Annotated in this window: 47 protein-coding genes and 2 pseudogenes (1 of these 49 running past the window's edge); 21 read left to right on the forward strand and 28 right to left on the reverse strand. The window is 67.5% G+C overall.

What is annotated here, in order from left to right:
* Positions 1 to 744: the 3' portion of an ATP adenylyltransferase family protein gene (locus PO78_RS04225; RefSeq protein ID WP_004301262.1), read on the forward strand. It extends 243 nt beyond the left edge of the window; only the last 744 of its 987 coding nucleotides appear in the window; the start codon falls outside the window, past its left edge; it ends in the stop codon at positions 742 to 744.
* Positions 745 to 766: 22 nt separating this feature from the next.
* Here PO78_RS04225 and PO78_RS04230 read toward each other — a convergent pair whose 3' ends face one another.
* The 4 genes from PO78_RS04230 to PO78_RS04245 form a co-directional block, all read right to left on the reverse strand.
* On the reverse strand, positions 767 to 1,126 hold the full coding sequence (locus tag PO78_RS04230) for a YkgJ family cysteine cluster protein (RefSeq protein WP_004301263.1): 360 nt from the start codon (positions 1,124 to 1,126) through the stop codon (positions 767 to 769).
* Positions 1,127 to 1,463: 337 nt separating this feature from the next.
* The gene (locus PO78_RS04235) at positions 1,464 to 2,234 is read right to left on the reverse strand and encodes a YecA/YgfB family protein (protein ID WP_041589837.1); all 771 of its coding nucleotides are present in this window, start codon (positions 2,232 to 2,234) and stop codon (positions 1,464 to 1,466) included.
* Positions 2,235 to 2,312: 78 nt separating this feature from the next.
* Positions 2,313 to 2,990 carry a tRNA (guanine(46)-N(7))-methyltransferase TrmB gene (gene trmB / locus PO78_RS04240; protein WP_004301267.1) on the reverse strand — a complete coding sequence of 226 codons (678 nt, stop codon included), beginning with the start codon at positions 2,988 to 2,990 and terminating at the stop codon, positions 2,313 to 2,315.
* Positions 2,991 to 3,000: 10 nt separating this feature from the next.
* Complete coding sequence (locus PO78_RS04245) at positions 3,001 to 4,011, reverse strand: tRNA dihydrouridine synthase (RefSeq protein ID WP_043742246.1); 1,011 nt, start codon at positions 4,009 to 4,011, stop codon at positions 3,001 to 3,003.
* A 181-nt stretch (positions 4,012 to 4,192) separates the two neighbouring features.
* Here PO78_RS04245 and rpmE point away from each other — a divergent pair, with 181 nt between their 5' ends.
* The 3 genes from rpmE to PO78_RS04260 all read left to right on the forward strand — a co-directional run bounded on the left by rpmE (position 4,193) and on the right by PO78_RS04260 (position 7,879).
* Positions 4,193 to 4,411 carry a 50S ribosomal protein L31 gene (gene rpmE, locus PO78_RS04250; protein ID WP_004301272.1) on the forward strand — a complete coding sequence of 73 codons (219 nt, stop codon included), beginning with the start codon at positions 4,193 to 4,195 and terminating at the stop codon, positions 4,409 to 4,411.
* A gap of 182 nt (positions 4,412 to 4,593) precedes the next feature.
* The gene (locus PO78_RS04255; protein ID WP_004301274.1) at positions 4,594 to 6,252 is read left to right on the forward strand and encodes an ArnT family glycosyltransferase; all 1,659 of its coding nucleotides are present in this window, start codon (positions 4,594 to 4,596) and stop codon (positions 6,250 to 6,252) included.
* 304 nt (positions 6,253 to 6,556) lie between these two features.
* Entirely contained in the window at positions 6,557 to 7,879 is a 1,323-nt protein-coding gene (locus PO78_RS04260) for an IS1182 family transposase (RefSeq protein ID WP_043742249.1), read from the forward strand.
* A 175-nt stretch (positions 7,880 to 8,054) separates the two neighbouring features.
* Here PO78_RS04260 and PO78_RS23130 read toward each other — a convergent pair whose 3' ends face one another.
* Positions 8,055 to 8,216: a hypothetical protein gene (locus tag PO78_RS23130; protein WP_197068729.1), complete on the reverse strand. Its 162-nt coding sequence runs from the start codon at positions 8,214 to 8,216 to the stop codon at positions 8,055 to 8,057.
* Positions 8,217 to 8,232: 16 nt separating this feature from the next.
* Entirely contained in the window at positions 8,233 to 8,781 is a 549-nt protein-coding gene (orn, locus tag PO78_RS04265; protein WP_004301277.1) for an oligoribonuclease, read from the reverse strand.
* Positions 8,782 to 8,966: 185 nt separating this feature from the next.
* Here orn and PO78_RS04270 point away from each other — a divergent pair, with 185 nt between their 5' ends.
* Together PO78_RS04270 and rsgA are read left to right on the forward strand one after the other, a co-directional pair.
* Positions 8,967 to 10,253, forward strand: coding sequence for a M48 family metallopeptidase (locus PO78_RS04270; RefSeq protein ID WP_043742252.1), 1,287 nt, complete (start codon positions 8,967 to 8,969; stop codon positions 10,251 to 10,253).
* Positions 10,254 to 10,258: 5 nt separating this feature from the next.
* On the forward strand, positions 10,259 to 11,203 hold the full coding sequence (gene rsgA / locus PO78_RS04275; protein WP_012585307.1) for a ribosome small subunit-dependent GTPase A: 945 nt from the start codon (positions 10,259 to 10,261) through the stop codon (positions 11,201 to 11,203).
* 33 nt (positions 11,204 to 11,236) lie between these two features.
* Here rsgA and PO78_RS04280 read toward each other — a convergent pair whose 3' ends face one another.
* Positions 11,237 to 12,208 carry an alpha/beta fold hydrolase gene (locus PO78_RS04280; RefSeq protein ID WP_012585306.1) on the reverse strand — a complete coding sequence of 324 codons (972 nt, stop codon included), beginning with the start codon at positions 12,206 to 12,208 and terminating at the stop codon, positions 11,237 to 11,239.
* Between the two features lie 82 nt (positions 12,209 to 12,290).
* Positions 12,291 to 14,738: a DNA internalization-related competence protein ComEC/Rec2 gene (locus tag PO78_RS04285; protein ID WP_043742255.1), complete on the reverse strand. Its 2,448-nt coding sequence runs from the start codon at positions 14,736 to 14,738 to the stop codon at positions 12,291 to 12,293.
* Positions 14,739 to 14,908: 170 nt separating this feature from the next.
* Here PO78_RS04285 and PO78_RS04290 point away from each other — a divergent pair, with 170 nt between their 5' ends.
* Positions 14,909 to 15,445 carry a DUF2062 domain-containing protein gene (locus tag PO78_RS04290; RefSeq protein WP_004301288.1) on the forward strand — a complete coding sequence of 179 codons (537 nt, stop codon included), beginning with the start codon at positions 14,909 to 14,911 and terminating at the stop codon, positions 15,443 to 15,445.
* A gap of 123 nt (positions 15,446 to 15,568) precedes the next feature.
* Here the strand turns inward: PO78_RS04290 and PO78_RS04295 are convergent, their stop codons facing one another.
* The 3 genes from PO78_RS04295 to PO78_RS04305 all read right to left on the reverse strand — a co-directional run bounded on the left by PO78_RS04295 (position 15,569) and on the right by PO78_RS04305 (position 19,650).
* A complete protein-coding gene (locus PO78_RS04295) occupies positions 15,569 to 17,593 on the reverse strand; it encodes a methyl-accepting chemotaxis protein (RefSeq protein WP_012585304.1) in 2,025 nt (674 codons plus the stop codon).
* 106 nt (positions 17,594 to 17,699) lie between these two features.
* The gene (gene lolD / locus PO78_RS04300; RefSeq protein WP_004325086.1) at positions 17,700 to 18,401 is read right to left on the reverse strand and encodes a lipoprotein-releasing ABC transporter ATP-binding protein LolD; all 702 of its coding nucleotides are present in this window, start codon (positions 18,399 to 18,401) and stop codon (positions 17,700 to 17,702) included.
* A complete protein-coding gene (locus tag PO78_RS04305; protein WP_043742259.1) occupies positions 18,394 to 19,650 on the reverse strand; it encodes a lipoprotein-releasing ABC transporter permease subunit in 1,257 nt (418 codons plus the stop codon). The genes lolD and PO78_RS04305 overlap by 8 nt, the downstream gene beginning before the upstream one ends.
* A 227-nt stretch (positions 19,651 to 19,877) precedes the next feature.
* Here PO78_RS04305 and PO78_RS04310 point away from each other — a divergent pair, with 227 nt between their 5' ends.
* Positions 19,878 to 21,797 carry a CHASE domain-containing protein gene (locus PO78_RS04310; protein WP_082047688.1) on the forward strand — a complete coding sequence of 640 codons (1,920 nt, stop codon included), beginning with the start codon at positions 19,878 to 19,880 and terminating at the stop codon, positions 21,795 to 21,797.
* Here PO78_RS04310 and PO78_RS04315 read toward each other — a convergent pair.
* Complete coding sequence (locus PO78_RS04315) at positions 21,794 to 23,866, reverse strand: YgiQ family radical SAM protein (RefSeq protein WP_043742463.1); 2,073 nt, start codon at positions 23,864 to 23,866, stop codon at positions 21,794 to 21,796. The genes PO78_RS04310 and PO78_RS04315 overlap by 4 nt on opposite strands.
* 388 nt (positions 23,867 to 24,254) lie before the next feature.
* Between PO78_RS04315 and nosZ the strand changes: the two genes are divergently transcribed.
* The 10 genes from nosZ (at position 24,255) to PO78_RS04360 (ending at position 34,963) form a co-directional block, all read left to right on the forward strand.
* Positions 24,255 to 26,198 (forward strand): TAT-dependent nitrous-oxide reductase, encoded by a 1,944-nt coding sequence (nosZ, locus tag PO78_RS04320; RefSeq protein ID WP_043742265.1) that lies wholly within the window; start codon positions 24,255 to 24,257, stop codon positions 26,196 to 26,198.
* 207 nt (positions 26,199 to 26,405) lie between these two features.
* Positions 26,406 to 28,532 carry a 4Fe-4S binding protein gene (locus tag PO78_RS04325; protein ID WP_443080467.1) on the forward strand — a complete coding sequence of 709 codons (2,127 nt, stop codon included), beginning with the start codon at positions 26,406 to 26,408 and terminating at the stop codon, positions 28,530 to 28,532.
* A gap of 18 nt (positions 28,533 to 28,550) precedes the next feature.
* Positions 28,551 to 28,979: a hypothetical protein gene (locus tag PO78_RS04330; protein WP_043742271.1), complete on the forward strand. Its 429-nt coding sequence runs from the start codon at positions 28,551 to 28,553 to the stop codon at positions 28,977 to 28,979.
* Positions 28,980 to 28,987: 8 nt separating this feature from the next.
* Entirely contained in the window at positions 28,988 to 30,289 is a 1,302-nt protein-coding gene (locus PO78_RS04335; protein WP_043742274.1) for a nitrous oxide reductase family maturation protein NosD, read from the forward strand.
* Positions 30,261 to 31,211, forward strand: coding sequence for an ABC transporter ATP-binding protein (locus tag PO78_RS04340; RefSeq protein WP_043742277.1), 951 nt, complete (start codon positions 30,261 to 30,263; stop codon positions 31,209 to 31,211). The genes PO78_RS04335 and PO78_RS04340 overlap by 29 nt, the downstream gene beginning before the upstream one ends.
* A gap of 11 nt (positions 31,212 to 31,222) precedes the next feature.
* Positions 31,223 to 32,038 carry an ABC transporter permease gene (locus tag PO78_RS04345; RefSeq protein WP_043742279.1) on the forward strand — a complete coding sequence of 272 codons (816 nt, stop codon included), beginning with the start codon at positions 31,223 to 31,225 and terminating at the stop codon, positions 32,036 to 32,038.
* A gap of 33 nt (positions 32,039 to 32,071) precedes the next feature.
* Complete coding sequence (locus PO78_RS04350) at positions 32,072 to 32,611, forward strand: nitrous oxide reductase accessory protein NosL (protein ID WP_043742282.1); 540 nt, start codon at positions 32,072 to 32,074, stop codon at positions 32,609 to 32,611.
* A gap of 28 nt (positions 32,612 to 32,639) precedes the next feature.
* Positions 32,640 to 32,912: a hypothetical protein gene (locus tag PO78_RS22755; protein ID WP_156147767.1), complete on the forward strand. Its 273-nt coding sequence runs from the start codon at positions 32,640 to 32,642 to the stop codon at positions 32,910 to 32,912.
* Between the two features lie 58 nt (positions 32,913 to 32,970).
* The gene (gene ubiU / locus PO78_RS04355) at positions 32,971 to 33,984 is read left to right on the forward strand and encodes a ubiquinone anaerobic biosynthesis protein UbiU (RefSeq protein ID WP_043742285.1); all 1,014 of its coding nucleotides are present in this window, start codon (positions 32,971 to 32,973) and stop codon (positions 33,982 to 33,984) included.
* 82 nt (positions 33,985 to 34,066) lie between these two features.
* Complete coding sequence (locus PO78_RS04360) at positions 34,067 to 34,963, forward strand: U32 family peptidase (protein ID WP_043742288.1); 897 nt, start codon at positions 34,067 to 34,069, stop codon at positions 34,961 to 34,963.
* A gap of 149 nt (positions 34,964 to 35,112) precedes the next feature.
* On the opposite strand, the pseudogene PO78_RS04365 reads toward PO78_RS04360, so the two are convergent.
* A pseudogene (locus PO78_RS04365) lies at positions 35,113 to 35,691 on the reverse strand (aminotransferase-like domain-containing protein); the annotation flags it as partial.
* Positions 35,692 to 36,075: 384 nt separating this feature from the next.
* Here PO78_RS04365 and PO78_RS22145 point away from each other — a divergent pair.
* Positions 36,076 to 36,469, forward strand: a pseudogene (locus tag PO78_RS22145) (IS1595 family transposase); the annotation flags it as partial.
* On the opposite strand, the gene PO78_RS23135 reads toward PO78_RS22145, so the two are convergent.
* The 8 genes from PO78_RS23135 to PO78_RS04400 form a co-directional block, all read right to left on the reverse strand.
* Positions 36,466 to 36,675 carry a hypothetical protein gene (locus PO78_RS23135; protein ID WP_170109999.1) on the reverse strand — a complete coding sequence of 70 codons (210 nt, stop codon included), beginning with the start codon at positions 36,673 to 36,675 and terminating at the stop codon, positions 36,466 to 36,468. The pseudogene PO78_RS22145 and the gene PO78_RS23135 sit on opposite strands and share 4 nt — an antisense overlap.
* Positions 36,676 to 36,801: 126 nt before the next feature.
* The gene (locus PO78_RS04370) at positions 36,802 to 37,593 is read right to left on the reverse strand and encodes a peptidylprolyl isomerase (RefSeq protein WP_197068730.1); all 792 of its coding nucleotides are present in this window, start codon (positions 37,591 to 37,593) and stop codon (positions 36,802 to 36,804) included.
* 10 nt (positions 37,594 to 37,603) lie between these two features.
* Positions 37,604 to 38,326 (reverse strand): respiratory nitrate reductase subunit gamma, encoded by a 723-nt coding sequence (gene narI, locus PO78_RS04375; RefSeq protein WP_043742292.1) that lies wholly within the window; start codon positions 38,324 to 38,326, stop codon positions 37,604 to 37,606.
* Positions 38,323 to 38,994 (reverse strand): nitrate reductase molybdenum cofactor assembly chaperone, encoded by a 672-nt coding sequence (narJ, locus tag PO78_RS04380; RefSeq protein WP_052484363.1) that lies wholly within the window; start codon positions 38,992 to 38,994, stop codon positions 38,323 to 38,325. Before narJ ends, narI begins: the two co-directional genes overlap by 4 nt.
* Before the next feature lie 16 nt (positions 38,995 to 39,010).
* Complete coding sequence (gene narH / locus PO78_RS04385) at positions 39,011 to 40,534, reverse strand: nitrate reductase subunit beta (protein WP_043742298.1); 1,524 nt, start codon at positions 40,532 to 40,534, stop codon at positions 39,011 to 39,013.
* Positions 40,535 to 40,548: 14 nt separating this feature from the next.
* Entirely contained in the window at positions 40,549 to 44,316 is a 3,768-nt protein-coding gene (locus tag PO78_RS04390; RefSeq protein ID WP_043742301.1) for a nitrate reductase subunit alpha, read from the reverse strand.
* A gap of 63 nt (positions 44,317 to 44,379) precedes the next feature.
* Entirely contained in the window at positions 44,380 to 46,035 is a 1,656-nt protein-coding gene (locus PO78_RS04395; RefSeq protein ID WP_043742303.1) for an MFS transporter, read from the reverse strand.
* A gap of 27 nt (positions 46,036 to 46,062) precedes the next feature.
* Positions 46,063 to 47,325: an MFS transporter gene (locus PO78_RS04400; protein ID WP_043742306.1), complete on the reverse strand. Its 1,263-nt coding sequence runs from the start codon at positions 47,323 to 47,325 to the stop codon at positions 46,063 to 46,065.
* Positions 47,326 to 47,612: 287 nt separating this feature from the next.
* Here PO78_RS04400 and PO78_RS04405 point away from each other — a divergent pair, with 287 nt between their 5' ends.
* Positions 47,613 to 47,993, forward strand: coding sequence for a transposase (locus tag PO78_RS04405; RefSeq protein WP_043742309.1), 381 nt, complete (start codon positions 47,613 to 47,615; stop codon positions 47,991 to 47,993).
* 53 nt (positions 47,994 to 48,046) lie between these two features.
* Positions 48,047 to 48,283, forward strand: a complete 237-nt coding sequence (tnpB, locus tag PO78_RS04410) for an IS66 family insertion sequence element accessory protein TnpB (protein WP_443080468.1) — start codon at positions 48,047 to 48,049, stop codon at positions 48,281 to 48,283.
* Positions 48,284 to 48,425: 142 nt separating this feature from the next.
* Here tnpB and PO78_RS04415 read toward each other — a convergent pair whose 3' ends face one another.
* From PO78_RS04415 to ccoG, 7 genes are read right to left on the reverse strand one after another with little or no spacing between them, the layout of a single operon-like run.
* Positions 48,426 to 49,691: an acetylornithine/succinyldiaminopimelate transaminase gene (locus PO78_RS04415; RefSeq protein WP_052484359.1), complete on the reverse strand. Its 1,266-nt coding sequence runs from the start codon at positions 49,689 to 49,691 to the stop codon at positions 48,426 to 48,428.
* Positions 49,678 to 50,805 carry a histidinol-phosphate transaminase gene (gene hisC, locus PO78_RS04420; protein WP_043742312.1) on the reverse strand — a complete coding sequence of 376 codons (1,128 nt, stop codon included), beginning with the start codon at positions 50,803 to 50,805 and terminating at the stop codon, positions 49,678 to 49,680. The genes PO78_RS04415 and hisC overlap by 14 nt, the downstream gene beginning before the upstream one ends.
* Before the next feature lie 34 nt (positions 50,806 to 50,839).
* Positions 50,840 to 51,967, reverse strand: coding sequence for a 3-phosphoserine/phosphohydroxythreonine transaminase (gene serC / locus PO78_RS04425; RefSeq protein WP_231570615.1), 1,128 nt, complete (start codon positions 51,965 to 51,967; stop codon positions 50,840 to 50,842).
* On the reverse strand, positions 51,964 to 52,977 hold the full coding sequence (locus tag PO78_RS04430; RefSeq protein WP_082047691.1) for a DMT family transporter: 1,014 nt from the start codon (positions 52,975 to 52,977) through the stop codon (positions 51,964 to 51,966). Before PO78_RS04430 ends, serC begins: the two co-directional genes overlap by 4 nt.
* Positions 52,978 to 52,998: 21 nt before the next feature.
* The gene (locus tag PO78_RS04435; RefSeq protein ID WP_043742319.1) at positions 52,999 to 53,550 is read right to left on the reverse strand and encodes a DUF934 domain-containing protein; all 552 of its coding nucleotides are present in this window, start codon (positions 53,548 to 53,550) and stop codon (positions 52,999 to 53,001) included.
* The gene (locus tag PO78_RS04440) at positions 53,534 to 55,204 is read right to left on the reverse strand and encodes a nitrite/sulfite reductase (protein WP_043742324.1); all 1,671 of its coding nucleotides are present in this window, start codon (positions 55,202 to 55,204) and stop codon (positions 53,534 to 53,536) included. Before PO78_RS04440 ends, PO78_RS04435 begins: the two co-directional genes overlap by 17 nt.
* A 17-nt stretch (positions 55,205 to 55,221) precedes the next feature.
* A complete protein-coding gene (ccoG, locus tag PO78_RS04445) occupies positions 55,222 to 56,619 on the reverse strand; it encodes a cytochrome c oxidase accessory protein CcoG (RefSeq protein ID WP_043742327.1) in 1,398 nt (465 codons plus the stop codon).
* Positions 56,620 to 56,756: the final 137 nt, after the last annotated feature.

Genomic DNA, 56,756 nt, shown 5'->3' on the forward strand with positions numbered 1-56,756 from the left:
TTCTCGGTGCGTTGGGTATCGTCCCTCGCGCTCAAGGATCGGGCGCGGGTCGACACGGTCACCGCCCGACGGCCCGACTTCAACCCCTTCCTGCCGCCCGAGCCTGCGCTCACGGTGGCGGCCCTCGGCGCGGATCACCTCGTGGTGCTGAACAAGTTCCCGGTGATCGATCGTCACCTGCTCATCGTGACCCGCCGTTTCGAAGACCAGAGCACGCCGCTCGGCGGCGCGGACTTCGCCGCGCTCGCCGCGGTAGTGGGCGCGCACGGCGGGCTGGGCTTCTACAACGGCGGCCGCATCGCGGGGGCGAGCCAGGCGCACAAGCACCTGCAGTGGGTGCCCGCGCAGGCCTCGGCGCTGGAAGACTTCCTGCCTCCGCTGCATCCCGGGGCGGCAGCGGAGAACCTCGCCCTGCCCTGGGCGCACGCGGCGGTGGGGATGGACGAATCCGCCTGGTCGCACCCGGACGACGCCGGATCGGTCCTTCTGGCCGCCTACCGCCTGGCCTGCGAGCGGCTGGAGCTTCCCTGCGACGCCGATCCGATGCCGCCCTACAACCTGCTGGTCAGCCGTGGCGCGCTGCTGCTGGTGCCCCGCACACGCGAGAAATGGGACGACGTGTCGCTGAATTCGCTCGCCTGGGCCGGCTCGCTGTTCGTGCGCGACCGCGCCCAGATCGACGGCTTGCGCCGACATGGCCCGCTCGAGGTGCTCGCCGCGGTGGGCCGGCCGCGCGGCGGATAGGCTGGCGAGACGTATCCGGCGATCAGGCCGCGCGCGGCAGCGGACTCTGCGGCAGCGGCGGCAGGCCGATGGTGGCGCGGAGCTCGTCGCACTTCGGGTTGGGCGTACCGTCCTCGAAATAGACGGGAAATTCACGACAGGGGGTGGGCCGGTTCTCGTAGATCGAACGCGCGACCTGCCGGCCCACCTCGCCGGAGAGCGCGCTGCAGCGTCGCGGCACCTGGTTGCTGCCCTTCATGCAGCGCAAGGTGTGGTTGAGTTTCTCGGTCATCTCCGCCGGCACGAAACCGCCCGGCGCGTCGTCCGCCTCGGCCCAGTAGAAGGAGATCCGAAAGTGCGTGCAGCAGATGCCGCAGTCGAGGCAGGGGTTGAACTCGTCCATGAACGGAGCGCCGAAAGGACCGGCCGAGGGCCGTGGGGCGCGCATTCTAGCGCCGCCGGGAGGCGCCGGAAAGTGGTGCAAAGCGCTTTGTTTTCAGTAACCTGAAATCATTTTGAGAAATATTTTCCGGAGCGGGAAACCCGCTCGCATCGGATCGCGCCCGCAGCGCGTCCCCGGGCGCGGCGGTTCCTTGTGGGAGCGACGCAAGTCGCGACTACGGCTTATCCACGCTCGCCAACGCTCGTCCGCTGTTCCGGCGCCCGCTCGCGACTCGCGCCGCTCCGGCGGCGCATCCCCGGGCGCGACGGTCCTGTGCGCGCCGGCACGCCCGGGATGCTCAGTTTTCGGCTTCGCCGGATTCGGGCTCGGGCTCGGGCTCGGCGCCGTTGGCGCCGCAGCATTTCTTGTATTTCTTGCCGCTGCCGCACGGGCACGGATCGTTGCGGCCGGGGCCGGCGCTGGCGGGCTTGCGCGGAGCCTCGGTGGACAGCGGCTCGGCGGCCGGCAGACCCAGATCGCGCCAGTGGGCGAAGATGTCGTTGACCGCCTCGCCCACGTCGGCGAGCCAGCCCAGGCGGGTCTCGTCGTCGGCCTTCGCGGCGTCCTCCTCGCCCCAGGGCGCGAGCACCTCGTCGAGGGTCTCGCGCACGGCCTCGACCGCCTCGGCGTCCAGCCCCTCCTCCCAGCCCTCGGGCCACAGGTCCAGGCCCTGAGCGAAACCGTCGATCCAGGCTTCGCCGAGCTTGAGCCCATCGCCCTCGGCGACCGCGAAGCAGAACGGCTCCCAGCACGCCTCGTCCTCGTCGTCCAGGCCGAGCGTGGCGAGCAGCTCGTTGTGATACGCCTTCACCAGCCGGATCGCGCGCTGCAGGCCGCTGCCCGAGCCGAAGCCGACCTCGTCGCCGTGCGCCGACCACACGCCGGGCATCCAGCGCTCGGCCGGGATTGGCCGCGGCGAGATCATCACGCCGGCGAGGTAGCCGTCGAGCATCTCGAGGTCCATGCAGTCCTCGGGCACGATGTCCGAGGTGAGGATCTCTTCCAGCGCCTCGAAATCCTCGTCGCTCATCGTGCGCAGCGCGGACGCGTCCGCGCCCCTTTGTTCCATACCGTTCATGGCAATCTCCTTTGACCGGCGCCAAGGGTGGCCCAAGGCGGCGCGGCGGGCAAGCACGATCTTGCGGAATCAGCCCGCGGCCGCGAGATCCAGCCCGATGCGGTACAACGGCTGCCCCGAGTCGCGGTACTTGCGCTCGAAGGGGGTCAGCGGCGTGACGGCCTCGAAGCCTTCCCAGGCGACCTCGCGCCCGAGCACGAGGCCGAGCGCGAAGGCGAACTCCTCGATGTAGACCTTCCAGTTGCTGCGGCATTCCAGCACGCCACCGAGGCGGGGAATCCACGGGAACACCGGGTGCGCGTGCCAGCGCCGGCCGAGGTGGCCGATCTTGGGCCAGGGGTTGGGATAGAGGAGGTAGTGGCGCGCGAGGCGCAGCCCGGCCTCGTCGAGCAGGCGCCAGAAGTCCACCAGGTCGGCGCGCACGAAGACCATGTTCTTCGGCAACAGCGCCTCGGGATAGGGCTTGCGACGCGCGAGGCGGTCGGCGGACTGGTCGACGCCGATCACCCAGTGGTCGGGAAACTGGCGCGCGATCTGGATGGTGCTGTGGCCGACGCCGCAGCCGGCATCGAGGATCAGCGGCGCACTGCGGCCCCAGCCGGCGAGCGCCTCGGCGAGCGCGGCACGGTTGTAGTCGGTGCAGGGCTTCCGGAAGGGATGCTCGAGGTGCTTGCGCACGCGCTCGGCGAGCGCCTCGTGGACGCCCTGCTGGGCGCTCTGCGGGATGCGGGAGTTGGCGTAGCTCATCGGGCCGCTCTCATCGGTCGGGACTCGTCGGCCGGGGCCCGTCGGCCCGGGCAGATGGCGGGTGGTCGCACGCGGGAATGCCGTGGCGGCGGAGTTCCTCGTTCATGCGCGAGGGGTGGACGACGCGGCGCACCGCCTCGTGCAGCCGGCCCGCCGCGGGGTAGTTGCGCCGCAGCATGCCCAGCCACAGCTTGAGCCGGCCACAGGCATGCACCGGGGCGGCGCGCCCCTGCACGCCCTCCCAGTAGCGCAGGAGGTGCGGGTGCAGTTCGACCCAGTCGCGCTCGTCCGGCTCGGTGCCGCGTTCGCCGCGGATGCGGCGCGCGAGCCAGGGGTCGGAGACCGCGCCGCGGCCGATCATCACATCCTCGGCTGCGGAGACCGCGCGGCAGCGTGCCCAGTCGCGCACGCTCCACACCTCGCCGTTGGCGGTCACCGGCACGCGCACCGCGTCGCCGATGCGCGCCACCCACTCCCAGTGCGCGGGCGCGCGGTAGCCCTGCTCGCGGGTGCGCGCATGGACGACGATGGCCTGCGCGCCACCGTCCGCGAGCGCCTGCGCACAGTCGAGCGCGCGCGAGGGGTCGGCGATGCCCAGGCGCATCTTGGCGCTCACCGGGATGGCTGCGGGCACGGCGGCACGCACTGCGGCGGCGATGTCGTGCAGCAGGCGCGGGCGGTCGAGCAGCATCGCACCGCCACCATGGCGATTGACCACCTTGGCCGGGCAGCCGAAGTTGAGGTCGATGCCGTGCGGGCTCAGCGCGGCCAGGCGCGCAGCGTTCTCCGCGAGCAGGACGGGATCGCTGCCGAGCAGTTGCACCGCCACCGGCGTGCCCGCGGCGGTGCGGCTGCCGGCGAGGATCTCCGGGCAGATGCGCTCGAACATGCGCCGCGGCAGCAGGGTGCCGGAGACGCGGACGAATTCCGACACCGCGAGGTCGTAGCCGCCGATCGCGGTCAGCACGTCGCGAAGCACGAAATCGGCCACGCCCTCCATGGGCGCGAGCAGCAGGCGCACGCTGGAACCTCGTCGGTGATTGATCAGGCGCGCGATTGTACCGGTCGCCGCCCGAAAAACCGTCCCGGCGCACGACAGCAGACGTGTTTTTCCTTGTCAGGACGGGGCGGCTGGCGGATAATCTCGCGCTTTACGACACAGGGCGGTCACAACCTCCGCCCGCAAGATTCAGGAAATCACCATGAAAGCGGACATCCATCCCAAGTACGCCGACGTCAACGTCACCTGCTCGTGCGGCAACACCTTCGTGACCCGTTCGACCCTGGGCAAGCCCCAGTACCACGTCGAGGTGTGCTCGGCCTGCCATCCGTTCTACACCGGCAAGCAAAAGATCGTCGACACCGCCGGCCGCGTCGAGCGCTTCCGCCAGAAGTACGGCAACGTCCAGCGCGCGAGCTGAGCCGTCGCAAAGCCGGGATCCGCACCGCCCCGGGCGGTCGTGGCAGGATTCCGCAGGCACCGAGGAAGGCAGCGCAAGCTGCCTTTTTTATTGCCCCGCCGCCGGCAGGCACCCGCGCCCTCTCCGTCCTGCCCACTCCGCCGCGCTTGGTCCGCGCAGCCACTCCGAAGCACAATGCCCGCATGATCCGCGATCCCGCCACGCCCACCCTGTTCCAGCGCCGCGTCTACGGCACGGTCGGCCTGACCCTGCTGGTCGGCCTGTACCTGCTCGTCGGCCTGACCGCGCACGACCCCTGGCGCGGCGACGACGCGCGCCATTTCGGGCCCGTGCTGGCGATGCTGCGCGGCGAGTCCTGGCTGTTTCCCCTGCTCGCCGGCGAACCCCTGGTGGAGCATCCCCCGCTGTATTACTGGGTCGCCTCGGCCTTCTCCGCGCTCACCGCGGCCTTTCTTCCGGCGCACGCCGGGGCCCGCCTGGCGAGCGCCGTCTTCGTGGCGCTGGCGATCTGGTGGCTGGCGCGCGCGGCCGAATCCCTGCATGGTCGCGCCGCCCGCACGCCCGCCGCGCTGCTCGCGCTCGGCACGCTAGGCCTGGTCCTGCATGCGCACGAGACGCAGCCCCTGCTCGCCCTCTTCGCCATGCTCGCACTGACCCTGTCCGGCCTCGCGGAGTTGCCGACACGCCCGCTCGCCGGGGGCCTGAAGGCGGGCATGGGTAGCGGCCTGGCCTTCCTCTCCGCAGGCTTCGGCGGCCTGTGGATGAGCGCTCCCCTGTTGCCGCTGGCGATGCTGCTGAGCGCCGACTGCCGCAGCCCGCGCGCGAGCGGCGCCGTGCTGCTGGGACTGTGCCTCGCGCTGACCACCGCCGCGCTGTGGCCGCTCGTGCTCCACCTGCAACACCCCGAACTCCTGAGCCTGTGGCTGCGCAACGAGTGGCAGTGGATCGTCGGCCCGATGCTGCGCCCGGCCGAGCTGCCGCGACTGCTCGAGCTCGGCGCCTGGTTCATGTGGCCGCTGTGGCCGCTGGCCTTGTGGGCGCTCTGGCGCGCGCGCCGCCAGCCCGGCGTGCTCGCGATCCTGCTGCCGCTGGCGAGCGCCGGACTGGTGCTGGCCTGGCTGGTGGCGATCGACGATCTCTCGCAGGCCCGGCTGATCCCGCTGGTGCCCGCGCTCGCCCTGCTCGCCGCCGGCGGCGTGGCCAGCCTGCGCCGCGGCGCCGCGAGCGCGCTCGACTGGTTCTCGCTGATGAGCCTGGCCGTCTTCGGCATCCTCGTCTGGCTGGCATGGAGCGCCCAGGTCGCCGGCTGGCCGAGCGGTCTCGCACGCCACGTCGCGCGCAACGCCCCCGGCTTCGTGCCGCCGGACGCCAACCTGCGCCTGCTTGCCGGCGGCGCCATCAGCGTGGTGTGGATCCTCCTCGTCGCCCGCCTGCCCCGGTCGCCCGCACGTGCGCCGGCGAACTGGGCGATCGGCCTGGTGATGCTGTGGAGCCTGGCGGTGGTGTTGCTGATGCCCTGGTTCGACCAGGGACGCAGCTACCGCACGGTGGTGGAATCGCTCGATATCGCGGTGCGCGGCGAGCGCGGCGCACAGGCGAGGGAATGCATCGCCACCACCGGGCTGCCCGACGCGATGAAGCTGTCGATGGACTATTTCGCCGGCCTGCGCGCACGCCCGATCGACGCCGACGCCACACCGTGTGCTCTGCTGCTGGTCCATGTCGAGCGCCGCGGCCGCTCCGCCGCGCTCGCACCCGAATGGGAAACCGTGTGGGAATACCGCCGTGGTGCCGGCAAGCGCGCCGAAACCTTCCGGCTGCTGCGCCGCGCCGGACGCTGAATCGACGCATCCGTGCCGTTGCGGCGAGGTCCTTGCATTCTCGCCGGCCCGAATCGAGACTTGCGTCGCTCCTACCCGCCGTCGAAGCCGCTTCACGCGCCGGTACCCGTCACCTTCCGGAACCCGTAACGCCTTGGCACCGCGTCGCCCCGGGGGCACCCTGTCGGTTTTCGTGGGAGCGACGCAAGTCGCGATCGGACGGTTCAGCTGAGACGGACGTCGAGGGCTAGGAGTCTGCGCGGCAGAAGCCAAGCGTCGGTGAGTTAAGTCCTCGCGGGCGTTTCGGGGCCGGTAGACTGTCGAGATGACGAGCTATCTGTCCTATTGCCCGCAGCAGCAGATGCTGCTGCCCCAGGCGCTGCAGGAGTGGCTACCCGAAGGCCACTTGGCGTACTTCATCAGCGACGCGGTCGACGGGTTGGACCTGAGCGCGTTCCACGCCCGGTATGCCGGTGGCGGACCGCGCAACCAGCCGTTTCATCCGGCCATGATGGTCAAGGTGCTGCTGTATGCGTACGCCACGGGCGTGTTCAGTTCGCGCAAGATCGCGCGCAAGCTGCACGAGGATGTGGCGTTCCGGGTCCTGGCGGCAGACAACTTCCCGGCCCACCGCACGCTGAGCGACTTTCGCGCGGTCCATTTGAAGGAGCTGAGCGAGTTGTTCGTGCAGGTGGTGCGACTGGCCCGCGAGATGGGGCTGGTCAAGCTCGGGACGGTGGCCATCGACGGCACCAAGGTCAAGGCAAACGCCAGCCGCCACAAGGCGATGAGTTACGGCCATATGGTGAAGGCGGAGGCCGAGTTGAAACGGCAGATCGAGGCGCTGCTCAATCGGGCCAAGGCCGCCGACGACGCCGAGCGGAACGAGCCCGAGCTGGATGTGCCGGCCGAGATCGCGCGGCGCGAGGCGCGGCTGACGGCGATTGCTGAAGCCCGGGCGCGGCTCGAGCAGCGCCAGCGCGAGGCCGATCAGGCGCGCGGGCGCAGCGACGATGACGACCGTCGCCCGCGCGGCGGTGACGGCAAACCGAAGGGCGGGCGCTACAAGCGCGACTTTGGAGTGCCCGAGGACAAGGCGCAGGAGAACTTCACGGATCCGGACAGCCGCATCATGAAGCGCGCCGGCGGCGGTTTCGATCCGAGCTACAACGCCCAGACGGCGGTCGACGAGACCGCCCACATCATCGTGGCGGCCGAGCTGACCAACAACGCCAGCGACGCCGGGCAACTGGCGGGGGTACTGCAGGCCGTGCGCGACAACGTCGAACACCGACCGCGCCAGGCGCTGGCCGACACCGGCTACCGCTCGGAGCAAACGTTCCGGGAACTCGACGGGTGCGGGACCGAACTGGTGGTGGCGCTGGGCCGGGAAGGTAAGCGCCGACTCGGCTTCGATCGCGAACGCAATCCGCACACCGCGCAGATGGCCGACAAGCTCGAGAGCGAGGCGGGCAAGAGCGCCTACCGAAAACGGAAATGGATCGCCGAACCGCCCAACGGCTGGATCAAGAACGTGTTGGGATTCCGGCAGTTCAGCCTGCGGGGCCTGGAGCGCGTCAAAGCGGAGTGGAAGCTCGTCTGTATGGCGCTGAACCTGCGCAGGATGAGCACATTGAGGACGGCATGACGGGAAAAGGGGGCAAACCTGTCCCCGTTGCCGTCCGGCATGCGCGCCGCGCCGTCGCAAAGCAACTTGACCACGGCCTCAGTCTCGTGCCGCACCTCGCGGTTCGCCAATCATTCTGCTAGAAAACACGCTCTGGAGTTCTGCCGCGCAGACTCCTAGCGCCTGCGCACGGCCCTCAGCCGTAGATCCTGCACATCCCCGGCAGCGATACCGGGTTGGTGAAATAGCCTAGCACGCTGAAGAACACCGACAGCAGCGCGAGCACGATCAGCCAGCGCCGGTGACGGCTCGCCCAGACGACGAGGCCGCGGACCCGCCCGGCGGGACCGATCCTCATGACGCGCTCCTCGCGCTCAGTCCAGGCGCAGGAAGTGGTCGCGATAGTGGCGCAGCTCGGCGATCGACTCGTGGATGTCGGCGAGCGCGGTGTGGCTGCCCGCCTTCTTGACACCCGCGTAGATCTCCGGACGCCAGCGCCGCGCGAGCTCCTTGAGCGTGGACACGTCGAGGTTGCGGTAATGGAACCAGGCCTCGAGTTCCGGCATCCAGCGCGCGAGGAACCTGCGGTCCTGGCACACCGAATTGCCGCACATCGGCGAGGTGCGCGCGGGCACATGCGCGCGCAGGAAGGCCAGCACCTGCGCCTCGGCATCGGCCTCCGACATCGTGGAGGCGCGCACCCGAGCGGTGAGCCCGGACTTGCCATGGGTATTGCGGTTCCACTCGTCCATGCCGTCGAGCACGCTGTCGGGCTGATGCACGGCGATCACCGGCGCCTCGGCGATCACTTCGAGCGCCTCGTCGGTGAGCACGATCGCGATCTCGATGATGCGGTCACGATCGGGTTCGAGGCCGGTCATCTCCATGTCCAGCCATATCAGCGTCTTCGGGTCCTGTGCCATAATCCGTCCGCCCTTTTCCGGGGCCTTCCTGCGAAACAATGAGGGCGCGATTGTGTCATAGATCGCGTACGTTGCCGGCCTCGGCCAGCAGCGATCGCGCCAGCCTGTCACGGACAGCAGCGCATGGCCGGTCGGGTCGCACACCTGCCCGCAGCCCTACCTCCATCCACCGCCCGCGCTTCGCAATGACCGATCCCGCCCCATTCATGCTGTCGCCCTTCGGCCTGCCGCCTCTTTCTATCCTGTTCCTGGCCTTCCTGGTCGCCGGTACCGTGCTCGGCCTCGGTCTGCTGCATCGCCACGCCCACCACGTGCGCCGCCATCGCGACGCGGTGCCGCAGCCCTTCGCCGGCTCGATCCCCCTGCATTCGCACCAGCGTGCCGCCGACTACACCGTCGCGCGCGCGCGCCTGTCCGCCTTCCACGCCGCGGCCAACGCCGGCTTCGTGCTCGCGCTCACGCTCGGCGGCGGGCTGCAGGCGTTGCACGACGCCTGGGCGGACGTGCTGCCCGCCGGCGGGCTCGCCCACGGCGTCGCGCTGCTCGCCAGCCTGGGCGTGCTCGGCTGGCTGTTCGAACTACCCTTCGCGCTGCTGCGCACCTTCGGCATCGAGAAGACCTTCGGCTTCAACCGCATGACGCCGCGCCTCTACCTCGCCGACACCGTGCGCGAGGCCGCGCTCGCCGCGCTGATCGGGCTGCCGCTGCTCGCCGCGGTGCTGTGGCTGACGCTGGCGACGGGCGCGCTGTGGTGGGCCTGGGTGTGGGCGTTCTGGCTCGGCTTCAACCTGCTCGCGATGGTGATCTGGCCGACCTTCATCGCGCCGCTGTTCAACAAGTTCACCCCGCTCGCCGACGCCACGCTGAAGGCGCGCGTCGAGGCCCTGCTCGCGCGCTGCGGCTTTCGCGCCAAGGGCCTGTTCGTGATGGACGGCTCGCGCCGCTCGGCACACGGCAACGCCTACTTCACCGGGCTGGGCGCGGCCAAGCGCATCGTGTTCTTCGACACCCTGCTCGACAAGCTCGATGCCGACGAGGTCGAGGCGGTGCTCGCGCACGAGCTCGGCCACTTCCACCACCGCCACCTGCTGCGCCGGCTGGCGGTGCTCGCACCGGCCAGCCTGGGCGTGCTCGCCTTGCTCGGCTGGCTCGCCCAGCAGCCCTGGTTCTTCTCCGGGCTGGGCATGCACAGCGCCGACCTGGCGAGCGCGCTCGCCCTGTTCACGCTGGTACTGCCGGTGTTCAGCTTCCCGCTCGCGCCGCTCGCGAGCCACTGGTCGCGCAAGCACGAGTTCGAGGCCGACGCCTACGCCGCCCGCCAGGCCGACGCCGGCAAGCTGGTGAGCGCGCTGGTCAAGCTCTACCGCGACAACGCCTCCACGCTGACGCCCGACCCGCTGTACTCGCGCTTCCACGACTCGCATCCGCCCGCCGCGCTGCGCATCGCGCGCCTGCAGGCGCTGCAACGGTGAGCGGCATGCGCAAGCGCACCCACGCCGGCGCGATCGCCGAAGCCCGCATCGACGGCGTGGTAGTGGCCGCCTTCGGCCGCCACTACGAGGTCGACACCGCGCGCGGGCGCCTGCAGTGCTATCCGCGCGGCAAGAAGAGCAGCTACGCCTGCGGCGACGAGGTCGAGCTCGTGCCCGGCGGCGACGGCCAGGGCGTGATCGAGACCCTGCATCCGCGCCGCAACCTGCTGTGGCGCTCGGATGCCTTCCGCGAGAAGCTGATCGCCTCCAACCTCAGCCATCTGGTGATCGTGGTCGCCACCGAGCCCGGTTTCTCCGACCTGCTGGTGTCGCGCTGCATCGCCGCGGCCGAGAGCCAGGGCATCGTGCCGCTGATCGTGCTCAACAAGGCCGACCTCGCCGCGCGCCTCGAGGCCGCCCGCCATCAGCTCGAGCCCTTCCGCAAGCTCGGCTACGAGGTCGTCGAGGTGTCCGCGCTGCAGGGCGCGGATGCACTGCGCGCTCGCCTGGCCGGCCTGCAGGCGATCTTCGTGGGCCAGTCGGGCATGGGCAAATCGACCCTGACCAACGCCATCGTGCCGGAGGCCCAGGCCGCCACCCGCGAGATCTCGGACGCGCTCGACTCGGGCAAGCACACCACGACCTTCGCACGGCTGTACCACCTGCCGGTGACCGCCGACGAAGCCCGCGGCGGCTGGCTGATCGACAGCCCCGGCCTGCAGGTGTTCGGGCTCGCCCACCTGGCGGCGGAGGACCTCGCCGAGACCTTCGTCGAGCTGCGCCCGCACCTGGGGCGCTGCCGCTTCCGTGACTGCCGCCACGACAGCGAGCCGGGTTGCGCGCTGCTCGGAGCACTCGAAGCCGGCGCCATCCACCCGCGGCGCTGGGAGCATTTCCGCGCCATCCGCAGCGAGATCGCCGAGGCGCGACGGCTCAATCCGGGCTGGTAGGCGACGCCCGCCCGACGCGCCTGCACGCGCAACTCAGGCGCCGGCGAGCAGAAATTCCCGCACCGTGGCGATCTGCGCCGCATCCATCAGCATCGGCGCGTGCCCCACGCCGGGGAACTCCACCGTCTGCGCCCTCGGCCCGCGCGCGCCCATCGCCGCGAAGGTGGCCGGCTCCAGCAGGTCGGACTCTGCGCCGCGCAGCGCCAGGGTCGGGCAACGGATCGCTTCATATACCGGCCACAGGTCGATATCGACCGGCACCGGATTGAGCCGGAAGACTTCGCCCAGGCCGGGGTCGTACACCATCGCGTAGCCCCCTTCGGCGTCATCCATGCGACGCACCGAATATTCCGTGAGGTGGCGCCACTGCGCGTCGGTGAGCGCGCCGAAGGGCGCGCCGACCTCGCGGATGTAGGCCTCGGCCGCCGCGGGGTCGGCAAAGCGCGGCGCGCGTCCGACGTACTGGCCGATGCGACGCAGGGATGCTGCGGTGATCACCGGACCGACGTCGTTCAAGACCAGCCGGGTGATCGGCGTGCCGGCCAGGCTCGCGAGCAGCATGCCGATGATGCCGCCCATCGAGGTGCCGACCCAGTGCACCTCCTCGACGTCGAGGCGGGCGATCAGGGTGACCATATCGGCGACGTAGACCGGGAAGCCGTAGTCCGCCTTGTCCGTCAGCCAGTCGCTGCGACCGCGCCCGACCACGTCCGGGCAGACGACGCGGTACTCGCCGGCGAGCGCGCGCGCGAGATCGTCGAAGTCGCGGCCGTTGCGGGTGAGACCGTGGACACAGACCAGCACGCGCCGATTCGTCGGCTCGCCCCATTCGGTGTAGGCCACGCGGTGCAGGCCGTGCGGCCCGCTGCACAGCACATGCCGGGCGCGCGGCTGGAGCAGCGGTTGCGCGGCGCGCACACGCTCCGGCTCCACCGCGGCACGCTCGGCCGGGGTCGTCGGTGCGGACGGGCTGAAGAACTTCTTGAGCGAATCGAGCAGGGACATGAGGGGCGGGCACTCGGAACGGGTTTCGGGTCGCTGCAAGTCTAGCCCGAAGCGGCGGATCCGGGACACAAGCCCGCCGCCCTCAGCGACCGTGCCAGTAGCGCGGCTGCATCTCGCGCTCGGCGTTCACCTGGACGCCCTCCTCCGGCGCCGCCGCGAAGTCGATCCGGATCGCACCCTGCGCATCGGTGCGCCAATTGCGTGCCCCTGCCTCCGCCCAGCGTGCCCACACCTCGGGGTGGGGATGGCCGAAGCTGTTGCGGCTGCCGGCGGAGTGGACCGCGTGTTCCGGGAGGGTCGCGTCGACGAAGGCGGCCGAGGACGACGAGCGGCTGCCATGGTGGGCGCTGACCACGACCGCGGCGGAAAGGCTTGCCGGTGGCTGGCGGGCGATCAGCTTGGCCTCGGCGGCGGTGCCGATGTCGCCGGTCAGCAGCAGCGCGCCGGCGGCGCCAACGACGCGCAGCACGCAGGAGGCGTCGTTGTCGTGCGGACTTGCGCCCGCGCCTGCCGGCTCCTCGCTCGGCGCGCGCACGGGCGCCGGATGCAGAATCTCGAAGCGCACGCCATCGCGCTCCCATGCGGGCACGCGTGCGCAGTCCGCCGGCTCGCGCCCGTGCGCCAGACGGGCCGCCCAGGCTGCGCGTTCGCGCGCATGGACGGCCTGTCCGGCCAGCACCGTGCCCACCGGCAGGCCGGCGAGCAGCGAGGCCGCGCCGCCCACATGATCGGAATCCGGATGCGACAGCACCACCCGATCCAGCCAGCGCACGCCGGCCGCGCGCAGCCAGGGCAGGACCACCCGCTCGCCGGCATCGGACTCGCTGCCGAAGGGTGGCCCGCTGTCGTAGAGGAGGTCATGCGCACGCGTCTGCACATGCACCGCGAGACCCTGGCCGACGTCCAGCACCCAGGCGCGGAAACCGCCCTCCTGCGGGCGCACCGGCTGCCAGGACAGCAGCGCCGCGAGCAATGCCGGTGCCGCCAACCGCCCCGGGCTTGCGCGCGGCAGCAGCAGGATCGCCACGGCGGCGAGCGCACCGCCGAAAAGCCACGGCGGCGGCGCCGCGCGCTCGATCATCGCCCTCTCGAGCGCTGCAAGCGGCGCAAGGAAATCCATCATCCACCCCGCGGCGAAGTCGGCCGGCACGAGCAGCAAGGGGATCGGCCAGGGGATCGCGAGCAGCACCAGCGGCGTGACGACGAAGCTCACCAGCGGAATCGCCACCAGGTTGGCGAGCGGCGACAGCAACGGAACCGCCTGGAACTGCGCAAGCAGCAGCGGCACCAGCGCGAAGCTGATCGCGAGCTGCACGCGCAGCGCGGCGCGCCAGCCGGCCGACGGTGCGACACGGCCGCCGAGCACGGCGAGGATCACCGCCACCGCACCAAAGGACAGCCAGAAGCCGGCCGACAGCACCGCCCAGGGATCGACCACCAGCACCACGAGCAATGCAATCGCGAGTACGCGCGAGGGCGGTATGCGCCGCCCGCCGATCAGCGCCAGCGCGCCCACCAGCAGCATCAGCCAGGCGCGCAGCACCGGAACGCCCATGCCGGCCAGCAAGGCATAGGCGGTGGCCCCGGCCAGCCCGCCGAGCGCGTGCACCTGCTGCACCGGAACACGCAGCACCAGCGCCGGCTGCCGGCGCCACGCCGCGCCGGCGAGACCGCCGCAGAACATCGCCACCAGCGCCACGTGCAGGCCCGAGATGGACACCAGGTGGGCGACGCCGGTGCGGCGGAAGATCTCCCACTGCCCGGCATCGATGCCTTGTTGATCGCCGACCGCGAGCGCCACCAACAGGCCGGCGTGCGCCCCGTCGGGCAGGGCGGCGAGCATGCGCTCGCGCACCGTCGCGCGCACGCGATGGACGTGCTGCATCCAGGTGGCGGGAAGCTCGTCTAGGAGCCGCCCCGTCCCCCGCACGCTGCCAGTGGCGCGGACCCCGCGCTCGAGCAACCAGGCCTCGTAGTCGAAGCCGGAGGGATTGGCGAAACCGTGGGGCCGCCACAGACGCACGGTCAGCGCCCAGCGCTCGCCCGGACGGGGCATCGCCAGCGGCAGGGGGCTCGCGGAATCGGCCTCGGCGTCGAGCTTGGCCTCGACAGCGGTGCGTTCGGGACGCCAGGCCAGCTGCACGAGTCCCGGCACGCCGGGCGTGTCGGGCTCGACCGCGAAGTCGAAGCGCCAGCCGGACCCGCTCGCGCGTGGCAACCCGGCCACCCTGCCCCGCAGCTGCAACTCGACACCGTCGAGGGTGCCGGCGAGCTCGTCGCTCAGCCGGACCTCGGCCCGCCACGCCGCCCAGCCCGCGCCGGCGGCGAGCGCACCGAGTGCGGCCAGGGCGATGGGGATCCAGCGCCCAGCCCGAGCCGCCGACCCGCGGCCCCACGCCAACACCAACGCCAGCCGCAAGCCGAGCGCAGCGACGAGGCCGAGCGCCGCCGCGGCCACGACGCCATCGAGCGCAGCCGACCGCTGGACGAGGACGGTGCCGGCGAGGAAGGCGAGAGCGATGATGCGCATGGCATCGAGTATGCCTCAGGCATTCCCGGAAGGGCGGGCGCCGTGATCGCCGGCCGCCCTTCCGCCCTCGACGGACGATCGCGGCCCGGGCCGCCGCGTCGAGGATGGCCGCGCATGCCACGACGCGATGGGCCGGGCTCCTGCTAGACTCGCCCACGCGGACCTGAACCATGCGCAAGCTCTTCAAACGCTTCCTCCCCGACCACCGCAGCGTCAGCGAGAACCGCTGGCTGCGGCCGTTCGCGTCCACCTTGCTGCATCCGCGCCTGTGGCACCTGAACCGCCATTCGGCGGCCGGGGCGGTGGCGGTGGGGATGTTCTGCGGCCTCATTCCCGGCCCCTTCCAGATGCCGAGCGCGGCGCTGTTTTGCGTGCTCTTCAGGGTCAACCTGCCGCTGGCGCTGATCACCACGCTCTACAGCAACCCGCTCACCATCGTCCCCCTCTACGTCGCGGCATTCGCGATCGGGAGCCTGATGTCGGGAAATGGTGCAGTTGCGTTCATCCCGCCGCCGGACTTCGCCGGCTTCGATCCACTGCAGTGGGCGGCCGACCTCGCAGCCTGGGCGGGCGAGCTGGGCCGCCCGCTGGTGGTCGGCCTGATCGTGCTCGCGGCAAGCCTGTCGATGGTGTCGTATCTGGCGGTGCGCTGGGGCTGGCGGCTGTGGCTGATCCGCCAGTGGCGGCAGCGACGGCAACGGCGATAAGCGGGCGCAGCGTCCGGTCCGCAAGATTCGAGCCCTGCGCGCGGCACGGCCTTCGCATCGCCGCAGGGCTCATGGAGAATCGATCGCGGCACCGCTGCGATCGCAGCGGGCACCGCGAACACTTCAGACGCGGAAGCGGCTGGCCTGCTCGCGCAGGGTCCCGGCGAGCTGCTCCAGCGTCTCGGCGGTGGCCGCGGTCTCGCGCACGGTCACGCTGTTGTGCTCGGTCATGTCGGCGATGCGCTCGATGTTGCGCGCGATGTCGTTGCTCGCCAGGCTCTGCTCGTGCAGGGCGGTGGAGATCTCGCGCACCGCGGTGAGCACCTGGTCGGCGCCCGCGCTGATCTGCGCCATCGAGGAGCCGGCGCGGTTGCTCATCTCCACGCCGTCGCGCACGCGCTGCACGCCCTGCTGCATGGTGTCGACCGCGCGCTCGGTGCCCTGCTGGATCGCCGCCACCATGCCGCCGATCTCGCGCGTGGCGAGCGAGGTGCGCTCGGCGAGCTTGCGCACCTCGTCGGCCACCACCGCGAAGCCGCGCCCGGTCTCGCCCGCACGGGCGGCCTCGATCGCGGCGTTGAGCGCGAGCAGGTTGGTCTGGTCGGCGATGTCGCGGATCGAGTCGACGATCGCGTTGATCTGGCGCGACTTCTCGCCGAGCTCGCGGATGGCCTCGCTCGACAGATCCACCGCCTCGGCGATGCGCTCCATCTCGGCCACCGACTGCTCCATGACCGAGCGCCCCTCCTGCGAGAGCCGGCCCGAATCCTCGGCAAGCTGCTGCGCGGTCGAGGCGTGGTGGGCGATGCCGTCGACCCCGCGCGTCATCTCCTCGACCGCTGCGGCCACGCTGGAGGCAGCGTCGCTCTGCGTCTCGGAGCCCTCCAGCACGCGACGCGCGGAGGCCGACATCTCGGTGGCGGCGCCGCCGACGTGGGCGGCACCGGTCTGGATGTCGCGGATGAGGCCGGCGACGTGATCGGCCATCGAATTGAACTGGCGCGCCACCTCGGCGAGCTCGTCGCGCGCCGAGAACTGCACGCGGCTGCGATAGTCGCCCGCGGCGAAGCCCTGCGCGCCGGCCGAGAGCTCGCGCACCGAGCGCACGATGGCGAGATAGATGCCGATGAAGAGATAGCCTGCGAGCAGCATGCCGACCGCCGAAATCGCCACCTGGGTCTGCAGGCGCTGGTTCAGGCGGTCGCGGCGCGCCTCGAGCAGGCGGCCGACCTCGGGGCGCAGCACCTGGTCGAAGTTGCGTACCGCGGTGTCGATCGCGCCGGTGACCAGTTCGAAGAAGGCCGCCGAGCTCAGGCCGAAGCGCTGGTCGAGAAGCTCCTTCCCCGTAGCCTCACGCACCCGCGCGACACCCTCGGAGATTTCGCGGCCCATGCCGTCGACGCTAGCGGCGAGGCTGGCGTTGGCCGCCGCGGTGCGGCGCAGGCGCTCCAGCACCGCAGACTCGGCGCGGCCGATCTCGGCGAGCAGCGCGACCAGGGCGTGCTCGTCGCTGCGCGCAAGCTCGCGGCGGGCGCTCAGCGCCGTGCCGCGAGCGCGCAGTTGACCGAGCCGCTCGCTGAGTTCAGGCAGCGCGCCGAGCAGCGGCGCGAGCAGGTTGGAACTCGCCGGCTCGGGGTCGAGCGACAGCCCGGAGGCGTCGCCGAGCTCGCCGAGCCAGCGCATGAGTCCGGCGATCGTCTCGGTGTGCAGGCGGAAATTCTCCGCGCCTGCCATGGAGAGCCCGCTGTCGGCGAGGCGTACCAGCGCCGCCCGCTGCATCTGCCAGCCCGCGCGCAAGCCCGACCAGCCGGCATCGCCGTCGATTGCCGCGTCGAGTGCGCCGAGCGCGGCACGCAACTCCGCCGCCTTCGCCTCGCGCTTGGGCGCCAGCTCGCTGCTGCCCCCCAGCACACCGGCGGACAGGCCGCGGTGCTGCTGCGTCTTGAGGATCACGCCGAAGCCCGCGTCGAACAGCTGCAGGCCGGCGATCTCGCGTTCGGTCACGCGGATCTCTTCGCGCAGGCTGGTGAAGATCTGCGCGAGCAGGATCACCGAGGCGACGGCACAGACGAGGATGATGAGCCCGAACTTGAGCGGATAGCTCAGGCGGTCGAGCAGGCGGACGGCAGGCTGGAAGAGGATTTTCATGGCTCGATTCCCGGCGCGGGGCCGGACAGGATGGTCTTCGAGCCTGTATACGGTCGTTTCCGGTAGAACTTGACCCATCCCGGGGCGTTGCCGCGGGATTTCTTCCTCAAGCGCCGAGCCGGCCGTCCACCAGGCGGAGCGTGCGTTGCGCGCGCGCGGCCAGGGTCTCGTCGTGGGTGACGATGACGAAGCTGGTCGCCAGGCGCTCGTTGAGCGAAAGCATGAGATCGAACACCGCACCGGCTGTGCGGCGGTCGAGGTTGCCGGTGGGCTCGTCTGCGAGCACGCAGGCGGGCTGCGTGACGAGCGCGCGCGCGATCGCGGCGCGCTGGCGTTCGCCGCCGGAGAGCTCGCCCGGAGCGTGGTCGAGGCGATGGCCGAGGCCGACCTCGCGCAGCATCTGCGCGGCACGCTCGTCCGCCTCGGCACGCGCGACGCGGCGGATGTAGAGCGGCATCGCGACGTTCTCGAGCGCCGAGAACTCCGGCAGCAGGTGATGGAACTGATACACGAAGCCGAGCGAGGCGTTGCGCAGGCGTCCGCGCGCGGCCTCCGACATGGTCGAGAAGTCCTGCCCCATCAACCGCACCCTGCCCGCGCTGGGCACGTCGAGTCCGCCGAGCAGGTGCATCAGGGTGCTCTTGCCCGAGCCGGACGAGCCCACGATCGCGACGCGCTCGCCACGCCGCACCTCGAGCTCGACGCCGTCGAGCACGCGCACCGCCTCCGCGCCCTCGCGAAACTGTTTGGACAGCCCGGTGCAGGCGACGACCACGGGTTGCGCGCCGGTATCCAGGGTTTCATTCATAGCGCAGCGCCTCCGCAGGATTCACCTTCGAGGCGCGCCAGCTCGGGTAGAGCGCGGCCACCAGGGTCAGCACGAAGGAAACGGTGACGATGGTGCTCACGTCCGAGCCCAGGACCTTCGAAGGCAGCTCGTTGATGTAATAGATTTCCTTGTTCCACAGCGTCGCCCCGGTGAGCGTCTCGAGCGCGGGGATCACCACGTCGAGGTTGTGCGCGATCGCCAGCCCGCCGGCCACGCCCGCGGCCAGGCCCACCAGGCCGATCACCGAGCCCTGCAGCACGAAGATCGCCATGATCGAGACCGGGCTCGCGCCCAGCGTGCGCAGGATGGCGATGTCGGCGTACTTCTCCTGCACCGCCATCACCAGCGTGGAGACGATGTTGAAGGCTGCGACCGCCACGATCAGGAAGAGGATCAGCGTCATCATGGTCTTCTCGAGCGCGACCGCGCGGAAGAAGTTGGCGTGGCTGCGCGTCCAGTCGGCGACGACCAAACCCGGCTCGCTGATCGTCATCGCCAGCTCGCGCGCCACCCGCGGCGCGGCGAAGAGGTCGTCGAGCTTCAGGCGCACGCCGCTCACCGCGTCGCCCAGCCGGTACAGCGCCTGGGCGTCGGCGATGTGCACGAGCGCGAGGCTGGAGTCGTACTCGTACATGCCGGCCTCGAAGATGCCCACCACCTCGAACTGCTTGACGCGCGGCAGCACCGCCGCCGGCGTCACCAGGCCCTGCGGCGCGATCAGCGTGACCTTATCGCCCAGGCGCACGCGCAGCGCGGCGGCGAGGTCGCGTCCGAGCACGATGCCGAAGCGGCCCGCCTGCAGTGCATCGAAGCTGCCGGCCTGCATGTAGCGGCCGAAATCGGCGACCTTGTCCTCCGCGGACGGGATCACCCCGCGCACCAGCGTTCCGCGCACGCCCTCGTCGAAGGAGAGCATGCCCTGCTCCTGCACGTAGGGCGCCGCGGCGCGCACCGAGGGGTTGCGCAGCGACTCGTCGGCGACCTGCTGCCAGGCCATGAGCCCGCCCTCCGGGCTCTGCACCTGCACGTGCGAGGCGACACCGAGGATGCGGGTGCGCAACTCCTCCTGGAAGCCGTTCATCACCGAAAGCACCACGATCAGCGCCGCGACGCCCAGCGCGATGCCGAACATCGATACCAGGGAGATGAAGGAGATGAAGCGGTTGCGCCCCTGGGCGCGCTTGCGCGAGCGGGTGTAGCGCAGGCCGACGAGGATTTCGTATGGCATTGCTTGCTGTCGACGATGGCCGGGAAGGACAAGGGCGGCATTGTGCCCGCTGGCGGTCGCGCGCGCGACCTCGAAACGCATGCGGATGTAAGCCCGGCCGCGGCGGCGGTCCCACCTGCGGGCTGGCCGCTCCGCACGATTCGTGGAACACTCGCGAACAGGCCACCCCCTCACCCCTCCCGCCCATGACACAGGACGCAGGATCCGCGCAAGTTCGCGCCGCCGCCATGCTCGACCGCAGCACGGCCGCCTGGCTCGCGCTCATCCTGGGCCTGCTCCTGACGGCGGTGCTGTGGAGATACGTCGACGCCCATCTCGAGGAGCGGACGCGCGACCGCTTCACCACGCACGCCACGCTGGCCCGCGACAACCTGCTCTCGCGCGTGCAGGCCTACGAGCAGGTGCTGCATGGCGGCGCCGCGCTGTTCGCCGCGAGCGACCACGTCGGCCGGTCCGAGTGGGCGGCCTATGTCGCAGCCCTCCACCTCGAGCGCTCGCTGCCCGGTATCCAGGGCACCGGCTTCACCCTCATGCTGCTCCCGGCGCAGCTGGAGGCCCACGTCGCGGCGGTGCGCGCCGAAGGCTTCCCCGACTACACGGTACATCCGCCCGGGTATCGCGACCGCTACAGCAGCATCGTCTTCCTGGAGCCCTTCGACGGGCGCAACCGGCGCGCCTTCGGCTACGACATGTATTCCGAGCCGGTGCGCCGCGAGGCCATGGAACGCGCGCGCGACACGGGAGTGGCCGCGCTCAGCGGCAGGGTCACCCTGGTTCAGGAGTTCGGCACCGAGGTGCAGCCCGGCTTCCTGATCTACCTGCCCGTGTACGCGAAGGCCATGCCGGTCGCGAGCGTGGAGCAGCGCCGCGCCGCCTTGCTGGGCTACGTCTACGCGCCGTTCCGCGCGTACGACATGATGCAGGCCATCTTCCGCGACGACCTGCGCGACGCCGACATCGAACTGCACGACCTGCACGAATCGCCGCAGACCCTGCTCTACGCCTCGGCCGAGCGCAATGCCGCCGCGCACTACGTCGTCACCCACGCGGTCGAGGTCGCAGGGCGCGAATGGGTGGTCCGCTTCAGCAGCACACCGGCCTTCGAGGCCGACCACGCGAGCGCGGAACCCGCCCTGATCCTCTACGGTGGCAGCGCTCTCAGCCTGATGCTGTTCGCGGTGATGCACAGCAACGCCCGCCACCGCCGCCGCATGCGTGCCGCCGCGTCGCACCTGGCGCACAGCCGCGACGAGTTCCGCACCCTGGTCGAGAACGTGCCCGGCGTCGTCTTCCGCTGCCAGATCGAACCGCCCTGGAGGGTGATGCACATCAGCCGCGGGATCACCGCGCTCACCGGGGCGACACCCGAGGATTTCATGTCCGGTCGATTGTCGTTCGGAGACTTCATCCTGCATGAGGACGTCCCCACGATCGTCGCCGCGATCGAGAGCGCACGCATCAGTCACACCAACTACGAGGTGGAATACCGCATGCGCGGGCGCGACCGGCGCGTCCATTGGGTCAGCGAGCGCGGCCGCGTGGCGGTCGACGCCGATGATGAACCGCTCCGGCTCGACGGGGTGATCATCGACATCACCGAACGCAAGGCCGCCGAGGAAGCGATCCGCAATCTCGCCTTCGTCGACACGCTGACCCAGCTCCCCAACCGCCGTTTCCTGCTCGACCGCCTGCGCCAGGGCCTGGCCAACGCGCGCCGCCACGGCCGCCACGGGGCGCTGCTGTTCATCGATATCGACCACTTCAAGCGCGTAAACGACACCTACGGCCACGAGGCCGGCGACCAGCTGCTGTGCGAGATCGCGGCGCGCCTGCGCCAGGTGGTGCGCGAGGGCGACACCGTGGCGCGCCTCGGTGGAGACGAGTTCGTGGTGATGCTGGAGGATCTGGGCGACGCCACAGCCGAGACGGGCGAAAAGGCAGCCCTGATCGCCGGCAACATCCTCGCCGCACTCAACGAGCCATATGCAATCGGGAAAGTGCGTCATCACAGCACGCCCAGCATCGGCATCGCCTGCTTCGACGGCGGCGAGCAGCGCGCCGAAGAACTGCTGCGGCGGGCCGACGAGGCGATGTACCGCGCCAAGGCCGGCGGACGCAACCGGCTCGAGACGCTGAACGCCTCCTAGGCCCCGCGCCTCGCCCGCGATTTCGCGCAACCACCCGGCTTGCGCCCGCCCCCGGCCTTCGCCGCCACCAGCCGTGCCGGCTGCTGGCGCGGCACCAGGCAGTGCGGACCGTTGCCGATCAGCTCGGCGCGCCCCATCTCGATCAGCGCCTCGCGCAGGATCGCCCAGTTCTCCGGGTCGTGCCAGCGCAGGAAAGCCTTGTGCAGCTTGCGGACCCTGCCGGCGCGGGCGGTCTCCACGACCTCCGAATCCGCCGAGACTTTCTTCAGCGGGTTCTTGCGCGAGTGGTACATCGTCGTTGCCAGCGCCATCGGCGTGGGCAGGAAGGTCTGCACCTGGTCGAGGCGGAAGTCGTGCTTCTTCAGCCACAGCGCGAGGTTCAGCATGTCCTCGTCGGTGCAGCCGGGGTGGGCGGCGATGAAGTAGGGCACCAGGTGCTGCTTCTTGCCCGCCTGCGCCGAGAACGTCTCGAACATGCGGCGGAACTCCTCGTAGGCGCCGATGCCCGGCTTCATCATCTTCGCGAGGGCGTTTTCCTCGGTGTGCTCGGGCGCGATCTTGAGCAGGCCGCTGACGTGATGGGTGACGAGTTCCTTGACGTACTCCGGCGAGCGCACCGCGAGGTCGTAGCGCAGGCCCGAGCCGATGGTGATGCGCTTGATCCCCGGCACCGCCCTCGCCTTGCGGTAGAGCTCGACGAGCGAAGAATGATCGGTGTCCAGGTTCTCGCAGATGCCCGGATACACGCACGACAGGCGGCGGCAGTTCTGCTCGATCGCCTTGCTCTTGCACGCCATGCGGTACATGTTGGCGGTGGGTCCGCCGAGGTCGGTGATGTGGCCCTTGAAGTCGGGGGACTTGTCGCGGATCTCCTCGATCTCGTGAATGATCGAGTCGTGCGAGCGGCTCTGGATGATGCGGCCCTCGTGCTCGGTGATCGAGCAGAAGGTACAGCCGCCGAAGCAGCCGCGCATGATGTTGATCGAGAACTTGATCATGTCCCAGGCCGGAATGCGCGCATCGCCGTAGGACGGATGCGGCGCGCGGGCGAAGGGGCGGCCGTAGACGAAGTCCATTTCCGGCGTGGTCAGCGGCAGCGGCGGCGGGTTGATCCAGACGTCGCGTGCGCCGGGGCCTTCACCATGACGCTGGACCAGCGCGCGGGCGTTGCCCGGGTTGGATTCGAGGTGGAACACGCGCGAGGCGTGGGCGTACAGCACCGGATCGTCCTTCACCTGCTCGTAGGACGGCAGGCGGATCAGCGTGCGCCCGCGCTGGGCGCGGCGCGCCGCCACGCGCTCGGCCGCCGGCACGATGCGCACCGGCTGGGCGCCGTCGGCGGCGGGCTCTGCGGCGGTCGCCGCCGGCGCCATCGCGTAGGGGTCGGGATGGGCGTCGATGCGGCCGGGCTTGTCGAGCGCGAGCGAATCGATCTCGACCCAGGGCTCGCCATCTCCCCCATCCGGCAGCCAGCCCGGCTTGACCATGCAGGCGGTGCCGCGCAGGTCGCGGATCGCCGCGATCGGCTCGCCCGCCGCCAGGCGGTGGGTCAGCGCCACCAGGGCGCGCTCGGCGTTGCCGAACAGCAGCAGGTCGGCCTTGGAGTCGGCCAGCACCGAGCGCCGCACCTTGTCCGACCAGTAATCGTAGTGGGCGATGCGGCGCAGGCTGGCCTCGATGCTGCCGATGACGACGTTGGCGTCGGGAAAGGCTTCGCGCGCGCGCTGGGCGTAGACGGTGACGGCGCGATCGGGCCGGCGGCCGGCTTCGGCATGCGGCGTGTAAGCGTCTTCGGAGCGGATCTTGCGGTCGGAGGTGTAGCGGTTGACCAGCGAGTCCATGTTGCCGGCGGTGATGCCGAAATACAGGCGCGGCTTGCCGAGGGCGCGGAAGGGCTCGGCCGAGTGCCAGTCGGGCTGGCTGAGGATGCCGACGCGAAAGCCGTGGGCCTCGAGCAGGCGCCCGACCAGGGCCATGCCGAAGCTGGGGTGGTCGATGTAGGCATCGCCGGTGACGAGGATGACGTCGCAGGCGTCCCAGCCGAGCGCGTCCATCTCGGCGCGCGACATCGGCAGGAAGGGCGCGGCGCGGTAGCCGGGCACGGCACGGCCGAGGATCTCGGAGGGGCCGGCCGCGGGCGCGGAAAACATCGGTGCGTTCATGGACGCCATTGTATCGGCGCCGGCCAGCGCGGGGCCGTCCCCCGGCAAATTCTGCAAGGCCTTGAAAGGGCAGGCATCCACTGCCGTGCGCCGGGCCATCTGTGCGGATCGGATATGTTTGGCTCTGTAACTGTTTTGACTGCCCGAAGACGCTGAGAATTCTCCCTGTTCTCGATTCCGCACCGGGCCGGTCGCAAGCCCGGGACGAGCGCGCGGCGGCCGGTCGCGGGCCGCCTATCACCGACCGACCGCCAGCCTGCAAGCACATCCCTCGTTGAAAACGGAGCACAGCAATATGAGCCAGAAGCACACCACGCCGCACAGCGGACTGCCGGACGACAGCCGCCGCCGGTTCTTGAACAAGGTGGCCTTTACCGGCCTCGCCGGGGCGGGGATTTCGTTCGGGCTGGCGGCGTGCAAGGACGACACCGCGGCCAGCGCGGTCGCGGCGACGACGGCGCACGCGGACACGTCCGGCGCCCACGGCGGCGACTATTCGGTCGCGCCCGGCCAACTGGACACCTACTACATGTTCTCCAGCGCCGGCCACGCCGGCGACGTGCGCGTGTTCGGCCTGCCCTCGGGGCGGGAGTTCAAGCGCATCCCGGTGTTCAACATCGACTGCATGATCGGCTGGGGGATCACCAACGAATCGAAGGCGATCATCGGCACGAATCCGGATGGCTCGCTGAAGTACCACACCGGCGACACCCACCATCTGCACCCGTCGTACACCGACGGCACCTACGACGGCCGCTACCTGTTCGTGAACGACAAGCTCAACTGCCGCTTGGCGCGCGTTCGGCTGGACACGATGGAGTGCGACAAGATCACCCAGCTGCCGAACATTCAGGGCTTTCACGGCACCTTCCCGGACAAGCGCGATCCGGTGGATCCGGCGATCAACCGCAGCACGCGTGTGTTCTGCGGCGCGGAATTCTCCATCCCGCTGCCGAACGTCGGTGTCGGCATCGAGGACGAAGCGAAGTACCGTTCGCTGTTCAGCTGCGTCGACGTGGAATCGATGGAAGTGCGCTGGCAGGTGCTGATCGACGGCAACTGCGAGCTCGTCGCCTCCTCCTACGACGGCAAGCTCGCCGCCACCACCCAGTACAACACCGAGATGGGCGCCAAGTATGAAGACATGATGTCCGCCGAATGGGACTCATGCCTGTTCTTCAACATCGCCCGCATCGAGCAGGCCGTCAGGGACGGCAAGTTCAAGACCTACGGCGACTCCAAGGTGCCGGTCGTCGACGGTACCCAGGCCGCTAACGCCGACCCGAAGACCGCCCTCACCTGCTATGTGCCCGTCCCCAAGAACCCGCATGGTGTCAATATCAGCCCGGACGGCAAGTACTACGCCTGCGCCGGCAAGCTCTCCCCCTCCGCAAGCCTGATCGCCCACGAGAAGGTGCTGCAGTGGTTCGACGGCAATCTGAAGGAGCCCCGCGAGGCGGTGGTCGCCGAACCCGAGATCGGCCTCGGCCCGCTGCATACCGCCTTCGACGGCCGCGGCAACGCCTACACCACGCTCTTCCTCGACAGCCAGATCGTCAAGTGGAGCATCGACGGCGCGATCAAGTCCTATCAGGGCGACAAGAGCGTGACCGTCGTCGTCGATCGCCTCGACGTCCATTACCAGCCCGGCCACGGCTTTACCTCGATGGGCGAAACCCGCGACTGCGACGGCAAGTTCCTAGTCTCGGACAACAAGTTCTCCAAGGACCGTTTCCTCCCGGTCGGCCCGCTGCACCCCGAGACCTCACAGCTGATCGACATCAGCGGCGAAAAGATGAAGCTCGTGCACGACAACCCGGTGTCATCGGAGCCGCACGACTCCATCATCATCCGCCGCGACATCATCAAGCCGAAACAGATCTACGAGCTCGACCAGTTCCCGAACGCCGTGCGCGGCCCCCAGGAGTCGGGCGTGTTCCGCGATGGCAACAAGGTTACGGTGAAGCTCGTCAGCCAGGCGCCCGCCTTCAGCCTGCGCGAGTTCAAGCTCAGGAAGGGCGATGAGGTCACGATCGTGCTCACCAACCTCGACAAGATCGAGGATCTGACCCACGGCTTCGCGATCGAGCGCTACAACATCAACTTCATCGTCAATCCGCAGGAAACCAAGTCGGTGACCTTCAAGGCCGACAAGGCAGGCGTGTTCTGGTGCTACTGCACCCACTTCTGCCACGCCCTGCACATGGAGATGCGCTCGCGCATGATCGTCGAAGCGTGAGTGCCACGTAGGCGCGGTCCGTCGGACACCGCGGGTACCGACGGACCGCGCCGCCTGCGGGCAAGGTGCGCCCGTCTTCCCAGGACAAAAGGCTTTTTCATGACCGCCGGCGAACCCCGTTTCGGATGGACGGATTGCTTCCACGCTTTCCCTGTTGCTGCAATGAGATTTCTTCGTGCGGTCTGCAACGCCTGGCTCGCCGCTTTCATGCTGTTCGGCCCTTCATCCGTCATGGCTAGCGCCTACGAGGCCAAACTGCCACCGGAGCTGAACACCGCTCCCGCGCTGTGCGACTACGTACCCTGTGGCGAAGTCCTGCCCGGCGCCACGCACTTCTCCGAACGCAAGGGCCAGCCGCGCTACGTCGAGGGCTATGCGGATGAAAACGGCACGCGCAAGCTGCTCGGCTACGTGATGCTGTCGACCGACATCACCGACACCCCGGCCTACTCGGGCAAGCCGGTGGTCACGCTGATCGGCATGAACACCGAAGGCCGCTTCGTCGGCGTCAAGATCCTCAAGCACTCCGAGCCGATCCTGCTGCTCGGCATTCCCGAATCGTCCCTGATCAAGTTCAACGAGCAGTACCTGGGCAAGTTCGTCGGCGACAACATCGAGATCGGCCGCTCCCGCCCCGAAGAAGAGATCATCGGCCTCGACGCCATCTCCGGCGCCACCGTCACCGTCATCGCCCAGAACCAGGTGATGATGGCCTCGGGCGCCGCGGTCGCCCGCCAGGTCGGCATCCTCGAGCCGACCATCCGCCCGCAGGCGAAGCTCAAGGATGCCGGACGCGCGCTCGACTGGGCCGCGCTGGTCGACGAAGGCGCCGTCCAGCGCCTCACCGTCCGGCCCGAGCAGGTCGGTCTCGAACGCAGCGCGACGCCGTTCATCGAGCTCTGGTTCGGCTACCTGAACCATCCGGAAATCGGCCGTGCGATCCTCGGCGAAGCCGGCTGGCGCGCGCTGATGTCGCGCCTGGCCGAAGGCGAGCACGCCCTCTTCGTGATCCGAACCGGCGGCCGGGAGTCGTTCAAGGGCTCGGGCTTCGTGCGCGGCGGCATCTACGACCGCGTCCAGATCCGCCAGGGCCAGGACGCGTTCACCTTCCGCGACCTCGACTACCTCAACCTCTACGGCGTCAGCGCCGCCGGTGCCCCCGCCTTCACCGAGTCGGGCATCTTCATCGTGCGCTCTGCGGCCTTCTCCGGCGCCTTCCCGTGGAAGTTCATCTTCCTCGGCAACCGCGTCGACCGCGAGACCGGCGCGCGCACCTTCGTGAACTTCGACACCGAATACTGGCTCGCCGACCGCTACCTGGAAGGCGGCCGCCCCGAAGTGAACAAACCCGATGCCCCCTGGGTGCGGGTATGGAAGACGCGCGCGGTGGAAATCGCCCTGTTCGCCGCCCTGCTCGTGGCGGTCGCCGCCATCTATGCGAACCGCGACACGCTCACCCGGCGCTCGACGCGCAAGAACAAATGGCCGGTCAACGTCTTCAAGTACGGCGCCTGGATCATCAGCATCGGCTTCGTCGGCTTCGGCCTGCTCGCCCAGCCCTCGATCACGCAGGTGCTGACCTGGTTCCACTCGCTGCTGTTCCAGTGGCAGTGGGAACTGTTCCTGACCGACCCCTTCATCTTCCTGTTCTGGATCTTCATCATCGTCACCGTGTTCGTCTGGGGCCGCGGCCTGTTCTGCGGCTGGCTGTGCCCGTTCGGCTCGCTGTCGGAGATGATCTACAAGGTCGCGCGCGCAATCGGCCTGCAGCGCTTCCAGTTCGCACTGCCGATGAAATGGCACAACCGCCTGAAATGGGTCAAGTACGGCGTGTTCTTCGGCCTGCTCGCGGTGTCGGTGTTCTCGATCGGCCTGGCGGAGAAGCTCGCCGAAGTCGAGCCCTTCAAGACCACCTTCCTCGTCGGCCTGTTCAACCGCAGCTGGCCGTACACCCTGTTCGCCGCCGGCCTGCTCGGCCTGTCGATCTTCATCGAGCGCCCGTTCTGCAAGTATCTGTGCCCGCTCGGCGCCGCGCTGGCGATGCCCTCGACCTTCCGCTGGTTCGGTCTGCGCCGCAAGCAGGAATGCGACAGCTGCAAGGCTTGCGCGAAGGGCTGCGGCTCGCTCGCGATCGACGACAAGGGCCGCATCGACCACCGCGAATGCATGCTGTGCATGGACTGCATGGTGCTGTACACCGACAACCATGTCTGCCCGCCGCTGGCCGACGAGCGCAAGCGCCGCGCCAAGGCCGGCCAGTCGCTGACGCCGATCGGCGCCGACGGCTACTACATCCCGATCACGCCCGTGCCCGCGCGGGCACCGAAAGCCTGATCCGGCAAGGAGAGAATCATGGTCGATCCGCGCATGCTGACCGAACCGGTCCACCCCCCGTACGCAGCCGAAGGCAGCCTGCTCAAGCGGCTCGCCGCCGAGGCCTGGGACCACCTGTGGCCATGGAGTCGAACCGGCTTCCAGCGCCAGCGTGCGGTGCAGGCCGCGAGCCTGGCGCTGGCCGCGGCGGCGAGCGTGGCCTGGATCCTCGCGGCGATGGGCCAGCTCAGCGCCGGCGCCATCATCGGCTGGTGGTTCGGCTGGAGCGTGTTCGAAGTGCTGGTGCGCCTGGGCGCCAAGCCCTACGTCAAGGAAGGCCCGTGGTGGGGGCGGCACTACCGCCGCGCCGGCCGCATGGACATGGTGTGCTACGTCGGCTTCAAGAACCTGCTGATCGGCGCCGCCCTGTTCATCGGGCTGAAATCGGCCGGCCTGCTGCTGCTCTGAGCCCGGCGATGCCCCCGAACCACGTCCGGCGCTTGCGCGCACTGGCAGCCGGCCTGCTGCTCGCCGCGCTCGGCCTCGTCGCCGGCCGCGACGCCCTGGCCGCGACGCTGCGCGTCGCCGCGGGGGAGTCGGTCCAGGCCGCAATCGACCGCGCCCGGCCCGGCGACGCCGTCGAGATCGAGCGCGCACGCTACGCCGAGAACCTCCTCATCGCCAAGCCGCTGACCCTGCGCGGGCTCGACCGGCCGACGCTCGACGGGCAAGGTCGCGGTGACGTGGTCCGGATTGCCGCCCCTGGCGTCACCATTGAAGGTTTCATCATCTGGAACTCGGGAGATCACCTCGGCGAGCAGAATGCCGGCATCTACATACAGCCCGGCGCCGACCATGCGCTCGTGCGCAACTGCGACCTCGCCTACAACCTGTTCGGGCTGTGGATCGAGAAGGCCAACGACGTCCGAGTGGAGAATAACGTCATCACCGGCAAGCGCGATTACATGTCGGTCAAGCGCGGCAACGGCATCCAGCTCTACAACACCCACCGTGCACAGATCCTCGGCAACAACATCAGCTTCGTGCGCGACGCGCTCTACGTCGATGTCTCGCACGACGCCGTGTTCCGCGCCAACCGCCTGCACCACAGCCGCTACGGCACGCACTACATGAACGCCTACGACAACGTCTGGGAAGGCAACGACACCTGGATGAACCGCGGCGGCCTGGCGCTGATGGAAGTGCGCCGCCTCACCGTGCGCAACAACCGCGCCTGGGCCAATTCGGATCACGGCATCATGCTGCGCACGATCCAGGACTCGACCATCGAAGGCAACGTCGTCGCCGGCAACCAGCGCGGCTTCTTCATCTACGACGCCGAATACAACACCCTGCGCGGCAACACCGTGGTCGACAACGTCGTCGGCGTGCACCTGTGGGCGGGCTCGAAGAACAACGAAGTCGAAGGCAACGACTTCATCTTCAACCGCGAGCAGGTACGCTACGTCGGCGCCCGCGACCTGCCCTGGGGCGAGCAGGCGGGCAACTACTGGAGCAACTACCTGGGCTGGGACCGCGACGGCGACGGCGCCGGCGACGTCCGCTACGAGGCCAACGACCTCGTCGACCGCCTGTCCTGGCGCCACCCGCTGATGAAGCTGCTGCTCGCCAGCCCGGCGGTGCAGACGCTGCGCCTGGTGGGCCAGCAGTTCCCGCTCTTGCGCGCACCGAGCATCGTCGACCCGAACCCGCGGATGCAGCCGCACAACCCCGACTGGAGCCAATGGCGTGGCCGACACTTCCCCCGCCCCCAATGACGCCGCCGCGCCGCTGATCGCGGTGCGCGGCGTGCACAAGCACTACGGCCCGATCCGCGCCGTCGACGGCGTCGATCTGGAAATCCGCCGCGGCGAGCTGTTCGGCCTGATCGGCCACAACGGCGCCGGCAAGAGCACCCTCTTCAAGATGATGCTCGGCCTCCTTCCCGCGACCACAGGCGAGATCCGCATCGACGGCGCCCGCGTCGGCGGCGGCGCCGGCGGCGAATTCCGCGCGGTGCGGCGCAAGGTCGGCTACCTGCCGGAGAACGTCGTCCTCTACGACAACCTCACCGGACTGGAGACGCTGCAGTTCTTCGCCCGCCTCAAAGGCGTGTCCGCGGCGCGCAACGGCGAACTGCTCGAGCGCGTCGGCCTCGCCCAGGCCGCACGCCGGCGCGTCCGCGAGTATTCGAAGGGCATGCGCCAGCGCCTCGGCTTCGCCCAGGCCCTGCTCGGCGACCCCAAGCTGCTGTTCCTCGACGAGCCCACCACCGGCCTCGACCCGGAGGCGATCCGCGGTTTTTATACAATCCTGCGCCAGTTGAAGAGCACAGGCGTGACCATCGTCATCACCTCGCACATCCTCGCCGAGATCCAGGAGCGCGTGGACCGGCTGGCGATCATGGCCGCAGGCAAGGTCCAGGCCAGCGGCACCGTACAGGCGCTGCGCGAGCAGATGGACCTGCCGCTGTGGTTCGCCGTGCGCGTGGCGCCCGCGGATTTCGCTGCGGTACGCGCCGCGCTCGGCCACCTGCCGGTGGGGGCGGTCGAGGCGCGCGACGACCACGTTGCGGTGCAGTGCCGGCGCGACACCAAGATGGCGGTGATCGCCGCACTCGCCGGCCTGGGCGGCACGGTGCTCGACCTCACCGTCCACGAACCTTCGCTCGAAGACGTGTTCTTCGGCTTTTCCGACTAAAAGGAGCAGGCATGGAGTTCGCGCAGATCGCCGCCATCGCCGGCAAGGAGTTCTGGGACCGCATCCGCAACCGCTGGGTGCTGGCGGTGGCGCTGGTGTTTACCGCGTTCGCGCTGTCGATCGCCTATTTCGGCGCGGCGCAGCAGGGCGCGGTGGGTTTCCGCTCGATCGAGGTCACGATCGCCAGCCTGGTCAGCCTGGTGATCTACCTGATCCCGCTGATCGCGCTGCTGCTGGGGTTCGACGCCATCGTCGGCGAGCGCGAGCGCGGCTCGCTCGAGCTCCTGCTGTCGATGCCGATCACCCGCGGCGAGTTGCTGCTGGGCAAGTACCTCGGCCTCGCCGCGGCGCTCGCCTTCTCCACCGTGGCCGGCTTCGGCCTCGTCGGCCTGGTGCTCTCCGCCCAGCTCGATCTGGCCGCGCTGTTCCATTACTTCGGTTTCATGGCGAGTTCGGTACTGCTCGGCTGCGCCTTCCTCAGCCTGGCGGTGATGCTGTCGGTGTTCGCGGCCGACCGCACCCGCGCTTCGGGGCTGGCGATCGCGCTGTGGTTCTTCTTCGTCCTCGTGTTCGACCTGCTGCTGCTGGGCGCACTGGTGCTGAGCGGCGGGCAGTGGGGCGGCGAGGCCCTGCCCTACCTGCTGTTGCTCAATCCGGCCGACGTGTTCCGCATCCTCAACATCTTCAGCCTCGACGACGTGCGCACCCTGTACGGGCTGTCCACCGTGTTCCCGCCGGCGCTGGCCCGCCCCGGGCTGCTCGGCGCGGTCATGGCGGGCTGGATCGTCGGCCCGCTCGCGCTCGCCGCCTGGCGCTTCCGCCGCTGAGCCCCCACCCCACGAGAAACGGAGAACTTCTTCATGTGCTCTCATCAGCGCTGCCTTTCCCGCCGCCGCTTCCTGCTCGCCGCTGCGGCGAGCGGCCTGCTCGCCGCCTGCGGCCAGGGCGGCGGCGGCAAGGCCGCGGTCGTCGCACGCGAAATCGAACGCGGTACCAGCTGCACCCTCGACGGCATGCTGCTCGCCGACTACCCCGGCCCCAAGGCACAGATCCACTACACCGGGGTAGCCGAGCCGGACTGGTTCTGCGACACCGTCGAGATGTTCAATATCTACCTCAACCCGGAACAGGCGCGGGCCATCACAGCGATCTTCGTCCAGGACATGGGCAAGGCCGAGTGGAACGCCCCGCAGGGCCACTGGATCGACGCCAAGGCCGCATTCTATGTTTTCGGCTCGCAGCGCCTGGGCTCGATGGGCCCGACCGCCGCCTCTTTCGCCAACGAGGCCGACGCGAAAGCGTTCGCCGCCGAACACGGCGGCGCCGTCCTGCGCTTCGACGAGGTCACCCCCGACCACGTCGTCCTCGACGGCGGCGCCCTCCACGACCAATCCATGTAGCCCATTGAATAACCGAGGACCTGGGTGCATGCAAACCGAAGTGAACCGTCTCAAGCTCCTTGAGGGCCGCCTCCGGACCTTACAGTTCGGCGCAGCTGTAGCCGCAGCTGCGATGGGAATGTTCCTGTTACATGGCGAACATCAGCCCACGCCCACAAGCACTGCGGTGAACTACGACTTGTCATGGATTGCTCATCACAAACCGTCTGTCATGCAATCGAAAGAGGCTCACTGTCTCTGCACCCAGCCCTCAAATGACTGCAACATAAACGACGTTTCCTTTTGGAAAATCCCGAACTGAAGCACGGCGGGCAACCAATGCCCCCGTGGTACGGTCTTTCGACTCCAACCCGCACCTCATGACTGCCCACACCCCGATCGAGCTCGTCTGCCCCGCCGGCAGCCTGCCGGCCCTCAAGGCCGCCATCGACCACGGCGCCGATTGCGTCTATCTCGGCTTCAAGGACGCCACCAACGCGCGCAACTTCACCGGTTTGAACTTCGATCCGGCGCAGATGCGCGAAGGCATCGCCTACGCCCACGCCCGCGGCCGCAAAGTGCTGCTCGCGCTCAATACCTACCCGCAGGCCGGCAACTGGTCGAGCTGGACCGCCGCCATCGACCGTGCCGCGGAATTCGGCCTCGACGCCCTGCTCCTCGCCGATCCCGGGCTGATGGCCTACGCCGCCAAGACCCACCCGGATCTGCGCCTGCACCTGTCGGTGCAGGGCTCGGCCACCAGCTACGAGGCGATCAACTTCTACCACGAGCGCTTCGGCATCCAGCGCGCAGTGCTGCCGCGGGTGCTGTCGATGGCCCAGGTCGAGAACGTCATCGCCCACTCGCCGGTGGAAATCGAAGTGTTCGGCTTCGGCGGCCTGTGCGTGATGGTCGAAGGCCGCTGCGCGCTGTCGGCCTACGCCACCGGAGAATCGCCCAACTGCAACGGCGCCTGCTCGCCGGGCAAGCACGTGCGCTGGGAAGACACCCCGCAGGGCATGGAAACGCGCCTCAACGGCATCCTCATCGACCGCTTCGCCGAAGGTGAACGTGCCGGCTACCCGACGCTGTGCAAGGGCCGCTTCGAAGTCAACGACGAGACCTACTACGCGCTCGAGGAGCCGACCAGCCTCAACACCCTCGAGCTGCTCCCCGAACTCGCCCGCATCGGCATCCGCGCGATCAAGATCGAAGGCCGCCAGCGCAGCCCGGCCTACGTCACCCAGGTCACCAAGGTCTGGCGCGCCGCGCTCGACAAGCTGCGCGCGGCGCCCGAATCGTTCACCGTGCTGCCGGCGTGGATGGCCGAACTGAACAAGGTCTCGGAAGGCCAGGCCCACACCCTGGGCGCCTATTACCGCCCCTGGAAGTGAGGCCGCGCCGCGCCCCGCGGCGCGGGGCTCCGGCACACGCCGCCCATCTGCCGTACAACCCCGATCGAACGAGACCCCAACGATGAAACTCGCCCTCGGCCCCCTGCTCTACTACTGGCCGCGCCAGAGCGTGCTCGATTTCTACGCCGGCCTCGCCGACAGCCCGGTCGACAGCGTCTATCTGGGCGAAACCGTATGCTCGCGCCGCCATGAGCTGCGCCTCGACGACTGGTTCGAAGTCGGCCACATGCTCGCCGCCGCTGGCAAGGAAGTGGTGATCAGCACCCAGAGCCTGATCGAATCCGAATCCGACCTCAAGGCGCTGCGCCGCATCGTGCGCCAGACCGATTTCCGCGTCGAAGCCAACGACATGGGCGCGGTACGCCTGCTCGCCGAAGCCGGGGTGGCAAACTGGGTCGCCGGCCCGACCCTGAACGTCTTCAACCCGCACACCCTGCAGCTCCTGGCCGACACCGGCGCGACCCGCTGGGCGGTGGCCCCCGAGCTCTCCGCCACCGCCCTCGCCGAGCTGCGCGCCGGCCTCGCCGCACCGATCGAAACCGAAATCTTCGCCTACGGCCGCCTGCCGCTGGCGCACTCGGCGCGCTGCTTCACCGCCCGCCACTTCAACCTGCAGAAGGACACCTGCGAGTTCCGCTGCCTGTCGATCCAGGACGGCATCACCCTGCGCACCCGCGAAGGCGAGCCCTTCCTGACCCTGAACGGCGTCCAGACGCAATCGGCACGGGTGCACAACCTGCTCGGCGACCTCGCCGCGGTGCGCGAGCACGGCGAAGTGCTGCGCATCAGCCCGCAGGGTGCCGACACCGCCCAGGTGGTCGCGCTCTTTCGCGCCGCGCTCGACGGCGCCACGACCCCGGCCGAGGCCCTCGCCGCCAGCCGCGCGTGGATGGTCGCCGAGCCCTGCAACGGCTTCTGGCACGGCCGCGCCGGCGTCGAGCAGTACGCAAACGATTAGGGGCACCAACGACTCCGGTCGCACGCGCAAGCTGCACCTGACGCGAGCCCGACCGCGGAAGCACCACGACAGCATTCAGCAGGCCGGCGCCTCGGTCAGCCCAGGTAAGGGCCACTCATCGGGAGCGGCATAGCCCTGCGCCGCAACCGCTACATGGCGAGCATCTGCCCCAGGAGCGTGATCGCCGCACGCTGACGATCGGTTCCGGGGTGTCCGAAGTTGAGCCGAAGGTGATGATCGAACTCGCGTTTGGCCGAAAAAATCGGCCCCGGAGCAATGCTGATACCCTTGTCCAGGGCGCGCCGGTGCAGCGCCAGGGTATCGACCCGCGGTGGTAATTCAACCCACAGGAAATAGCCGCCCTGCGGTCGCGCCAGCCGCGTGCCGGCGGGGAAATGGCGCTCAACGGCATCCACGAATTGCGCTTCCTGCGCGGCCAGCCTGCGCCGCAGCTGGCGCAGGTGTTTGTCGTAGGCGCCTTGCTTCAGATACTCGGCCACGGCGATCTGCACCGGCACCGTGGTCGCCAGACTGGTCGACAGCTTCAGGCGCTGGACCCGGCTCGCGTAGCGCCCGGCAGCGACCCAGCCAAGGCGGTAGCCGGGCGCCAGGCATTTCGAGAACGACGAGACGTGCATCACCAGACCCGCCGGGTCTTCCGCCTTGGTGCACAGCGGCGCCTCGCGGCCGAAGTACAGTTCGGCGTAGACGTCGTCTTCGATCAGCGGCTGAGTGTGATCACCGAATTTGATGTTGCGATGATCACACTCCGTGATGGCGAACAGCCGCTTGAACGCCGCTCCGCCCTTCTGCTTGAACGCGAGCTTGCCCTGCACTCCGGCGTTGTCAAGGCCATGCCCTTCGGGTGCGAGCTACGCCCGCAGCCTTGACAACGCCTACGTTCCGGGCGAGTTGTCGCCAGGCAGAAGGGCTGACTCTGCACGCAGCGCGCGCCAATACGTAAAGCACAAACCGTGCCCGAACTGAGTCGTTAACTCATTGATGTCTTTGGAAAACTCTTGGTCATCGAAGATGAGGGACTTCAGGCCTGGAACATCACCCAGAATGACCAAAAACACCCTGTTTCCCATCGTGGTGGGTGACCGTGCTCAGTCAGCGGTTTCAGCCTGAACGCGATCGGCCAGTGGGCGAAGACGCATCTGGCCCCGGGCAGCACCGTGTTCTCCGATGGGCTGGCCTGCTTCGCTGCGGTAACCACGGCAGGCTGCATGCATCAGCCGACCGTCGTCGGCCGGCGAAAGCCCAAGGACTTGCCCGAGTTCAAGTGGATCAACACCGTGCTCGGCAATCTCAAGACCAGCTTGAGCGGGAGTTACCATGCATTCGACTTCCGAAAATATGCCGCTCGATACCTGGCTGCGTTTAACCTATCGATTCAACCGCCGATTCGATCTGCGCTCCCTGCACACGCGACTGCTCGTGGCTGCGGCCACCTGCGCCCCGCAGCCCCAGCGCTTGATTCGTATGGCTGAGATTCATTGCTAATCAAGAACCTTCTTGTAGGTGCCCTCGCCCCCGGCACCGGCCGGAGCGGCGGCGGGCGCGGCCGCGGCCGGCGCAGCGGGGGCCGCAGCCGCTGCCGGAGCCGCGGGGGCCTTGGCCGGCGCCGCGGGAGTGCCGCTACCGGAGTTGCCACAGGCAGCCAGCAAAACGGACGCCGCAGCGGCGATCAGGAAGGAAAACTTGGTCATGCGTATTCTCCGATTTGTCGTGGTCCGTCGCAGAGCGTCTCCGCGAATGCACTAGTCATGTATTGCCATCATGGCCGTTTCATCTTCTTGAATTTTGAAGAAGCGATCCGGTTATAACTTTTCACTTCACTGGACCAGTGGTATAGCTGTGTCATCCAGGTCGACGCCGTAGACGTCGGATTGGTTGGCGAGTCGGAGGAGCAAATGGCGGAGGGCCGTCACGTAGGTCGCACGCTGCATGGAGTTTGCAACCGCAGCACGCACCGATTCGAAGCCGGGCTGGATCCCCGGGATGCGCTCGAGTACTTCGACCACGTGCAGGCCGAAGCGGCTATGTACCAGCCGTGGCAGAACTCCGACTTCCGCCCGGCCAAAGAGCTCGCGTGCCAATTCCGGTGCAACATCATCCGCAGTCAGCATCCCGAGATCCCCACCCTGCGCGCCGCTTGGGCAGTTGGATAGCTCGCGCGCTCGCGCGGCAAAGCTCCCTCCGTTCGTACCGTCGTGGCAACGTACATCGAGGAGCGCCTGCTCGGCACGCTCGCGCATCGTGGCTACGTCCACGCCTGCCGTTACTGCAAAGAGGATGTGGCGCAGACACACTCTCTCCCCAATCGCGAAGCGTGCCTTGTGAGCCTCGAAATGGCGCCGCAGCGCCTCTTCCGAGAGTTCGGGCAACTGTATCTCGCGCTCGAGCCACACCTCGATCGCCTGTGAGGCAGCTTCGCTGATCACGCCATCCGGGCCGGCAGGGTCGTCCGCCGCCAAAAACCCATCGCGCTGCGCTGCCTGGCGCAGCAATTCGGTACAAGCCCGCTGACGCAACTCCTCGACGGGCACTTTCTCACCGGGGCGATGCAGCGCAGCTCCATTGATTTGCGCGGGCACCTCGACAAGCACTTCGCATCCCTTATCCATGCCTCTCCCCTCAAGAACGACCCGGCTCATTGTGGCCGGTCGGAAGGGTCAGACGGCGGCTACGCACCAGTTGAAACGGGCGCGCTAAATAGGTAAGCGAGGCAAAGCCGCTCCAGACGTGAGCCAATCGCGTGAAGGGGAATAACAGGAAAATGCTCATGCCGATAAACAGGTGGGCCTTGAAGATGAAACCCACGCCTTCAAGCGATTCCGCTGCACCACTACGAAAGGTCACAATATGTTGTCCCCACTCGGCAAGCTTGATCATCACGCTGCCGTCAAGGTGCTGCGCCGACAAGGGAATCGTGGCCAGGCCAAGCGCAAACTGTGCCCACAGCATCCACAGCACGACGAGGTCACTCGCTTTGGAGTTCTTGCGGATGCGCGGATCGGTCAGACGCCGACGCAGCAGGATCGTCAAGCCGAAGATGCCGGCCAGCCCCGCGACTCCGCCACTTACCATGGCGAGCAGCTGTTTGGTTCCTGCACTGATGAAAGGCTCGTATACGGCATGTGGCGTCAGGATGCCAATGAGGTGCCCAAAGAAAAGAAACAGGATGCCAACATGGAACAAATTGCTACCGAGCCTTAGTTCACCGGGTCGTAAGAGTTGCGAGGATTCGCTTTTCCAAGTGTACTGATCCCTGTCAAAGCGGATCAGGCTACCGAGAAGGAACACGGTAAGGCAGATGTAGGGATAGATACCGAAGAGAAAATTCTGGAAGGAGTTCATTTTTCGGCTCCAGAGTTGATGGATGTGCCCTTGGGTACGAAATGGAGAGTCACTGGCTGTTCCGGCGCTGACTGGCCGTGCGTCGAGCAGCCGGCGAAGGGCTCCGGCTCTGCCCAACTCTCGTCAAGGGTGGGCTCAGGTGCGAGCGCCAAGGGGCGTGGCTCCTCACCAGCAAGATCGAGCAGCGCCCCCATAACATACGCATAGGCACTGCCACGTTCCATGAGCGCCACGAACAGTGCGTTCACGATGTGGGAGATCTCGCCGAGGAATGCGCTTGCCTCACATCGAGGCTGGGAAGACACGAACTCGAGCACTGCAGGCAGAAAGTCAGGCAGTTCGCCGCTCATGAACTCGAGGCCGGCTTCTTCGTAAGTCTGCCTGAGGTCAAGCATTGCCGGTCCTCGCTCCCTGGAATCGCCATGGACATGCTCAAAAAGATGAAGTGACGTTCGGCGCCCGCGATCGAAAAGGTCAACATAGGCTGTTTCGGCACTGATCGTGTCCATCTCCAGCAACACGTCCATGAGTACTTCGAGCTCAGCTTGCCGAGACGCACTCAAGGCGTTTTCACGTCGAAGGACCCGGTGCAGCTCGGGCATATTGCGACGCAACTCGGGCGCGGGGTAATCGAGTAGGCGGGCGAGTACAAGCAAGGTTCCCTTCATGGTCCGCTCTTGCATCTCAAACCCCCAGCTTGATCGGAATGGTTCGCTTCCTAGACGCGCCGAACAGGCTAATGTCACTCGCGCCATCCGAGCATCCGTTACCGAAGCTGAAGCCACATCCTCCACGCATATCGAACGCGTTCTCGGCATATTCACGATGGCTGCTCGGGATCACAAAGCGATCCTCGTAGTTGGCAATGGCCATGATCCGGTACATCTCCTCAGCCTCGGCCATCGTCATCCCGACCTGCTTGAGTGGAGCAAGGTCCTCGCGTTGATCGACATGCCGGGCACGCTGAAAGGCGCGCATCGCAAGCATGCGCTCAAGTGCGGTGACCACCGGTGCGGTATCGCCCGCGGTGAGCAGATTCGCGAGATATTTGACTGGAATGCGCAATTGATTCACGTCGGGCAGTTCGCCGTTGATGCCGATCTGTCCCGCGTTGGCGGCACCGGTGATCGGCGAAAGCGGCGGCACGTACCACACCATGGGCAGGGTGCGGTACTCCGGGTGCAGCGGAAGTGCGACCTTCCAGTCCACCGCCATCTTGTACACCGGGCTTTTGCGCGCGGCCTCAAGCCAGCTCTCGGGGATGCCGTCGGCACGCGCCTGCTCGATCACTTTCGGGTCGTCCGGATTGAGGAAAATGCCGAGCTGTGCTCTATACAGATCCCGATCATGCTGGACGCTGGCGGCCTCCTCTATGCGGTCTGCATCGTAAAGCAAAACTCCGAGGTAGCGGATACGACCGACGCATGTTTCCGAGCAAACCGTGGGCTGACCGGCTTCGATGCGCGGATAGCAAAAGATGCACTTCTCGGCCTTGCCGCTCTTCCAGTTGTAGTAGATTTTCTTATATGGGCAGGCGGACACGCACATGCGCCAGCCGCGGCACTTGTCCTGGTCGATCAATACAATACCGTCTTCCTCGCGCTTGTAGATCGAGCCCGACGGGCAACTCGCTACACAGGCGGGGTTGAGGCAGTGCTCGCACAAGCGCGGCAGGTACATCATGAAGGTGTGTTCGAACTGGCCGTAGATCTCCTTCTGGATATGGTCGAAGTTCTTGTCCTTCGAGCGCTTGCTGAACTCACCGCCCAGAATCTCCTCCCAGTTCGGGCCCCATTCGATCTTTTGCATACGCTCGCCGGTGATCAGACTGCGGGGACGTGCGACCGGAGCCGCCTTGCTCTCCGGCGCAGATTGCAGGTGTGCATAGTCGAAGGTGAAAGGCTCGTAGTAGTCGTCGATGGAGGGCAGGTTCGGATTGGAGAAGATCCGCATCAGGATCTTCCACTTGCCGCCCTGTCGAGGCTCGATCGAACCGTCGGCCTTGCGCAGCCAGCCGCCGTTCCACTTGTCCTGGTTTTCCCACTCCTTGGGATAACCGATGCCGGGCTTGCTCTCGACGTTGTTGAACCACGCGTATTCCATGCCGGCTCGGCTGGTCCACACGTTCTTGCAGGTTACTGAGCAGGTGTGGCAACCAATGCACTTGTCGAGGTTGAGCACCATGCCGATTTGAGCGCGAATCTTCATTTGTGCAGGCGTCCTTAAGCGTTTTCAGTAGCAGCCACTTCGCCGTCGAGCCAATCGACCTTGTCCATCTTGCGGACGATGACGAATTCGTCACGGTTGGTACCGACGGTGCCGTAGTAGTTGAAACCGTAGGAGAATTGCGCATAGCCCCCGATCATGTGGGTGGGTTTGAGCACTATGCGGGTAACCGAGTTGTGGATACCTCCTCGCGTACCAGTCGTCTCCGCGCCAGGGGTATTCACGATTTTTTCCTGGGCGTGGTACATGAACACCGTCCCGGTCTTGATCCGCTGGCTGACGACTGCCCGCGCGGCAATGGCACCATTGAGATTGAACAGCTCGACCCAATCGTTGTCCTCGATGCCTGCCCGCCCGGCATCCTCCTCGCTGATCCAGACAATCGGTCCACCGCGGCTCAGCGTGAGCATGATCAGATTGTCTGTATATGTTGAATGTATGCCCCACTTCTGATGCGGCGTTATGAAGTTGAGCAGGATCTCGGTGTTCCCGTTCGGCCGCTTGTTGTGCAGATCCGTCGTCGTCTTCAGGTTCACCGGCGGGCGATAGCAGCACAACGCCTCGCCGAACGCGTGCATCCACGGATGATCGAGATAGAACTGCTGGCGGCCGGTCAGGGTTCGCCAAGGGATCAACTCATGCACGTTCGTGTAGCCGGAGTTGTAAGACACATGCTCGCTCTCGAGGCCGCTCCAAGTTGGCGAGCTGATGATCTTGCGGGGCTGGGCCTGAATGTCCCGGTAGCGGATCTTCTCGTCCTCGCGCGGAAGGGCCAGATGTGCATGCTCCCGACCGGTGGCCCTGCCCAGCGCCTGCCAGGCCTTGACGGCCACATGCCCGTTGGTTTCGGGGGCGAGCATGAGGATCACCTCGGTGGCGTCGATGTCGCTTTCGATCCGCGGGCGCCCTTGGGTTGCCCCTTCCTCGCTCACCCGACCGTTGAGTGCACCGAGTTGCTCGACCTCGGCTTCGGTGTTCCAGGCGATACCCTTGCCGCCGTTACCCAGCTTGTCCATGAGCGGACCAAGCGACGTGAAGCGTTTGTACAAGTTGGGGTAGTCGTATTCGACTACGGTAATGGCGGGAGCGGTGACGCCCGGGATCAATTCACATTCGCCCTTGGCCCACTCCTTGACACCGGTCGCCTGTGCAAGCTCTGCCGGCGTATCGTGCATCAGAGGCGTCAGAACAAGGTCCTTTTCCACACCGAGGTGGCCCGGCACGATCGCACTGAAGGCCTTCGCCAGTCCCTTGTAGATGTCCCAGTCACTCTTCGATTGCCAGGCCGGCTCCACCGCAGCGGACAATGGATGGATGAACGGGTGCATGTCGCTGGTGTTGATATCGTTCTTCTCATACCACGTCGCCGTAGGCAGCACGATGTCGGAATACAGGCAAGTCGTGCTGAGGCGGAAGTCGAGTGTGACCAGCAGATCGAGCTTTCCCTCAGGCGCCGTCTCATGCCAGACGACTTCCGTCGGCTTGGCCTCGTTCCTGCCCAGATCCTTGCCCAGCACACCATGAGTAGTGCCGAGCAGGTGCTTGACGAAATACTCATGCCCCTTGCCGCTCGATCCGAGCAGGTTGGAGCGCCAGACGAACATGTTGCGCGGCCAGTTGGCTGGGTTGTCCGGATCGGTGCAACTCATCTTCAGAGAACCATCCTTGAGCCCCCGAACCGCGTAGTCCTTCGGCTCCATGCCCGCCACTTGGGCGTCGCGCACGATCTGCAAGGGGTTGATCTCGAGTTGCGGCGCCGACGGTAGCCAGCCCATGCGCTCGGCACGAACGTTGTAGTCGATCATGCTCCCGCCCCACTCACCACGATCGGCTAGCGGCGACAGCACCTCGTCTACACCGAGTCGCTCATAGCGCCACTGGTCGGTATGCGCATAGAAGAAACTGGTGGCATTTTGCTGGCGCGGCGGGCGGATCCAGTCGAGGGCAAAGGCAAGGACGGTCCAACCAATCTGCGGGCGCAGCTTTTCCTGCCCTACGTAGTGAGCCCAACCGCCACCGCTCTTGCCGATGCAGCCGCATAGCATCGTCATGTTGATGATGCCGCGGTAGCTCATGTCACTGTGGAACCAGTGGTTCAAGCCGGACCCGATGATCACCATCGACCGGCCCTGCGTCTTATCGGCGGTGTCGGCGAACTGACGCGCAACCGCGATGACGTTGCCACGGGGAACGCCCGTGATGCGCTCCTGCCAGGCGGGTGTATAGGCAGTGTTGTCATCGTAGCTGCGCGCAGCTTGCTCGCCCTCGAGACCGCGTGCGACCCCGTGCTGGGCCAAGAGCAGATCGAAGACCGTCGCGACCAGCGCCTCACCCTCTTCGGTTTGCAGGCGCTTGACCGGGACTGCATTGACCAATACATCCTTCAGTGGATTGTTGGCGAAGTGCTCGTTCTCGACCCCCCCGAAGTAGGGGAATCCCACCGCGGCAATCTCGGGCTTTCCGCCGTCTTCGAGCAGCGAAAGGCGCAGCTTTGCATCGCCACCGTTACGCGCGTCCTTCGTCTCCAGATTCCACCTGCCGGCGTCGTCACGGTCAGGCTTTCCCCAGCGGAAGCCGATCGAGCCGTTGGGCAGGACGATCTCGCCCTTGTCGTCGAAGGCGACGGTTTTCCACTCGGGGTTGTTGCTTGCACCCAGCTTGTCCGCGAAGTCAGAGGCACGGAGGTAGCGGTCCGGCACCATGACTTCCTTGCCGTCCGCGAGAATCTGCTTGCGCAGGGTCACGAGTAGCGGCATGTCGGTGTAGCGGCGCACATAGTCGTCGAAGTAGGCACTGCGCTTTTCGACGTAGTACTCCTTCAGGATGACATGACACATCGCCATGGCCACCGCCGCATCGGTACCCTGCTTCGGGTGAAGCCAGAGATCGCAGAGCTTGGCGACTTCCGAATAATCCGGAGTCACCGCGACCGTCTTGGTGCCCTTGTAGCGAACCTCGGTCAAGAAGTGGGCGTCCGGTGTCCGGGTTTGGGGTACGTTCGACCCCCATGCAATGATGTAATTGGCGTTGTACCAATCCGCCGACTCGGGCACGTCGGTCTGCTCGCCCCAGACCTGCGGGCTGGACGGCGGAAGGTCGCAATACCAGTCGTAAAAGCTAAGGGGAACGCCGCCAATCAGATTCAGGTATCGGCTACCGGCGGCATAGCTGACCATCGACATCGCCGGAATCGGAGAGAAGCCGACTACTCGGTCCGGCCCGTATTTCTTGATCGTGTAGATATTGGCTGCAGCGATCAGTTCATTGACCTCCTCCCAGTTCGAACGGGCAAAGCCACCCAAGCCACGCCGCTGTTGGTAGGCACGACGGTGCTCGTCGATCTCGACGATACTAGCCCACGCCTCCACCGGGTCGCGCGCAGCGGCCCTTGCGCTACGCCACAGCTCGAGCAGCCGACCGCGCACAAGCGGATACTTGACGCGGTTCGCGCTATACAGATACCAGCTATAGCTCGCACCACGCGGGCACCCCCTCGGCTCGTGGTTGGGCATGTCTGGGCGGGTGCGCGGATAGTCGGTCTGTTGGGTTTCCCAGGTAACCAGACCGCCCTTGACGTAGATCTTCCAGGAGCAGGAACCGGTACAGTTAACGCCGTGTGTAGAACGCACAATCTTGTCATGGGCCCAACGGTTACGGTACGCATCTTCCCAAGTGCGGTCCTCCCCGGTGACAAGGCCGTGCTTGTTGGCGAATGTTTCCTTGGGATTCGAGAAATACTTCAGTCGATCGAGGAAGTGACTCATGTTGCCGCTCCTTACTTGTTACATTTAGTTCAATCGGATGCAAGAACCCTTCGGGTCTGCCCCTCAAGGGTTCCTGACGTAAGCATCCTTGCGCAGGTAGAACCACCAGTTGAGGACCACGCACAGGGCGTAGAACACTGCGAAACCGTACATCGCGTACTCGGGCGTGCCGGCCTTGATCTGGCCGCCGATCACCACCGGAGCGATGAAGGAGCCGTAGGCCGCCACCGCCGAGGTCCAGCCGAGCACGGGGCCGCGCTCGTCCTTGTCGAACACGAAGCCGACGGTGCGGAAGGTCGAGCCGTTGCCGATGCCCGAGGCGGCGAACAGCAGCACGAACAGCGCCATGAACACGAAGAAATACTCTTCGGGCGTCGCCGAGTGGTAGGCGAGGAACATCACGTAGCCGGTCACCGCGGAGGCGATCACGAGCACGATCGAGATCCACTGGGTGACGATCGAGCCGCCCAGCTTGTCCGAGATCCAGCCGCCCACCGGTCGGATCAGCGCGCCGACGAAGGGGCCGATCCAGGCGAACATCAGCGCGGACGGTGCGTTCGGGTTCTTCGCATGCACCCAGGCCTGGGTGGCGGGATCGAGCACGTGGGTGTTGCCGAAGATCACCGTGATCGACAGCGGCAGCGCCATCGAGAAGCCGATGAAGGAGCCGAAGGTCACCACGTAGAGCGCGGTCATCGACCAGGTGTGCTTGTTGCGGAAGATCGCGAACTGCTTGTCGAGATTGGTCTTCATCTCGCCGCTGGCGGCGAACTTCATGCCGTAGAGCGTGCCGAGGATGACCAGCGGCAGCATGATCCACATCCCGCTGCCCGCGAGCACGCCGACGCCGCTCGGCAGGTAGAGGTAGAGGCCGATCGCCGAGACCACCAGGGCGATGCCGTAGAACAGGATGATCTTGCCCAGCGCCGCGGCGGTGGAGCCGATGTTCGGCGACACGGTGAGCAGGTTGTTCATGCCGAACCAGCCCACGACCGCGAGCGGCACCAGCAGCAGCAGCCAGACGAAGCCGGCGTTCTGCACCCAGGTCGGCGTGCCCGCGGCGATCTTGCCGATCAGCGTGGCCGAATCCTTGACCAGCGGGATCGCGTCGCCGCCGAGCGCGCCGAACACGCCCATGGTCATCACCGCCGGGATCAGCAGCTGCGAGGTGGTCACGCCGAAGTTGCCCAGGCCGGCGTTGAGGCCGAGCGCGGTGCCCTGCAGGCGCTTCGGGAAGAAGGTCGAGATGTTGGCCATCGAGCAGGCGAAGTTGCCGCCGCCGATACCGGACAGCAGCGCCATGAGCTGGAACACCCACAGCGGCGTGTCGAGGCTCTGCAGCGCGATGCCGGTGCCCACGGCGGGGATCATCAGCAGCGCGGTGGTCAGCCACACCGTGTTGCGGCCGCCGCAGATGCGGATGAAGAAGGAGGCCGGGATGCGCGTGGTGGCGCCCGACAGGCCGGCGATCGCTGCCAGCGAGAAGAGCTGGTCGGGGGCGAAGGGGAAGCCCGCGTTGGCCATCTGCACCGTGATGATCCCCCACATCAGCCACACGGCGAAGCCGCACAACAGGCTGGGGATGGAGATCCACAGGTTGCGGTTGGCGATCCGGGAGCCCTTCTCCTTCCAGAAGGCCTCGTCCTCGGGGCGCCAATCGACGAGGTCGACGCTGCTGGTGATCGCCGGGCTCGGCGCCGCGACATTGCTTGCTTGCATGAAACCCACCCCTCGTTGTCTTGCGAATCAGGCCTTGGACGAGTCGACCGCGGTGTCGTGACCGTCGAACATGTCGACACGACGGACTTCCGTCAGGTACATCCAGATCAGGGAAACCCAGGTCACGCCGTAGAGCAGCATGAAGGCGCTCGAGCGCACGCCGGTGAGGTCGACCAGGGCGCCGAACATGATCGGCAGCAGGAAGCCGCCCATGCCGCCCACCAGGCCGACGATGCCGGAGACCGCGCCGATCTCCTTGGGGAACTCGTTGGAGATGTACTTGAACACCGAGGCCTTGCCGAAGGCGAAGGCGATGCCGACGATGAAGAGCAGAATCGTGAACACCCACACGTTGAGGTGGATGCTGAAGGTGCGCGGCCCCTCGACCGTCTGCACGGTGAAGTCGGTGTTCGGATAGGAGAGCAGGAACAGGCAGATCCACGACGCCCACATCACCCACCAGGTGACCTTGTGCGCGCCGTAGCGGTCGGACAGCCAGCCGCCCACCGCGCGCAGCACGCCGCCGGGCAGGGAGAAGCAGGCAGCGAGCAGCGCCGCCGCCTGGATGCCCATGCCGAACTCGTTGACGTAGTACTTGGTGAGCCACAGCGACAGGCCGACGTAGCCGCCGAACACGATCGAGTAGTACTGGCAGTACTTCCACACGCGCGGATCCTTGAGTACGCGCAGCTGGTCGCGGAAGGTCACCGAGGAGTGCACCCGGTGCTCGGGGTCGTCGTAGGTGAAGAACCAGAACGCGACCGCGGTGATCAGCATTGCCACCGCATAGACCTGCGGCACCATCTGCCATCCGAACATGACCACCAGCGTGGGCGCGACGAACTTGGTGACCGCGGCGCCCGAGTTGCCGGCACCGAACACCCCCATCGCGAAGCCCTGGTTTTGGCGCTCGAACCAGCGCGCACAGTAGGCGATACCCACTGAGAAGGAGCCGCCCGCGAAGCCGACGAACAAGCCCGCGACGAGGAACTGCCAGTATTCGGTGGCGTGACCGATCAGCCAGATCGGCAGCACGGTGCAGAGCATCAGCACGAAGAAGACGATGCGGCCGCCGAACTTGTCGGTGAGCATGCCGAGCGGCAGACGGATCAGCGAGCCGGTCAGGACCGGCGTGGCCGCCAGCAGGCCGAACTGGGTCTCGTTGAGGGCGAGGACTTCCTTGATCGGGATGCCGATCACCGCGAACAGCATCCACACGGCAAAACAGACGGTGAATGCGGTGGTGCTCATGATGAGCACGGACATCTGCTGAAACTTGCGAGTAGCCATCCTGATCGATTCCGGTCGTCATGCACTCGAAATATGTGATGCACGCAGAAGGAGACAGCTTGTAGCCCATACCCCACATGGATCGCGTTCCGTCATCTGCGGAGTCGCAAATCCCTCTTCTGGCTTCGCTTCAATGGATGAGGATTGGACCATCCGCATCGACCACACAACAGATGCAGCGAAGTCGATTTTCTATAAGCACAGATACGAGCTATGCCGCATAGATCCGTAAGCGGGCGCTGAGCGGTGTTCCGTAGCCCATCGAAGATGGTGTCCACTAGTTTTCGATGGTGGACACGATGGATGTGGTTATCCCGCGCCGGAGTCGGCGCACGCATAGCGAAGCATTCAAGCGGTCGGTGGTCTCGGCCTATCGTGAGCCGGGTGTCTCGGTGGCTGGCGTGGCCCTGGCCAACGGCCTGAACGCCAACCAGGTGCATCGCTGGATGCGCGAGCGCGGCATCGTGCCGCCGAGCCGGCGCACGCCGGTCGGCGTAGGACTCAATGCGTTGGCCGAGCCGGGCTTTGTCGCGGTACAGGTCGCCCCCGGAGTCGAGGCGTCGGTGATCCGCGTCGCAGCGCAACGCGGCAACGCCCGCGTCAAGCTCGAATGGCCGCTCCAGGCCGCCGACGCCTGTGGTGCATGGCTGCGCGAGTGGCTCGCATGATCCGCATCGAGGCGCTGTGGCTGTCGGTGGCGCCCTTGGACATGCGCGCGGGCATGGACACGCTGCTCGCGCAGGTGATGCGCGTGTTCGGCCAAGCACAGCCCCACCACGCCTACCTCTTCAGTAATCGGCGCGGCACGCGCTTGAAGGTGCTGGTCCACGACAGCTTCGGGGTGTGGCCGGCATGCCGGCGCTTGAACCAGGGCCGGTGTCAATGGGCCGGGGGCCAAGGCGGTGTCGTACTCACCCGGGTGCAGTTCGACGCGCTGGTGCTCGGACTGCTTCGGTGATCGAGTCGCCACGGCGCATCGGCATGGCCTTCAGGGACTTGCCGCCGCCCTTGGCGAGCACCTGGAGGTTGGCCTGCGAGACCATGCCGGCATCAATTCGGACTGGATCCGCCCCAGCAGCACCGCATCGAGGCCGTCCGTGTCAGGCCACTCCCGTGATCAGTACGGTGTCGGGATCGCAGGCCCGGCCCGCTTCGTCCCTCAGCCGGCGCGCGGCACGCTCGAGTCTGCGCATGCCTTCGTCGATGTCCGCAGCATCGATGACCAGGCTGGGGGCCAGCCGGATCACATCGGGTCCGGCCTGGAGCACCATCAACCCTTCCTCTTCGCATGTCCGCATGACGTCGCGTGCGCGGCCCTTCCAGGCCTCGCCGAGGACGCCGCCGAGCAGCAGGCCCAGCCCGCGCACCTGCTCGAACAGGCCGGTCTGCGCACCGATGCGCCGCAGCTCGGTGCTGAACCGCTCATGGCGCTCCCTGACGCCGGCGAGTACGGCCGGGGTGGCGATGATGTCCAGCACCGCCTCGGCGACCGCACAGGCGAGTGGGTTGCCGCCGTAGGTGCTGCCATGGCTGCCGACCCCCAGATGGCCGGCCAGATCGGCGCGGGTCAGCATCGCCGCAATGGGAAAGCCGCCACCGAGCGCCTTGGCACTGGTCAGGACGTCCGGCGTCACGCCGTAGCGCTGATAGGCGAACAATTCACCGACGCGGCCCATGCCCGTCTGGACCTCGTCGAACACCAGCAGCGCGCCATGCTCGTCGCACAGCTCGCGCGCCCGCTCGAGATAGGCGCGCTCGGCCGGCAGCACGCCGCTCTCGCCCAGCACCGGCTCGAGCACGATCGCGCAGGTATTGGCGGAAACGGCCGCCTCCAGCGCGCCGATGTCGTTGAAGCGGACGTGGCGGATGCCGCCGATCGGCGGGCCGAAGCCAGCCGAGTATTTCGGCTGGCCGGCGACGCTGACGGTAAACAGCGTGCGGCCGTGAAAGCTGTCGAGGGCGGCGACGATCTCGTGCTTGTGCGCGCCCGCCGTCTCGAGGCCATGGCGCCGCGCCAGCTTGAACGCGGCCTCGTTCGCCTCGGCGCCGGAGTTGGCGAAGAACACACGCTCGGCGAACGTCGCCGCGACCAGTTTCGATGCCAGGCGCAAGGCCGGCTCGTTGGTATACAGGTTCGAGACGTGCCACAGCTTGCCGGCCTGCTCGACCAGGGCCCGCACCAGGGACGGATGCGCGTGTCCGAGCGCATTGACGGCGATGCCGCCGGCGAAGTCGATCAGCTCGCGTCCGTGCTGATCCCAAACGCGCGAGCCCTCACCGCGTACCGGGATGAAACCGTCCGGCGCGTAGCAGGGGATCATCAGGCGGTCGAAGTCGGTACGCCCGACGGATTCAGTGTGCGACATGGGCAGCCTCCTTGATGGCGGTCGCGAGGGCGTCGAGGAAGCGGCGGTTCTCGTGTTCGAGCCCCACCGAGATCCGCAGGTGGCAGGGCAGCCCGTAGCCGTCCAGGGGGCGGACGATCACGCCCTGGCGCAGCAGGGACTGGTAGACCGGCTGGGCCGGCATCCCCAGGTCGACGGTGACGAAATTCGCCCGCGTCGGGATCCAGCACAGCCCGAGTTCGTCCAGCCCCGCCTGCAACTGGGCCAGACCGAGTCGATTCACCCGGCGGCCGGCCTCCAGATAGGCATCGTCGTCCAGCGCCGCGCAGGCGCCCGCGAGCGCCAGGCTGTTGACGTTGAAGGGTTGCCGGACGCGGTTGAGCAGGTCGGCCACCGCGGGGGACGACACCGCGTATCCGACGCGCAACCCCGCCAAGCCGTAGGCCTTGCACAGGCTGCGCGACACCAGCAGGTTGGGGTGGCGGGCGACATGGTCGAGGCCGTCGGGCAGGTCGGCATCGTCCGCATATTCGAGATAGGCCTCGTCGAGGACGACCAGCACGTGGCGCGGCACGCAGGCGAGAAATCGCTCCAGGTTCGGGCGGTCGACCCAGGTGCCGGTCGGGTTGTTCGGATTCGCGATGAACAACACCCGGGTATCGCCGTCGATGGCCGCCAGCATGCCTTCCAGATCGTTGCCCCACGCCCTGGCGGCGACCTCGCGGCATTCGGCGCCCGACGCCTGGGTCGCCAGCGGATAGGCGGCGAAGCCGTACTGGCTGAACACAGCGTTGCGCCCCTCGGCGAGGAAGGCGTCCGCCACCATCACGATGATGTCGTTGGACCCGTTGCCCAGGGTGATCTGCGCCGCATCGATGCCGAAGCGCTCGCCAAGTCTGGCCTTGAGCGCGAAGCCGTTGCCGTCCGGGTAGCGGGTCAGGTGCCGGGCGGCGCTCCGGATCGCCTCGAGGACCCGCGGATTCGGCCCCATCGGGTTCTCGTTGCTGGCCAGCTTGACGATGTCGGCCGGGTCGAGCCCGAGCTCGCGCGCGAGTTCGTCGACCGGCTTGCCGGGCACGTAAGGCGACAGCGCCCGTATCCGCGGCAGGGCCAGCGTATGAATGTGATCGCTCATCGGTTGTCCTCCATTGTCCGTGGGGCGCATGCGATCAGCCCCGTTCCCGTTCGAATTCGGTCATGTAGGCGACCAGCGCATCGACCGCCGCCTCGCTGACGGCGTTGTAGAGCGAAGCGCGCATGCCGCCGGTCGCGCGGTGGCCTTTCAGGTAGAGCAGACCGCGCACCTCGGCGCCGGCGAGGAAGGCCTCGTCCAGACGGTCGTCGACGAGGCGGAAGGGGACGTTCATCCACGAGCGATCCTTCGCTTCGACCCGATTCACGTACAGCCCGCTGGCATCGATCGTGTCGTACAGGCGCTTCTGCTTGCGCCGATTGATCTCGGCGATCGCCGTCAGTCCGCCTTGCGCCTTCAGCCAGCGGAAAATCAGGCCCGCCAGGTACCAGGCGAAGGTCGGCGGCGTGTTGTACATCGAGCCGTGCCCCGCCGCGATCCGGTAGTCCAGCATCGTCGGACAGCATCGACGGGCGCGCCCCAGCAGATCCTTGCGCACGATGACGACGGCCAGCCCGCTGGGGCCGATATTCTTCTGCGCGCCGGCGTAGATCAGGGCGAAACGCGAGACGTCGAGCGGGCGCGACAGGATGTTCGCCGAGAAGTCGGCGACCAGCGGCGTGTCGCCCACCTCGGGAATCCAGTCGAACTCCAGACCGTCGATGGTCTCGTTGGCGGTGTAATGCACATACGCTGACGATGCCGACAGCCGCCAGCGGGCCTGGCGCGGAATATGGCGATAGCCGTCATCGTGCGAACTTGCGGCGATGTTGATCCGCCCATACCGGCGCGCCTCCTCGATGGCCCGAACCGACCAGAAGCCGGTGTCGATGTAGTCCGCGCACCCGCCTTCCGGCAGCAGGTTGAGCGGCACCTGGGCGAACTGCTGCGAGCCGCCGCCCTGCAGGAAGAGGACTGCATGGTCGGCGGGGATCGCCAGCAGGTCCCGCAGGTCGCGCTCGGCCTGTTCCGCGATCGCGATGAAGTGTTCGCCGCGGTGGCTCATCTCGGCGACCGATACCCCGCAGCCGCCCCGGTTCAGGAGTTCGTCGCGCGCCTGGCGCAACACTTCCTCGGGCAAGGCCCCCGGGCCGGCGCTGAAGTTGAATGCACGCTCGTTCGAGCCCATGTCGTGCTCCTCGGTCGAAGAAATCATCGTCGTCATTTGCCGCACGACTGTGTGTCGGCGCCCGCCGCCCGGTCGTCGGGCAGGCACGGCGCCGTGCCGGCGGAGGAGGGGGCGCCCTCGCGTGCCCGGCCGCCGCGGAAGGGACGCAGGCGTGCGAGGGTGCCGGACGGCAGCGCGCCGAGCACGGCGCCCAGCGACACGACCACGATGCCGAGCATCGTCGTGAGTCCCAGTGTCTCGCCGAGGATCAGGACGCCGCCGGCGGCGGTGAAGGCGGGCACGAGGGCGAGCATCATCGACGCCTGGCAGGCGCCGATCTTCTGGTTGGCGTAGCTGTACATGCCGGCGGCGAGCAACGCGGCGACGATGCCCTGGTAGACCGCCTGCAGTCCGATCTCCCCCCAGCCCGCCTGCGCGATGTCGCCCGGCAGCCACAGCAGATAGATCGGCATGTACAGCACCAGCGAGAAGCTGGCGATGCCGAGGATGCCGTGCTGGGGCCGGATCCGCCAATGGCGCATCAGCAGACCGAACAGCGCCCAGCACAGGGCTGCGGCGAGGAAGAGCGCATCCCCGATCCAGGTCCCCGGCGCGGCGGCGGTGAACAGGCTCTGGAAGCCGATCAGGACCAGGCCGGCGCTCGACAGGACCAGCGCGAGCACGGTCTGGCGCGCGATGTGGAAGCCCGCGAGCGCGGCGACCATGATCACCGTCCAGAACGGAATGCCGCCATTGACGAACACGCCCGCATGCGCGGCCGGGGCGAAGGCGAAGCCGGAATAGACGAACAGACCGTAGCCGAGCCCGCCGAACAGGGCGAGCGCCGCATGGCGCGGCCATTCGCGCAGCGGGACGTATTTCAGGAAGAAGGGCAGGGTCAGCGCGCCCGATACGCCATAGCGCAGCGCGGCGAGGTCGAAGGGCGTGAAGCTCGCCGTGCTGCCGAAGCGGGACACGATGTTGAACCCCGACCAGCAGATGACGACGACCAGTGCCGCCAGCAGCCCCTTGGCGGTGTCCGGCAGTCCGGTGGCGTGCTCGGTCATTTCAGTCTCCGGCGTGCGGCGTCATGGCAGCGCGTCCGGCACGGACGCGGCGCGCGGCGGTTCCCCGCCGTCCTCGCGCGGTGATCCGGGCTGCGCCGCCGCCGCGGCGCCGAAAACCGGGCGCCAGGTGTAGTCGCCGAACGCGCCCAGCGCATCGTCGGGGTCCTGATCCGGCCGCAGCGCGAACGCATCGAACCCGCAGCGGTGCAAGAAATACAACTGGTCGCGCAGCACATCGCCGATGGCGCGCAGTTCACCCGCATAGCCGAAGCGGCTTCTGAGCAGGCGCGCGGTCGAGTAGCCGCGGCCATCGGTGAAGTTCGGGAAGCGGATCGCAATGAGGCTGACGTGCGCCATGTAGGGCAGCACTACCTCGGGATCATCTTCCGGGCCGAGTGCGATACCGATGCGGTGTCCCAGGTGACGCAGCGCATCGGCGTGCGCCCGGTAGAGGGCGATCGGCACGATCTGCCTGGCCCCCGACGGCGCCAGATCGGGCGCTTGTCCGTCGTCCCCGTCCAGCACGACCCAGTCGTCATCGACGATGCGACCATCCCTAATGAGCGGCTTCATGACGTTCTCCATAGACGGCGGCCTTGAAGGGATCGAGTCCGATGCGCTCGACGGTGTCGATGAAGCCTTCGCCGTCGTGCCGCTCGCCGACATAGGTGTGCAGGAGTCTGGCGATGACCTCCGGAATCTCGCTCGCAGCAAACGAGGGGCCGATGACCCGGCCGAGCCGGGCACGATTGCCTTCACTGCCGCCGAGGGTCACCTGGTACCACTCCTCGTTGTTCTTATCGACGCCGAGAATGCCGATGTGGCCGATGTGGTGATGGCCGCAGGCATTGACGCATCCGGAGATGTTCAACTCCACCGGCCCCAGGTCGAACAGGTAATCCAGATCGTCGAAGCGCTGCTGGATCGCTGCCGCCACCGGCAACGATTTCGCATTCGCCAGCGAACAGAAATCACCGCCCGGACAACAGACGACGTCGGTCAGCAGCCCGATGTTCGGCGTCGCGAGCCCGCACGCACGGGCGAGCTCCCACAGGGCATGCAGGTCGCGCCGGGCGACGTTGGGCAGGATCAGGTTCTGCTCGTGGCTGACCCGGATCTCGCCGCCGCTGAAGCGGTCGGCCAGATCGGCGATCAGGTCCATCTGGTCGGCCGTCGCGTCGCCGGGCGGCACGCCGGTCTTCTTCAGCGACAGGGTCACGATGCCGTAACCCGGATGGCGGTGCGCAGCTACGTTGCGCTCGACCCAGCGCGCGAACGGGCGGCTCGCTGCGCGCGCGACAACGAAGACCGGGTCGTCCACCCGGACATCCGCATACTCGGGTGGCGCGAAGTAGGCTTCCATCCGTTCGCAGGCCGCCTCCGCGAGCAGGTTGCCGCCACCGCGTGCATGGCTCCACTCCGCGTCCACCTCGCGGGCGAAGCCTCCCAGCGTCAGGTCCTTGACCAGGATCTTGATGCGCGCCTTGTACTTGTTGTCGCGCCGTCCATGGCGGTTATAGACCCGCAGGATGGCCTCGAAGTAGTTCAGCAACTCGGCGCGCGGCAGGAAGGACTTGATGCAGTGCCCCACCATCGGCGTGCGCCCGAGGCCGCCGCCGACGAAGACTTCGAAGCCCGGCTCGCCTTGTTCGTTGCGCCGCGCCCGCGCGCCGATGTCATGGAAGCGCACCGCGGCGCGGTCTTCCGCACCGCCGACGATGGCGATCTTGAACTTGCGCGGCAGGAACAGGAACTCGGGCGCCAGCGCCGACCACTGACGGACGATCTCGCAGTAGGGCCGCGGATCCAGGACTTCGTCTTGGGCAACCCCGGCGAACTGATCGGTCGTGATGTTGCGGATGCAGTTGCCGGAGGTCTGGATCGCATGCATCTGTACGGTGGCGAGCAGGGCGAGGATGTCGGGTACGTCGGCAAGCCGCACCCAGTTGAACTGGATGTTGCTGCGGGTCGTGAAGTGCCCGTAGCCGCGGTCCCAGGTGCGCGCGATGTGGGCCAGGGTGCGCAGCTGCCGGCTCGACATCGTGCCGTACGGGATCGCCACCCGCAGCATGGGCGCATGACGCTGCACGTACAGCCCGTTCTGCAGGCGCAGCGGACGAAAATCGTCTTCGCTCAGGCGGCCATCGAGATAGCGCTGCATCTGGTCGCGGAACTGCCGGACCCGGTCGTCCACGAGGCGTTGGTCGGTTTCGTTGTAGCGGTACATGGGGTTCCTCGGCGGGCTCAGGGGGTGGGCAGGATGAAGGTGCTCTTCTCGCGCACGGCGATGTCCTCGTCGTGCAGCGCCACCGTCTCGAACGCGATCGGCTGCGCGCCCGAGAGCCCGTCCGCGGTCGGGGACGACACCGTGAGCGAGACCGTATGGATGCTGCCGGGCGCGGCGGTGAACTCGGTCGGACCGTCGATCCGAAGGCCCGGCAGGCCGCTCACGCCGATCCGGAAACGGCGATGCGCCTCTTCCATGTTGATCAGCTTCAGGGTGTAGGCATTCGCGATGCGGCCTTCCGGGGTTTCGCGCAGCAGGGCGCCGCGATCGCGGAGCACCTCGACGCGCAGCAGCACGCGTTCGCTCAGCGTCCACCCGGTCAGGGTCATGAACACGAGCAGCAGGCCGACGTAGGAGAGCACCCGTGGCCGCAGGCGAACGCCCTTCGACCTGGGCTTGCCGGCGAGTTCGTTCTCGCTCACGAAGCGGATCAGCCCGCGCGGCGCGCCGATCCTGTCCATGACCTCGTCGCAGCCGTCCACGCACAGGCCACAGTTGATGCACTGGTATTGCAGCCCGTCGCGGATGTCGATGCCGGTCGGGCACACCTGCACGCAGATGCCGCAGTCGATGCAATCACCCGTCTGCTTCGCCTGGCGCAAGGCACCGCGTGGCTCGCCACGCTGGCGGTCGTAGCTGACGGTGGCCGTCGTCGGGTCGGACATCACGCCCTGGAAGCGCGAGTAGGGGCACATGTGCTGGCACACCGCCTCGCGCGCCAGCCCCGCCTGCACGTAGGTGAAGGTGGCGTAGAAGAGCAGCCAGAACGCCTCCCACGGGCCGGTCTGGAAGGCGGCGATCGTCGGCAGCAGCTCGCGGATCGGGGTGAAGTAGCCGACGAAGGTGATCGCGGTCCACGCCGCCACCAGCGCCCAGATGCCGTGCTTGACCGATTTGATCGCGAGCTTGCGCGCCGACATCGGACTCTGGTCCAGCTTCAAGCGCGCGAGATGGTCGCCTTCGACCTTGGACTCGATCCAGGTGAAGATCGACGTATAGACCGTCTGCGGACAGGCGAAGCCGCAGAACAGACGCCCGGCGAGCGCGGTGACGAAGAACAGCGCGGTCGCCGCCAGGATCAGAACGAAGGCGAGCAGCAGCGCATCCTGCGGCCACAGCACCAGATCGAAGAGGTAGAGCCTTTCGTGGGTGATGTCGAACAGGATCGCCTGCCGCGTACCGGTCTCGGTTGTCCACGGAAGCCAGCACGCGCCATAGAAGACGATCTGCGTGAGCCACACCATCGCCCAGCGGAGGCTGTTGTAGCGCCCCTGCACCGCCTTGGCGTGGATCGTTCCCTTCTTGCGATAAAACTCCAGCCGGGCTTCGCGCGCCTTGCTGACGGGGGGGGGCATGTTGCGTACTCCGGCTCTGAAGATGGCCAGAAGTACATCATCACGGGTGTGATGGAGGCAGATTCAGATTGTACGATTTAGATCAGGTGCAGATTGAATGCGACGGTCGCGCTGTACCGGACGACAATCCGCCCGGC

This window comes from Thauera sp. SWB20, assembly GCF_000831325.1.
GTDB lineage: Bacteria > Pseudomonadota > Gammaproteobacteria > Burkholderiales > Rhodocyclaceae > Thauera > Thauera aminoaromatica.

Excerpts from the sequence above, each read along its gene's own strand:
- PO78_RS04230 (WP_004301263.1), bottom strand. The coding sequence starts at position 1,126 with ATGGACGAGTTCAACCCCTGCCTCGACTGCGGCATCTGCTGCACGCAC.
- PO78_RS04235 (WP_041589837.1), bottom strand. The coding sequence starts at position 2,234 with ATGGAACAAAGGGGCGCGGACGCGTCCGCGCTGCGCACGATGAGCGAC.
- trmB (WP_004301267.1), bottom strand. The coding sequence starts at position 2,990 with ATGAGCTACGCCAACTCCCGCATCCCGCAGAGCGCCCAGCAGGGCGTC.
- rpmE (WP_004301272.1), top strand. The coding sequence starts at position 4,193 with ATGAAAGCGGACATCCATCCCAAGTACGCCGACGTCAACGTCACCTGC.
- PO78_RS04255 (WP_004301274.1), top strand. The coding sequence starts at position 4,594 with ATGATCCGCGATCCCGCCACGCCCACCCTGTTCCAGCGCCGCGTCTAC.
- PO78_RS04260 (WP_043742249.1), top strand. The coding sequence starts at position 6,557 with ATGACGAGCTATCTGTCCTATTGCCCGCAGCAGCAGATGCTGCTGCCC.
- PO78_RS23130 (WP_197068729.1), bottom strand. The coding sequence starts at position 8,216 with ATGAGGATCGGTCCCGCCGGGCGGGTCCGCGGCCTCGTCGTCTGGGCG.
- orn (WP_004301277.1), bottom strand. The coding sequence starts at position 8,781 with ATGGCACAGGACCCGAAGACGCTGATATGGCTGGACATGGAGATGACC.
- PO78_RS04270 (WP_043742252.1), top strand. The coding sequence starts at position 8,967 with ATGACCGATCCCGCCCCATTCATGCTGTCGCCCTTCGGCCTGCCGCCT.
- rsgA (WP_012585307.1), top strand. The coding sequence starts at position 10,259 with ATGCGCAAGCGCACCCACGCCGGCGCGATCGCCGAAGCCCGCATCGAC.
- PO78_RS04280 (WP_012585306.1), bottom strand. The coding sequence starts at position 12,208 with ATGTCCCTGCTCGATTCGCTCAAGAAGTTCTTCAGCCCGTCCGCACCG.
- PO78_RS04285 (WP_043742255.1), bottom strand. The coding sequence starts at position 14,738 with ATGCGCATCATCGCTCTCGCCTTCCTCGCCGGCACCGTCCTCGTCCAG.
- PO78_RS04290 (WP_004301288.1), top strand. The coding sequence starts at position 14,909 with ATGCGCAAGCTCTTCAAACGCTTCCTCCCCGACCACCGCAGCGTCAGC.
- PO78_RS04295 (WP_012585304.1), bottom strand. The coding sequence starts at position 17,593 with ATGAAAATCCTCTTCCAGCCTGCCGTCCGCCTGCTCGACCGCCTGAGC.
- lolD (WP_004325086.1), bottom strand. The coding sequence starts at position 18,401 with ATGAATGAAACCCTGGATACCGGCGCGCAACCCGTGGTCGTCGCCTGC.
- PO78_RS04305 (WP_043742259.1), bottom strand. The coding sequence starts at position 19,650 with ATGCCATACGAAATCCTCGTCGGCCTGCGCTACACCCGCTCGCGCAAG.
- PO78_RS04310 (WP_082047688.1), top strand. The coding sequence starts at position 19,878 with ATGCTCGACCGCAGCACGGCCGCCTGGCTCGCGCTCATCCTGGGCCTG.
- PO78_RS04315 (WP_043742463.1), bottom strand. The coding sequence starts at position 23,866 with ATGTCGCGCGCCGAGATGGACGCGCTCGGCTGGGACGCCTGCGACGTC.
- nosZ (WP_043742265.1), top strand. The coding sequence starts at position 24,255 with ATGAGCCAGAAGCACACCACGCCGCACAGCGGACTGCCGGACGACAGC.
- PO78_RS04325 (WP_443080467.1), top strand. The coding sequence starts at position 26,406 with ATGCTGTTCGGCCCTTCATCCGTCATGGCTAGCGCCTACGAGGCCAAA.
- PO78_RS04330 (WP_043742271.1), top strand. The coding sequence starts at position 28,551 with ATGGTCGATCCGCGCATGCTGACCGAACCGGTCCACCCCCCGTACGCA.
- PO78_RS04335 (WP_043742274.1), top strand. The coding sequence starts at position 28,988 with ATGCCCCCGAACCACGTCCGGCGCTTGCGCGCACTGGCAGCCGGCCTG.
- PO78_RS04345 (WP_043742279.1), top strand. The coding sequence starts at position 31,223 with ATGGAGTTCGCGCAGATCGCCGCCATCGCCGGCAAGGAGTTCTGGGAC.
- PO78_RS04350 (WP_043742282.1), top strand. The coding sequence starts at position 32,072 with ATGTGCTCTCATCAGCGCTGCCTTTCCCGCCGCCGCTTCCTGCTCGCC.
- PO78_RS22755 (WP_156147767.1), top strand. The coding sequence starts at position 32,640 with ATGCAAACCGAAGTGAACCGTCTCAAGCTCCTTGAGGGCCGCCTCCGG.
- ubiU (WP_043742285.1), top strand. The coding sequence starts at position 32,971 with ATGACTGCCCACACCCCGATCGAGCTCGTCTGCCCCGCCGGCAGCCTG.
- PO78_RS04360 (WP_043742288.1), top strand. The coding sequence starts at position 34,067 with ATGAAACTCGCCCTCGGCCCCCTGCTCTACTACTGGCCGCGCCAGAGC.
- PO78_RS23135 (WP_170109999.1), bottom strand. The coding sequence starts at position 36,675 with ATGACCAAGTTTTCCTTCCTGATCGCCGCTGCGGCGTCCGTTTTGCTG.
- PO78_RS04370 (WP_197068730.1), bottom strand. The coding sequence starts at position 37,593 with ATGGATAAGGGATGCGAAGTGCTTGTCGAGGTGCCCGCGCAAATCAAT.
- narI (WP_043742292.1), bottom strand. The coding sequence starts at position 38,326 with ATGAACTCCTTCCAGAATTTTCTCTTCGGTATCTATCCCTACATCTGC.
- narJ (WP_052484363.1), bottom strand. The coding sequence starts at position 38,994 with ATGAAGGGAACCTTGCTTGTACTCGCCCGCCTACTCGATTACCCCGCG.
- narH (WP_043742298.1), bottom strand. The coding sequence starts at position 40,534 with ATGAAGATTCGCGCTCAAATCGGCATGGTGCTCAACCTCGACAAGTGC.
- PO78_RS04390 (WP_043742301.1), bottom strand. The coding sequence starts at position 44,316 with ATGAGTCACTTCCTCGATCGACTGAAGTATTTCTCGAATCCCAAGGAA.
- PO78_RS04395 (WP_043742303.1), bottom strand. The coding sequence starts at position 46,035 with ATGCAAGCAAGCAATGTCGCGGCGCCGAGCCCGGCGATCACCAGCAGC.
- PO78_RS04400 (WP_043742306.1), bottom strand. The coding sequence starts at position 47,325 with ATGGCTACTCGCAAGTTTCAGCAGATGTCCGTGCTCATCATGAGCACC.
- PO78_RS04405 (WP_043742309.1), top strand. The coding sequence starts at position 47,613 with ATGGTGGACACGATGGATGTGGTTATCCCGCGCCGGAGTCGGCGCACG.
- tnpB (WP_443080468.1), top strand. The coding sequence starts at position 48,047 with ATGGACACGCTGCTCGCGCAGGTGATGCGCGTGTTCGGCCAAGCACAG.
- PO78_RS04415 (WP_052484359.1), bottom strand. The coding sequence starts at position 49,691 with ATGTCGCACACTGAATCCGTCGGGCGTACCGACTTCGACCGCCTGATG.
- hisC (WP_043742312.1), bottom strand. The coding sequence starts at position 50,805 with ATGAGCGATCACATTCATACGCTGGCCCTGCCGCGGATACGGGCGCTG.
- serC (WP_231570615.1), bottom strand. The coding sequence starts at position 51,967 with ATGACGACGATGATTTCTTCGACCGAGGAGCACGACATGGGCTCGAAC.
- PO78_RS04430 (WP_082047691.1), bottom strand. The coding sequence starts at position 52,977 with ATGACCGAGCACGCCACCGGACTGCCGGACACCGCCAAGGGGCTGCTG.
- PO78_RS04435 (WP_043742319.1), bottom strand. The coding sequence starts at position 53,550 with ATGAAGCCGCTCATTAGGGATGGTCGCATCGTCGATGACGACTGGGTC.
- PO78_RS04440 (WP_043742324.1), bottom strand. The coding sequence starts at position 55,204 with ATGTACCGCTACAACGAAACCGACCAACGCCTCGTGGACGACCGGGTC.
- ccoG (WP_043742327.1), bottom strand. The coding sequence starts at position 56,619 with ATGCCCCCCCCCGTCAGCAAGGCGCGCGAAGCCCGGCTGGAGTTTTAT.